General features: G+C 54.6%; 51 protein-coding genes and 1 pseudogene (1 of these 52 running past the window's edge). 38 read left to right on the forward strand and 14 right to left on the reverse strand.

The genetic code is table 11. From position 1 onward, the window contains the following. A pseudogene (locus tag ACPGUT_RS06455) lies at positions 1 to 348 on the reverse strand (kynureninase); the annotation flags it as partial. 429 nt (positions 349 to 777) lie between these two features. Between ACPGUT_RS06455 and ACPGUT_RS06460 the strand changes: the two are divergent. The 3 genes from ACPGUT_RS06460 to ACPGUT_RS06470 are packed head-to-tail and all read left to right on the forward strand — an operon-like array spanning position 778 to position 4,462. Beyond that, positions 778 to 2,349 carry a Re/Si-specific NAD(P)(+) transhydrogenase subunit alpha gene (locus tag ACPGUT_RS06460; RefSeq protein WP_423989568.1) on the forward strand — a complete coding sequence of 524 codons (1,572 nt, stop codon included), beginning with the start codon at positions 778 to 780 and terminating at the stop codon, positions 2,347 to 2,349. Positions 2,350 to 2,362: 13 nt separating this feature from the next. Continuing rightward, positions 2,363 to 3,805 (forward strand): NAD(P)(+) transhydrogenase (Re/Si-specific) subunit beta, encoded by a 1,443-nt coding sequence (locus tag ACPGUT_RS06465; RefSeq protein WP_423989570.1) that lies wholly within the window; start codon positions 2,363 to 2,365, stop codon positions 3,803 to 3,805. A gap of 57 nt (positions 3,806 to 3,862) precedes the next feature. Beyond that, positions 3,863 to 4,462, forward strand: a complete 600-nt coding sequence (locus tag ACPGUT_RS06470) for a DUF6630 family protein (RefSeq protein ID WP_423989572.1) — start codon at positions 3,863 to 3,865, stop codon at positions 4,460 to 4,462. An 88-nt stretch (positions 4,463 to 4,550) separates the two neighbouring features. Here ACPGUT_RS06470 and ACPGUT_RS06475 read toward each other — a convergent pair whose 3' ends face one another. Next, entirely contained in the window at positions 4,551 to 6,296 is a 1,746-nt protein-coding gene (locus ACPGUT_RS06475) for a flotillin family protein (RefSeq protein WP_423989574.1), read from the reverse strand. Between the two features lie 46 nt (positions 6,297 to 6,342). Beyond that, a complete protein-coding gene (locus ACPGUT_RS06480) occupies positions 6,343 to 7,032 on the reverse strand; it encodes a YqiJ family protein (protein ID WP_423989576.1) in 690 nt (229 codons plus the stop codon). A gap of 145 nt (positions 7,033 to 7,177) precedes the next feature. Here ACPGUT_RS06480 and ACPGUT_RS06485 point away from each other — a divergent pair, with 145 nt between their 5' ends. The 3 genes from ACPGUT_RS06485 (at position 7,178) to ACPGUT_RS06495 (ending at position 9,503) form a co-directional block, all read left to right on the forward strand. Further along, a complete protein-coding gene (locus tag ACPGUT_RS06485) occupies positions 7,178 to 7,624 on the forward strand; it encodes a helix-turn-helix domain-containing protein (RefSeq protein WP_423989578.1) in 447 nt (148 codons plus the stop codon). A 68-nt stretch (positions 7,625 to 7,692) separates the two neighbouring features. Continuing rightward, positions 7,693 to 8,097, forward strand: a complete 405-nt coding sequence (locus tag ACPGUT_RS06490; RefSeq protein WP_423989580.1) for a PaaI family thioesterase — start codon at positions 7,693 to 7,695, stop codon at positions 8,095 to 8,097. Between the two features lie 137 nt (positions 8,098 to 8,234). Continuing rightward, positions 8,235 to 9,503: a DUF3422 family protein gene (locus ACPGUT_RS06495; protein ID WP_423989582.1), complete on the forward strand. Its 1,269-nt coding sequence runs from the start codon at positions 8,235 to 8,237 to the stop codon at positions 9,501 to 9,503. 246 nt (positions 9,504 to 9,749) lie between these two features. On the opposite strand, the gene ACPGUT_RS06500 is transcribed toward ACPGUT_RS06495, so the two are convergent. From ACPGUT_RS06500 to ACPGUT_RS06510, 3 genes are all read right to left on the reverse strand, one after another. Further along, positions 9,750 to 10,760 carry an ABC transporter permease gene (locus tag ACPGUT_RS06500; protein WP_423989584.1) on the reverse strand — a complete coding sequence of 337 codons (1,011 nt, stop codon included), beginning with the start codon at positions 10,758 to 10,760 and terminating at the stop codon, positions 9,750 to 9,752. Next, positions 10,753 to 11,760 (reverse strand): ABC transporter permease, encoded by a 1,008-nt coding sequence (locus ACPGUT_RS06505; protein WP_423989586.1) that lies wholly within the window; start codon positions 11,758 to 11,760, stop codon positions 10,753 to 10,755. The genes ACPGUT_RS06500 and ACPGUT_RS06505 overlap by 8 nt, the downstream gene beginning before the upstream one ends. A 100-nt stretch (positions 11,761 to 11,860) precedes the next feature. Beyond that, entirely contained in the window at positions 11,861 to 13,561 is a 1,701-nt protein-coding gene (locus ACPGUT_RS06510; protein ID WP_423989588.1) for a peptide ABC transporter substrate-binding protein, read from the reverse strand. Positions 13,562 to 14,001: 440 nt separating this feature from the next. On the opposite strand from ACPGUT_RS06510, the gene ACPGUT_RS06515 reads away from it, so the two are divergent. The 7 genes from ACPGUT_RS06515 to ACPGUT_RS06545 all read left to right on the forward strand — a co-directional run bounded on the left by ACPGUT_RS06515 (position 14,002) and on the right by ACPGUT_RS06545 (position 22,217). Continuing rightward, a complete protein-coding gene (locus tag ACPGUT_RS06515; protein ID WP_423989590.1) occupies positions 14,002 to 15,822 on the forward strand; it encodes an ABC transporter ATP-binding protein in 1,821 nt (606 codons plus the stop codon). A 2-nt stretch (positions 15,823 to 15,824) separates the two neighbouring features. Then, positions 15,825 to 16,184, forward strand: a complete 360-nt coding sequence (locus ACPGUT_RS06520) for a hypothetical protein (protein WP_423989592.1) — start codon at positions 15,825 to 15,827, stop codon at positions 16,182 to 16,184. A 31-nt stretch (positions 16,185 to 16,215) separates the two neighbouring features. Continuing rightward, positions 16,216 to 17,394: an acetylornithine deacetylase gene (argE, locus tag ACPGUT_RS06525; protein WP_423989594.1), complete on the forward strand. Its 1,179-nt coding sequence runs from the start codon at positions 16,216 to 16,218 to the stop codon at positions 17,392 to 17,394. Continuing rightward, positions 17,391 to 18,734 carry an NAD(P)/FAD-dependent oxidoreductase gene (locus tag ACPGUT_RS06530; protein WP_423989596.1) on the forward strand — a complete coding sequence of 448 codons (1,344 nt, stop codon included), beginning with the start codon at positions 17,391 to 17,393 and terminating at the stop codon, positions 18,732 to 18,734. The genes argE and ACPGUT_RS06530 overlap by 4 nt, the downstream gene beginning before the upstream one ends. A gap of 12 nt (positions 18,735 to 18,746) precedes the next feature. Continuing rightward, positions 18,747 to 19,913, forward strand: a complete 1,167-nt coding sequence (locus ACPGUT_RS06535; RefSeq protein ID WP_423989598.1) for a M20 aminoacylase family protein — start codon at positions 18,747 to 18,749, stop codon at positions 19,911 to 19,913. A gap of 60 nt (positions 19,914 to 19,973) precedes the next feature. After that, positions 19,974 to 21,143: a M20 aminoacylase family protein gene (locus tag ACPGUT_RS06540; RefSeq protein ID WP_423989600.1), complete on the forward strand. Its 1,170-nt coding sequence runs from the start codon at positions 19,974 to 19,976 to the stop codon at positions 21,141 to 21,143. Between the two features lie 150 nt (positions 21,144 to 21,293). Then, positions 21,294 to 22,217: a PHP domain-containing protein gene (locus ACPGUT_RS06545; protein WP_423989602.1), complete on the forward strand. Its 924-nt coding sequence runs from the start codon at positions 21,294 to 21,296 to the stop codon at positions 22,215 to 22,217. A gap of 92 nt (positions 22,218 to 22,309) precedes the next feature. Here ACPGUT_RS06545 and moaA read toward each other — a convergent pair whose 3' ends face one another. Continuing rightward, on the reverse strand, positions 22,310 to 23,338 hold the full coding sequence (moaA, locus tag ACPGUT_RS06550; RefSeq protein WP_423989604.1) for a GTP 3',8-cyclase MoaA: 1,029 nt from the start codon (positions 23,336 to 23,338) through the stop codon (positions 22,310 to 22,312). A 143-nt stretch (positions 23,339 to 23,481) separates the two neighbouring features. On the opposite strand from moaA, the gene ACPGUT_RS06555 reads away from it, so the two are divergent. Beyond that, positions 23,482 to 25,104 (forward strand): AMP-binding protein, encoded by a 1,623-nt coding sequence (locus tag ACPGUT_RS06555; RefSeq protein WP_423989605.1) that lies wholly within the window; start codon positions 23,482 to 23,484, stop codon positions 25,102 to 25,104. A gap of 307 nt (positions 25,105 to 25,411) precedes the next feature. Here ACPGUT_RS06555 and ACPGUT_RS06560 read toward each other — a convergent pair whose 3' ends face one another. The 4 genes from ACPGUT_RS06560 to glmU form a co-directional block, all read right to left on the reverse strand. Then, positions 25,412 to 25,993, reverse strand: a complete 582-nt coding sequence (locus ACPGUT_RS06560) for a cytochrome b (protein WP_423989607.1) — start codon at positions 25,991 to 25,993, stop codon at positions 25,412 to 25,414. Between the two features lie 137 nt (positions 25,994 to 26,130). Continuing rightward, positions 26,131 to 26,811: a DNA alkylation repair protein gene (locus ACPGUT_RS06565; protein ID WP_423989609.1), complete on the reverse strand. Its 681-nt coding sequence runs from the start codon at positions 26,809 to 26,811 to the stop codon at positions 26,131 to 26,133. Then, complete coding sequence (gene glmS, locus ACPGUT_RS06570) at positions 26,808 to 28,625, reverse strand: glutamine--fructose-6-phosphate transaminase (isomerizing) (protein WP_423989611.1); 1,818 nt, start codon at positions 28,623 to 28,625, stop codon at positions 26,808 to 26,810. Before glmS ends, ACPGUT_RS06565 begins: the two co-directional genes overlap by 4 nt. Before the next feature lie 4 nt (positions 28,626 to 28,629). After that, the gene (gene glmU / locus ACPGUT_RS06575; protein WP_423989613.1) at positions 28,630 to 29,985 is read right to left on the reverse strand and encodes a bifunctional UDP-N-acetylglucosamine diphosphorylase/glucosamine-1-phosphate N-acetyltransferase GlmU; all 1,356 of its coding nucleotides are present in this window, start codon (positions 29,983 to 29,985) and stop codon (positions 28,630 to 28,632) included. Between the two features lie 141 nt (positions 29,986 to 30,126). Between glmU and ACPGUT_RS06580 the strand changes: the two genes are divergently transcribed. The 4 genes from ACPGUT_RS06580 to ACPGUT_RS06595 all read left to right on the forward strand — a co-directional run bounded on the left by ACPGUT_RS06580 (position 30,127) and on the right by ACPGUT_RS06595 (position 34,480). Continuing rightward, entirely contained in the window at positions 30,127 to 30,792 is a 666-nt protein-coding gene (locus tag ACPGUT_RS06580) for an HAD-IA family hydrolase (protein WP_423989615.1), read from the forward strand. 12 nt (positions 30,793 to 30,804) lie between these two features. Beyond that, a complete protein-coding gene (locus ACPGUT_RS06585; RefSeq protein ID WP_423989617.1) occupies positions 30,805 to 32,010 on the forward strand; it encodes a DegT/DnrJ/EryC1/StrS family aminotransferase in 1,206 nt (401 codons plus the stop codon). Between the two features lie 152 nt (positions 32,011 to 32,162). Further along, complete coding sequence (locus ACPGUT_RS06590; protein WP_423989619.1) at positions 32,163 to 33,503, forward strand: flavin monoamine oxidase family protein; 1,341 nt, start codon at positions 32,163 to 32,165, stop codon at positions 33,501 to 33,503. Positions 33,504 to 33,661: 158 nt separating this feature from the next. After that, positions 33,662 to 34,480 (forward strand): EF-hand domain-containing protein, encoded by an 819-nt coding sequence (locus tag ACPGUT_RS06595; protein ID WP_423989621.1) that lies wholly within the window; start codon positions 33,662 to 33,664, stop codon positions 34,478 to 34,480. Positions 34,481 to 34,549: 69 nt separating this feature from the next. Here ACPGUT_RS06595 and ACPGUT_RS06600 read toward each other — a convergent pair whose 3' ends face one another. After that, positions 34,550 to 35,113 carry a hypothetical protein gene (locus ACPGUT_RS06600; RefSeq protein WP_423989623.1) on the reverse strand — a complete coding sequence of 188 codons (564 nt, stop codon included), beginning with the start codon at positions 35,111 to 35,113 and terminating at the stop codon, positions 34,550 to 34,552. 166 nt (positions 35,114 to 35,279) lie between these two features. On the opposite strand from ACPGUT_RS06600, the gene ACPGUT_RS06605 reads away from it, so the two are divergent. Continuing rightward, positions 35,280 to 35,729, forward strand: a complete 450-nt coding sequence (locus ACPGUT_RS06605; RefSeq protein WP_423989625.1) for an SRPBCC family protein — start codon at positions 35,280 to 35,282, stop codon at positions 35,727 to 35,729. A 430-nt stretch (positions 35,730 to 36,159) separates the two neighbouring features. Here the strand turns inward: ACPGUT_RS06605 and ACPGUT_RS06610 are convergent, their stop codons facing one another. Next, entirely contained in the window at positions 36,160 to 36,579 is a 420-nt protein-coding gene (locus ACPGUT_RS06610) for an ankyrin repeat domain-containing protein (protein ID WP_423989627.1), read from the reverse strand. A gap of 294 nt (positions 36,580 to 36,873) precedes the next feature. On the opposite strand from ACPGUT_RS06610, the gene ACPGUT_RS06615 reads away from it, so the two are divergent. The 4 genes from ACPGUT_RS06615 to ACPGUT_RS06630 are packed head-to-tail and all read left to right on the forward strand — an operon-like array spanning position 36,874 to position 40,721. Then, a complete protein-coding gene (locus tag ACPGUT_RS06615) occupies positions 36,874 to 38,037 on the forward strand; it encodes an isovaleryl-CoA dehydrogenase (RefSeq protein ID WP_423989629.1) in 1,164 nt (387 codons plus the stop codon). 30 nt (positions 38,038 to 38,067) lie between these two features. Further along, positions 38,068 to 38,577, forward strand: coding sequence for a lysozyme inhibitor LprI family protein (locus ACPGUT_RS06620; protein ID WP_423989631.1), 510 nt, complete (start codon positions 38,068 to 38,070; stop codon positions 38,575 to 38,577). Next, complete coding sequence (locus ACPGUT_RS06625) at positions 38,577 to 39,116, forward strand: hypothetical protein (RefSeq protein ID WP_423989633.1); 540 nt, start codon at positions 38,577 to 38,579, stop codon at positions 39,114 to 39,116. Before ACPGUT_RS06620 ends, ACPGUT_RS06625 begins: the two co-directional genes overlap by 1 nt. Beyond that, positions 39,117 to 40,721: a carboxyl transferase domain-containing protein gene (locus tag ACPGUT_RS06630; protein ID WP_423989635.1), complete on the forward strand. Its 1,605-nt coding sequence runs from the start codon at positions 39,117 to 39,119 to the stop codon at positions 40,719 to 40,721. Between the two features lie 66 nt (positions 40,722 to 40,787). On the opposite strand, the gene ACPGUT_RS06635 is transcribed toward ACPGUT_RS06630, so the two are convergent. After that, positions 40,788 to 41,510, reverse strand: coding sequence for a class I SAM-dependent methyltransferase (locus tag ACPGUT_RS06635; protein WP_423989637.1), 723 nt, complete (start codon positions 41,508 to 41,510; stop codon positions 40,788 to 40,790). Positions 41,511 to 41,647: 137 nt separating this feature from the next. On the opposite strand from ACPGUT_RS06635, the gene ACPGUT_RS06640 reads away from it, so the two are divergent. From ACPGUT_RS06640 to folP, 15 genes are all read left to right on the forward strand, one after another. Then, positions 41,648 to 42,328 carry a hypothetical protein gene (locus ACPGUT_RS06640; protein ID WP_423989639.1) on the forward strand — a complete coding sequence of 227 codons (681 nt, stop codon included), beginning with the start codon at positions 41,648 to 41,650 and terminating at the stop codon, positions 42,326 to 42,328. Between the two features lie 5 nt (positions 42,329 to 42,333). Next, entirely contained in the window at positions 42,334 to 42,840 is a 507-nt protein-coding gene (locus tag ACPGUT_RS06645; protein ID WP_423989641.1) for a hypothetical protein, read from the forward strand. Beyond that, entirely contained in the window at positions 42,840 to 44,792 is a 1,953-nt protein-coding gene (locus ACPGUT_RS06650) for an acetyl/propionyl/methylcrotonyl-CoA carboxylase subunit alpha (RefSeq protein ID WP_423989643.1), read from the forward strand. The genes ACPGUT_RS06645 and ACPGUT_RS06650 overlap by 1 nt, the downstream gene beginning before the upstream one ends. Then, positions 44,789 to 45,130: a hypothetical protein gene (locus ACPGUT_RS06655; protein ID WP_423989645.1), complete on the forward strand. Its 342-nt coding sequence runs from the start codon at positions 44,789 to 44,791 to the stop codon at positions 45,128 to 45,130. The genes ACPGUT_RS06650 and ACPGUT_RS06655 overlap by 4 nt, the downstream gene beginning before the upstream one ends. 10 nt (positions 45,131 to 45,140) lie before the next feature. Further along, positions 45,141 to 45,824 (forward strand): glutathione S-transferase family protein, encoded by a 684-nt coding sequence (locus ACPGUT_RS06660; protein WP_423989647.1) that lies wholly within the window; start codon positions 45,141 to 45,143, stop codon positions 45,822 to 45,824. Further along, positions 45,821 to 46,675 (forward strand): hydroxymethylglutaryl-CoA lyase, encoded by an 855-nt coding sequence (locus ACPGUT_RS06665; RefSeq protein WP_423989649.1) that lies wholly within the window; start codon positions 45,821 to 45,823, stop codon positions 46,673 to 46,675. The genes ACPGUT_RS06660 and ACPGUT_RS06665 overlap by 4 nt, the downstream gene beginning before the upstream one ends. A 3-nt stretch (positions 46,676 to 46,678) precedes the next feature. Continuing rightward, on the forward strand, positions 46,679 to 47,182 hold the full coding sequence (locus tag ACPGUT_RS06670) for a DUF6653 family protein (RefSeq protein ID WP_423989651.1): 504 nt from the start codon (positions 46,679 to 46,681) through the stop codon (positions 47,180 to 47,182). Then, entirely contained in the window at positions 47,175 to 47,957 is a 783-nt protein-coding gene (locus ACPGUT_RS06675; protein ID WP_423989653.1) for a crotonase/enoyl-CoA hydratase family protein, read from the forward strand. The genes ACPGUT_RS06670 and ACPGUT_RS06675 overlap by 8 nt, the downstream gene beginning before the upstream one ends. Before the next feature lie 221 nt (positions 47,958 to 48,178). Continuing rightward, complete coding sequence (locus tag ACPGUT_RS06680; RefSeq protein ID WP_423989655.1) at positions 48,179 to 48,718, forward strand: DUF6446 family protein; 540 nt, start codon at positions 48,179 to 48,181, stop codon at positions 48,716 to 48,718. Between the two features lies 1 nt (position 48,719). Then, complete coding sequence (gene glyS / locus ACPGUT_RS06685) at positions 48,720 to 50,819, forward strand: glycine--tRNA ligase subunit beta (RefSeq protein ID WP_423989657.1); 2,100 nt, start codon at positions 48,720 to 48,722, stop codon at positions 50,817 to 50,819. 169 nt (positions 50,820 to 50,988) lie between these two features. Further along, positions 50,989 to 53,529 (forward strand): putative PEP-binding protein, encoded by a 2,541-nt coding sequence (locus ACPGUT_RS06690; RefSeq protein ID WP_423989659.1) that lies wholly within the window; start codon positions 50,989 to 50,991, stop codon positions 53,527 to 53,529. Between the two features lie 267 nt (positions 53,530 to 53,796). Further along, positions 53,797 to 54,492 (forward strand): cell wall hydrolase, encoded by a 696-nt coding sequence (locus ACPGUT_RS06695; protein ID WP_423989661.1) that lies wholly within the window; start codon positions 53,797 to 53,799, stop codon positions 54,490 to 54,492. A 227-nt stretch (positions 54,493 to 54,719) separates the two neighbouring features. Beyond that, the gene (locus ACPGUT_RS06700; RefSeq protein ID WP_423989663.1) at positions 54,720 to 55,349 is read left to right on the forward strand and encodes a LysE family translocator; all 630 of its coding nucleotides are present in this window, start codon (positions 54,720 to 54,722) and stop codon (positions 55,347 to 55,349) included. 262 nt (positions 55,350 to 55,611) lie between these two features. After that, positions 55,612 to 56,427, forward strand: a complete 816-nt coding sequence (locus ACPGUT_RS06705; protein WP_423989665.1) for a dihydroneopterin aldolase — start codon at positions 55,612 to 55,614, stop codon at positions 56,425 to 56,427. After that, positions 56,424 to 57,272, forward strand: partial view of a dihydropteroate synthase gene (gene folP, locus ACPGUT_RS06710; RefSeq protein ID WP_423989666.1) — the 5' portion only. It continues 159 nt past the right edge of the window; 849 of the gene's 1,008 nt are visible here — the first part of the coding sequence; the start codon lies at positions 56,424 to 56,426; its stop codon lies beyond the right edge, outside the window. The genes ACPGUT_RS06705 and folP overlap by 4 nt, the downstream gene beginning before the upstream one ends.

The raw sequence follows: 57,272 nt of genomic DNA on the forward strand, positions 1-57,272 counted from the left end.
ATCTGTCGGGAAGTTGCCATTGTCTGACAGAACCACCTTGCGGCCGGGGTTCATTTCAAGCGCGGATGCGACGGCCTGATAGACCTTGATCGACAATGTGTCGCCCATCACGACAGAACCTTTTTCAGCCCCGATCAGCCGTCCGATACGGTCGCCGATGTCGGTGGGTTTCGCCATCCAACCGGCTTTGTTCCAGCCAGTGATCAGCATGTCGCCCCATTCATCGGTGATGGTGCGTTCAACTTTGGCCGCAGTGGCCCAGGGCATCGCGCCCAGCGAATTCCCATCTAGGTAAATCATGCCTTCAGGAATGTGGAACATCGCTTTGGTGGTGGCGAAATCGGGCATGGGGCTCTCCGGTTTGGAATTTACTTCATGCATAAAGCATTCAGCAGGGTCAAAAAGCAAGCCCCAGCAAAACTTGATACTGCATTTAGCCAGTCTTGCGATCTGTGTGGTCATACAGAAGGGGATTTCAACATTTACCTGTCGGCTGTGCAGAGCGAATTTCTTCAATATTCTTGAAGGCAAATTCACAAAATGTGAGGCCCGGGTAAGGGGTGTTTGGGTATGCAATTGCATACTTTTGGCATCTGCGGAAAATGCGACAAAATTCCCCGCAAAAATGCGCGACGAAATAACATCACGGTTGTGTCAGGCTGTTGTGAAATATTGTTACCCACGTTAAGCATGCCGGGACTGAAAAATGTCGCTGTGGGTAACTATCTTGTCGCAGAGATGATTTTTCCGAAAAGTAGCATGAACAGGGGAACAGGTTTGAAAATCGGGGCACCAAAGGAAACATTTGCCGGTGAGGCGCGCGTTGCAATGACGCCGGATTCGGCAAAACAATTACAGAAGCTCGGCTATGACTGCGCGATTGAAAGCGGCGCGGGCGAAGCTGCGGGTTTTTCCAACGCGATGTATAAGGACGCAGGCGTTGAGGTTCTGAAAACCGGCGCGGCGCTGTTTAAAGCCTGCGATATCGTGGCGAAGGTCCGTCAACCCGACGCGACGGAGTTGAAACGCCTGCGCAAAGACCAGACGCTGATTTCCTTCTTTAACCCTGCGGCGAACGACGAGGGTATGGAAGCGGCGAAAGCCAAGGGTGCAAACGTCATCGCCATGGAAATGGTGCCCCGTATTTCGCGCGCGCAAAAGATGGATGCGCTGTCATCCATGGCGAATATCGCCGGGTATCGTGCGGTGATTGAAGCGGGTAATAATTTTGGCCGCTTCTTCACAGGTCAGATCACGGCGGCGGGTAAGGTTCCACCTGCGAAGGTTCTGGTTGTCGGCGCGGGCGTTGCGGGTTTGGCTGCGATTGGCACCTCGACCAGTCTTGGGGCGATCACATTGGCCTTTGACGTGCGCCCGGAAGTTGCGGAACAAGTTGAATCCATGGGCGCTGAATTTGTTTACCTCGACTTTGAGGAAGAACAGGCGGATGGCGCGACCTCGGGCGGATATGCATCCGTGTCTTCCCCTGAATTCCGCGAAGCCCAGCTTGCGAAATTCCGTGAACTGGCACCAGAAGTTGACATCGTCATCACCACGGCCTTGATCCCGAACCGCGAAGCGCCAGAGCTTTGGACCGAAGATATGGTTCAGGCAATGAAACCCGGTTCCGTGATCGTCGACTTGGCGGCGGAAAAAGGTGGCAACTGTAAATTGACCGTGATGGATGAGAAAATCGTCACCGACAATGGTGTGACCATTGTGGGCTATACCGATTTCCCGTCACGCATGGCAGCGCAGGCGTCGACCCTTTATGCCACCAACATTCGCCACATGATGACCGATCTGACCCCTGAAAAGGACGGCCAGATCAATCACGACATGGAAGATGATGTGATCCGTGGTGCGACCGTGGCCTTTGAAGGTGAAATCACCTTCCCACCGCCCCCACCAAAGGTGCAGGCGATTGCGGCGAAACCCAAAGAGGTGGCGCCAGAGCTGACGGCCGAGGAAAAGCGTGCAGCAGAAGTCGAAGCTTTCAAAAAAGAAACCCGCAATCAGGTCACTTTGCTGGCTGTTGGCGGAGCGTTGCTTTTGGCTGTTGGTCTTGTGGCTCCGGCCAGCTTTATGCAGCATTTCATCGTCTTTGTTCTGTCTGTTTTCATCGGCTTCCAGGTGATCTGGGGCGTGGCGCACAGCTTGCACACACCTTTGATGGCGGTGACAAATGCGATTTCTTCCATCGTGATTTTGGGCGCATTGATGCAGATCGGATCGGGATCTTTCCTGGTGATCCTGCTGTCAGCCCTTGCGGTGTTTATGACCGGGATCAACATTTTCGGTGGCTTCATGGTGACACGGCGTATGCTCGCCATGTTCCAGAAATCTTAAGGGGGCCGGATAAATGGATTACGGTTTTACAACAGCGGCTTACGTTGTCGCAGCGGTTCTTTTTATTCTCTCCCTTGGGGGGCTTTCTAGCCAGGAAAGCGCCAAACGCGCGATCTGGTATGGCATCGTCGGCATGGGGCTTGCGGTCTTTGCAACCCTTGTCGGGCCTGGCTCCGGTCTGTGGTTGCTGTCGGTCGTTTTGATTGCCGGTGGGGCAGTGATTGGCTGGCAATTGGCCAATAAAGTGCAGATGACACAGATGCCCGAACTGGTGGCCGCGATGCATTCGCTTGTTGGTCTGGCAGCGGTGTTCATCGGGCTGAACGCGCATTTCACCATTGGATATGTCGAGGGCATTTCAGGCGCTTCGGGTATAACCGCAGAAACCCACGGGGTTTTCCCGGCATTGGTGGCACATAAGTCTCCAGTTGAGATCGCTATCCTACGCGTTGAGCTGTTCCTCGGCGTCTTTATCGGTGCGGTGACCTTCACTGGTTCCGTGATTGCTTATGGAAAATTGGCGGGCAAGGTGAATTCTAAGGCGGAAAAACTGCCTGGTGGACACATGCTGAATGCCGGTGCTGCGGGCCTTAGCTTGCTGACGCTGATCTGGTATTGCAACACGGGTGGTTTCTTCCCGCTGTTCCTGATGACTTTGGCGGCGCTGTTCATTGGCTACCACCTGATCATGGGCATTGGCGGCGCGGATATGCCGGTTGTTGTGTCGATGTTGAACTCCTATTCCGGTTGGGCTGCGGCGGCGATTGGTTTCAGTCTTGGCAATGATCTGTTGATCGTTGTGGGCGCGCTGGTTGGCTCAAGCGGGGCGATCCTGTCTTACATTATGTGTAAGGCGATGAACCGGTCTTTCGTTTCTGTGATCCTTGGTGGTTTCGGTGAAACAACCGGCCCTGCGATGGAGGTCGAAGGCGAACAGATCGCGATCGAAGCGGATGGCGTGGCCAGCGCTTTGGAAGAAGCTGACAGCGTTGTGATCATCCCTGGTTACGGTATGGCGGTGGCCCAGGCACAGCAGAATGTGGCTGAACTGACCCGCCGTCTGCGCGCCAAAGGCAAGACCGTGCGCTTTGCGATCCACCCGGTTGCGGGACGTCTGCCTGGCCATATGAACGTGCTGCTGGCGGAAGCCAAAGTGCCCTATGACATCGTGATGGAGATGGATGAGATCAATGATGATTTCCCTGAAACCGACGTGGCGATTGTGATCGGGTCCAATGACATCGTGAACCCAGCCGCCCAAGACGATCCGAACAGCCCCATCGCGGGGATGCCGGTTCTGGAGTGCTGGAAAGCGAAACAGGTGTTCGTGTCTAAGCGTGGCCAGGGCACCGGTTATTCCGGCATCGAGAACCCTCTGTTCTTTAAAGAGAATACGCGGATGTTCTATGGTGATGCGAAAGCAAGCCTTGATCAGTTGCTGACAATGATCAGCTAAATTAGTAATAAAAAGCGGCCCTTCGGGGCCGTTTTTTTATGAGTGAGTTCAGAAAATATGTTACGAAACCTAATCACCGGATTGACTGCACTTTTGGTCACACCCGCTGGCGCATCAGCGAACGCCTGCGTTACCCCAGCACAGTTTATGCCCTTCACCCGTTTGCTTGAGATAAGTGAAACCGGAACTTTTGCCCAGTTTCAGGATATCTATTGCGATCGCAAAGCTCTTTGGGGGGAGGATGTGGAGGATTGGGAATATATTGATGCGTTCCTGTATGAGCACGAAATTATGCTGTGGATCGATTGGAAGCAGGATATGCGATATCTGCTTGATCCACAGGGCGGGTTGGCAAGTCTTCAGAATATCTTTCGCCGAAGCGATGTTGAACCGCTTACAGAAGTGGAACGCGCGTCCATTCTTGATATCATTGAGCCGGACTGGCGCAATAATATCTATGCGACTGAGGGCAATATGTATGACGGTGGATATAAGGAATTACACGAATTTATTCGTGCCCGTGGACGGGAACTGGTGATTTTAAGCAATGGATCAGATGGCTACGGATTGATGCTGATACCCGTTGAGAGGCTGACAGAGTTACGGGCGTTGGAATTGGTGTTTTATAATATCTATACTCTGGAAGAGTACTTTTGAGTTTCAGGTATCTGAACAAAACAGGCCCGCAGTGATGCGGGCCTTTTTGTGTCTTATGCGGGGTAGGGCCCCTTCATTCTAGACGGTATTACTTCTTGCTTTCGGCCTCTGGTGTGACATCTAGCGCGTCATTGGCTACGCCAGCGATGCCATTTTCAAGACTGACACCCAGTTCCTTACCAAGGGCCTGCATGGCAGGCATTTGCAGCGCCATGCCCAGAACTGAATCCAGCGCCTGGTTCACGGGCGTGCCGCCGGTCGAAGCTGCGTCGCCAGAACCGCCGGTGCCACCATTGCCCATGCCAGTCACCTGATGGATCTTGATGCTGTCGATCTTTTCAGCCGGTTTCACCATCTCGGCGATGATACCAGGCATGGCTTCGAGTTGGGCCAGACGGATTTTCATTGCGATGATTTCCTGGCTCAGCTCGTTTTCAGAATTGGCAATCGCAGTCTGACCTTCTGCGGTTGCCAGCAGGTCGGTTTTCTTTGCCTCTGCACGTACAGTGATCGCATTCGCGTCGGCCTGTGCTTCTTCCAGTTTCGCCGCCGCACGGTCACTGGCAGCCTCTTTCTCGGCCTCGGCAGACAGACGCACAGCGGTGGCCTGACGTTCCGCGTCTTCCTGTGCCTGGATCAATGTGATCTGCTTGCGGCGTTCAGCCTCGGCAACGGCACGGGTTGTGTTCACAGATTCTTCCGCTTTGGCGGCTTCTGCGCGTGCGATATCTGCTGACGCACTTGCTTGGCTTTCTTCTTCGGACTTGCGGGCAATGATGATCTGACGGTCCTGATCCGCAACAGCCAATTCACGTTCTTTCGCAATCTCAGCTTCACGCAACTTATGTTCATTTGCAATTTCAGCTTCGCGAATGGTGCGTTCCTTGGCGATTTCAGTTTCACGAATAGCACGTTCCTTGACGATTTCCGCCTCGGAAATGGTACGTTCGCGCTCAATCTCAGATGTACGCACCGCACGTTCGCGTTCAATGCGGGCCTGTTCTTTCGCTTGGTCAGAGGCTTCCTGGCTGCGCGCAATGGCGGCTTCCTGGCTGGCCTGCAGGGACTGAATTTCTTCAATCTGGGCGATGTGGGCCTGCTGTTGTTCGCGATCAATCTGATATTTACGCTTCTCAGCTTCCATTTCAGACTGGGCCACAGCGACGTCAGCTTCTGCAGTGATTTCAGCACGTTGCTTGCGGGATGTTGCAATCACAGCGGCCAGTTTTTGCATACCAACAGCGTTAAACGCGTTGTTTTCGTCCAGCGATTCAAACGGTGTCTGGTCAAGGGCTGTCAAAGACACCGCTTCCAGTTCCAGACCGTTTTTCAGAAGGTCTTCGGAAATCGCGTTCTGCACTTCCTGAACAAAGCTTGCGCGGTTTTCATGCAACTCATCCATGGTCATCTGGGCGGCAACGGCACGCAGACCATCCACAAGCTTACCTTCAATCATTTCGCGCAGTTGATCCACGTGGAATGTCCGGTCACCCAAGGTTTGCGCCGCGCGGGAAATACCGTCTTCGGTGGCATTTACAGAGACGTAGAATTCAACGCCAACGTCAACGCGCATCCGGTCTTTGGTGATCAGTGATTGTTCATTCACGCGCGCCACTTCCAGGCGCAGTGTCTTCATGTTCACTTTGGAAATTTCATGCAGGAAGGGCACAACGATTGTACCGCCATCCATAATAACTTTGCGGCCGCCTGAACCGGTTTTCACCAGGCTCATTTCACGTGTGGCGCGTTTGTAAAGCCGGGCCATGATCATGCCGATAAAGAACAGCAGGCCAACGATAGAACCCGCAATGATTGCGATTGATGTAAAGTCCATAAGAACTCCTTGTTTTAACGTTAAATTTATAACCGGAACCCGCAAATCAGATGACGAAAAACTTATCGCCGCGTTTTCTGATCAGCGTGACATCACTGCCCTGCGGAAAGACAGCGTCGTCTTCCAGGGGCTCTACCCGCAAATAATGCAGATTTCCATGCCGGTCTTTGATCTTTATTTCAGCGGGTTTTCCCCGCATGGCTGTGCCCTGTGTGATGGTGCCGTTATGCCCGCCCAGATACCGTGTGCGCATGGCAGTGGTTTCTGTTTTAGGCATGATCAGCGCCACCTGGTTTGCAATCACGCGGGTCACGGCCAAGGCCGGAAACACTGCAATTACAACCGCCAATGAGGTGAACAGCGGTACAGTGAACATATTGGTCATCACGGTCTGAAGGATCAGACCCGACAGGCCAAACATGGTTAGAAAGGAAACCAGCCAAATCAGGAAGGGCACATCCTGTATACCTAGCCACCCAAGTATGCCTGAGGGGCCCGCTGGCATATCCGCAGCATCAATGTCGATATCTGCATCCAGATCGATGTCCATATCAAAATCCGTGTCCACAGACAGATCAAAATCTGCATCCACGTCAATATCCGGCCCTTCACCGCCCATGCCCAGAACTGTTGCACCCAGCAGGGACATCAGAATTTCCAGGATAAACAAGCCGGCGACGACAGCCAAGGCAATGGCAAACGGCCAGGAATGTGGGGCGAGAAATGTGTCGATCATAGTTTTCCTTTCACATTATATATAGGTATGAATTTTAATTTGTGTAGGTATATATATGCAAAATATTCAAAAATCTAGAAAATACATTGATTTTCCTGTGAATACATGTAGCTTTATTTAGGCACATGTAAGAAATGAGGGCAATATGCCAGATTTCATTGAACGCCGTCGTCTGGCCCGGATACTGGATCGCAGTGCCGACCGCCTGGCTGAGGTACAATCGCCGGAGAAAGGCTGGATTGCCACGATGCGCCTAGCTCTTGGCATGTCTGCGGAACAGGTGGCCCATCGCAAAGGTGTCAGTCGAAATGCGGTCTATCAGGCTGAGCGCAGTGAAAAAGAAGGTGCGGTGTCTTTGAAGCAGATGGACCAATTGGCAAAAGCCATGGGGGGGCGTTTTGTCTATGCGATTGTGCCTGATGCGCCGGTGGAACAGCTGAAATATCAACAGGCCCTGGGCAAAGCGCGTTTGTTACTGCGTGAAGAACCCGGATTTGCCGAATGGTCAGCCGATGAACGTCAGGACTGGGTCGATGACAAAGCAGCGCAATTATTGCATGATATGCCTGGCCATTTCTGGGATGAGATCTGATTTCATTTGATCAGTTGCTGCCCTGACGTCAGCTTTGACATCGGGCAGGGCGCAGGCAGGATGAGTGAATGACAGATATTCTTAAAATGGGTCAGGCGATCCTGGCCATGCAACCTTTCAGCCAGGCCTTAGGGGCAGAGCTGACAGAATTGGGCGAGGGGAAAGCTGAAATCCGGCTGCCCCTGCGCGATGATCACAAACAGCAACATGGATTCGCCCATGGCGGCGTTGTCAGCTATCTTGCGGACAATTGTCTGACCTTTGCAGCAGGATCTAGGCTGGGTGATGTGCTCACGCTTGAAATGAAGATCAACTACACCCGCCCGGCAAAAGGCGCAGTTTTAATCGCGCGTGCACAGGTTTTAAGCCATGGCAAACGACAGGCCGTGTGCGAAGCAAAAGTCTATGCCGTTGAAAATGGGGAAGAAAAAATCTGCGCAATTGCCCAGGGCACAGTTATGCCGGTTTCCTGAGGTGCCAGAAAAATGTGCGGTATACATTGGTATTCTGTAACATATTGAAAAATATACAAATTTATCTTTACGAAGTTGGATTTTGCAGTTTAGCGTCCGCCTAAGGAGCGATCCGGGGATTAGGGCAGGACAGCAGAATGAACGCGATTTCGGACCATAAAGAGCGCTACGCGCTGACCAATGAGTTGCACGCGCGACCCTTCCCGACCCTTGGTGTGGGGGCCTGTGCGATCTATCTGGCGGTGAAACGCCCGGCGGATGCGGCGCGTCGTGACCGGGGTGCAGATTTTGCCCATCTTCTGGCGCTGCTGGATCATTTTGGGGCAGATCATCCACGTCCTGGAGCCACGCACTATTCCGGTCGGTTGGGGCAACATCGGATCAAATGGGAAAGCCACACAGAATTCGTCAGCTATACGTTGTTCACAGAAGGTCGTGTGCCTCAGGGGGATGGGTTGGATTTGTTTCCAACGGATTGGCTTGCGGATATGCCGGGTGTGCGGTTGACCTCGGCGATGATCCGGGTGACGGCAAAACCCACGGATAAGGCCGAACTTGCCCGCATTCTGAAAGATGATTTTGTGCCGGAAAGTCTCGCGGCCAGTAATGTTCTGGATGGGGCTGCCTTGATCGCGGGGGATTTCCGTATTGATGCCAAGGGTCAGATGCAGTTTCGGGTGATTGCGGCCCCTCAGACCGGGGCGCAACGGATCGGGCGTATTGTCCAACGTATCTGCGAAATCGAAACCTATAAGGCCATGTCGATGCTGGGCTATCGGCGTGCAAAAGATGTATCGCGTGAATTGGGCAGCATTGATATGCGCCTGAACCGTCTGATTGACCGGATGAGCGGCGCTGAACCCGAAGCCGTGCTTGCTGCATTGTTGCCACTGACGGCGGAACTTGAAGCGATCTCTGCCCAGACAGCGTTTCGTTTTTCCGGCACCCGGGCCTATAGCACGCTGGTCGCTGACAAAATTGCGGTGCTGCGGGAACGTCGTCTTGGCGGGCGTCAGACGTTTGAAGAATTCATGTCACGTCGGTTTGAGCCCACCATGCGTACAACAGAAGCGGTCGAAGCACAGCTTCAGAATATTTCGGCGCGTGCGTTTCGGGCTGCAGAACTGTTGCGCACCCGGGTGGAAGTTGAACGATCTGCCCAGAACCAACAGCTGCTTGAAAGCATGGATCGCCGCGCAGACCAGCAGCTTCACCTGCAAAAAACTGTCGAAGGTCTGTCGGTGGTGGCGATCAGTTACTATGCGGTCAATCTTGCAAGCTACGCAACTTATCCCCTGGCCAAAGCTGGCGGGTTGGACAAAGCCACGCTGACAGCCCTCTTGATCCCACCGGTGATCGCCGCAGTTTGGCTGACGGTGCGGCGGATCAGAAACGCGGTGCATTAAAGCGGTTCTAGTTTTTGTTGGTTTGCGACAAGAACGGGTACTGCTTGTTGTCAGATCTGCATAAGGCAAACTGCGCCGATCCATAGGTCGATCCCAAAGGTCAAATCCAGATGTGTCCCGATGCTTTTATGCGTGCTTTCATTGGGGCAGGGGGCGGCGGCAAAGGTGGCGCAACGCAAAGGCGGGCCAAATTAAAACGGCCCGTGCATTTCTGCCGGGCCGTTCCTGTTTCAGTTTGTTGTCAGATCAGCGACCGCGGATCCGTGGATCCAGAGCATCCCGTAGACCATCCCCGATATAGTTCACGGAAAGCACGGTCAGAGAGATCGCCAGGCCCGGGTACACAACGCGTTCCGGATAGCTGACCAGGAAGTCCGTGCTATCATAGAGCAGGCGCCCCCATGTCGGGAAATCTGGCGGAAAGCCAAGTCCCAGGAAGGACAGCGCACTTTCGGTGATGATCGCATTGGCAATGCCCAAAGTGGCTGACACCATGATCGGTGACATGACGTTTGGCAGCACATGGCGCATGATCATCTTGCTGTTGGTTGTCCCGATAGACCGAGCCGCCAGAACAAATTCACGTTCTTTCAGCGCCAGCACATCCCCGCGTACGATACGTGCGGTGGGCATCCAGCTTGTGATCCCGATGGCGGATACCATCAGAATGAACGCGCCCATTTCCGGACCAAAGCTTGAATTCAGCGCATCCCGGAACAGCATAAACATCACCAGCAGCAATGGCAGCAGGGGCAGGGCAAGGAACAGATCCGTCAGACGCATCAAAAGACCATCAAGCCTTTTGAAATAGCCCGCGACCACACCCACAAGCGTGCCAACAAACAATGCCAAAAGCATCGCTGTCACGCCCACAGCCAAGGACACCTGACCGCCTTTGATCACACGTGCCAGGTTGTCACGGCCCAACTGATCGGTGCCCAGCGGGTGGGACCAATAGACCTTCAGACCTGTTTCCGCCTTCATAGACGTTGGGTCTGTCAGGCAGGTCATGATCATGCCCCAGTCCTGCGACAGGCAGGATGAAATCGCACGGGCGTTCTTGGCTCGGATGTCGATATAGGTCGCATCTGTCGACCATAGCCATGGCCCAAGAATGATCCCAAAGACGATCAGCAGGAACACAAAGGCCCCAATCATCGCGCCACGATGGGTGCGGAACTGTGCCCAGACATCCCACCACTGGCTGCGCGATGCGCTTGCGGCGATGTCCTGTTCGGTTACGGTTTTATCAGTCATAACGGATCCTCGGATCAAGCACGCCGTAGAGAACATCGGCAATCAGGTTAAAGAGAATGATCAGAACAGCGAAGATCACAGTCAGGGTTTGTACCATCGGGATGTCATTGGCCTGAATGGCCGTGATCAGAAGCTGACCAAGACCGTTCACCTTAAACACTTGTTCGGTGATGATCGCACCACCAAACACTTGTGGCACACCCAATGCAATCACAGTCACGACCGGGATCATGGAGTTGCGCAGCACATGCACCAGAACCACGGCTTTTTCGCCAAGGCCCTTTGCGCGTGCGGTGCGCACGTAATCTTGGTTCAGGTTGTCCAGCATAGAGGCCCGCATGAAACGGCTGATCTGTGCGGCGTTATACAGCGCCAGCACGGAGACAGGCAGAACCATCTGCTTGGCCTGTTTGACAAAGTTTGCCCAGCTGTCGACCACAAGGGTTGTGTCATAGATAGACGGGAACCAGCCCAGGTTCACCGAGAAGATCACAATCAGCAGAACACCCGTGAAGAAGGTCGGAACAGAGAAACCCACCATGGAAACGAATGTACCGATCTGATCAAACCAGCTGTATTGACGATAGGCTGAGATAATCCCAATAGGCAGGGCGATCAGCGTGCCAACCAGGTAGCCCAGACCAACAACCCACAGGGTTTGCGGGATACGCTGCCAGACGATGTCCATGACCGGTGATCGGCTTTGGAATGAGATAATCCGCTGTTGATCCCAATAGGTGTTTAGACCTGTAAGCTGTTCGATGGTGTACATCGGTTCAACCCAGAAAAAGGCATAGAACCATTTCGTAAACCGAATGAACGGGTTCTGGCCAAGACCAAGGGATTCACGGATTTGTGCTTTTACTTCGGCAGGGATCGACAATGGTAGGCTTGCCGTCGGATCACCTGGTGCCAGCGCAAGCAGCATGAAGATGACGAAGGAGATGAAGAACAACGTCAGCACCGATATTAACGAGCGACGAATGATAAAGTTGAGCATTGAGGTGCCTCAGGATGCGCGTTCCGGGTATGATTTGCCCCGCACGGGGCGGGGCAAATCCGTTCTGTGGTGTCAGGCAGCTATGCTGCCTGGAACGGAATTAACCGCCTACACGATGCCAGTCAGCAGCATTCCACAGTTCAGAGTCCCAGGTGTTCAGCACAACGCCACCCAGAGTGTTGGAATGTGCAGATACACGACCACGATCCACGAGAGGGATGATCACATATTCTTGCATCAGCATGTCGTTCATTGCTTTTGCAAGACGTGCACGATCTTCCAGAGCGCCGGTTGTTGCCATTTCAGCAACCAGTGCGTCGTACTCTTCAGAACAGAAACGCGGCATGTTGTTGCCCTGCCACTGTGTTTCAGGACGTGGTGCCTGTGAACATTCCCAGTTCGCCATGTATGACTCAGGGTCTGTGCCGTCAAAGTTGTTTGCGTACATTTCAACGTCAGCAAAGAACTTCTGGAAGGTGTCGTTTGACGCAGGGTCGCCGCCGAAGAACACAGACGCGTCGATGTTGCGCAGTTCGGTTTCAACACCGATTTCGCCCCACCACTGTTTGATCAGGGCTTGGAAATCCTGGCGAACAGCGTTGGTAGAGGTTTGGTACAGCATGGAAAGACGAACGCCGTCTTTCGCACGAACACCGTCAGAACCCATGGCCCAGCCAGCTTCGTCCAGCAGAGCGTTTGCTGCAGCGATGTCTTGTACAAGGCATGCGTCGTTTGCAGTGGATTTGTAGATCGCAGGTGCTGGCAGAACGTTACAGGTCGGGCGACCCGCGGTGCCGTAGCCGATTTCAACCAGAAGGTCGCGATCGATTGCCATGGACAGCGCTTTACGCACGTTGATGTCTGACAGGAACGGGTGCGCATTGTCTGCAGTACCGCGACGTTCGCCGAGATCAGCAGAAACATCGGTCATGTTGACCATGATGCGTTCAACCAGGGTACCAAATGCAGATACAACAGTACCTTTGCCTGCGGATTCCATTTCAGCAAGCACATCAGGTGCCAGCTGGAGGTTCCAAGCGTAGTCGAATTCACCGGTTGCAAGAACAGCACGGCCAGCGTCAGTTGCGGAACCGCCACCTTTCAGCGTTGCAGTTGCAAAAGCTGGTTTGCTTGCGTCACGGTAATGTGGGTTCGCAGCCAGGGAAATCACGTCATTCGGACGGAATTCTGTTACTGTGAACGGGCCGGTGCCAACAGGTTGGAAGTTCGCATCTGTACACTCAGGTGCTTTTGCACCGAGACAGTCTGCAAACTGAGCCGCCTGAATGATCGGAGCCTGAGCGCCAACAAACGGACCGTATGGGAATGGCTTGGATACACCGAAGTGTACAGTCACGGTGCGATCATCGATGATTTCAACATCGGTCACATCGTTGTATTTTTCGCTTTGTGCACAGCCGCCACCTTCAGTGGTACAGTACTGCCAAGAGAAACGTACATCAGCGGATGTCAGTGCGGACCCATCAGACCACAGCAGACCTTCTTTGAGGGTCCATGTGATGGATGTCAGGTCTTCAGAAACGCCGCCGTTTTCAACGGTTGGGATTTCTTCAACAAGCCAAGGCACCATTGTGCCGTCTTGGTTGTAACGTGCCAGCGGTTCGATCACGAGGCTTGCAGCCTCAAGTTCTTTCGTGCCGCCTGACAGATACGGGTTCATGCTGGATGCGGCCTGCCAATATACGATATTGACGTGGCCGTCTGCGCCGCGCTCGGCCATAGCCGCAGGGGCCATCGCAAAAGCAGCTGCAGCGCCCAGAAGGGTTGCCTTGAAGTTCATACTTCTCTCCTTGTTGGTGATCCTGTTCATAATGGACAGAATCAAAGTCTGTGTTGCCGACAGTTTTCGTTGTCTTAACTGGCCTTTTTCGGGCCGTGAAAATTCTGCGACAAGTGGCCGTAGTTCAGACAATCCCAAGGGGAAATGCAAGCCGGAAGCTGAAATTAAAACGGATTCCCGACAAATGGCCAAAAGAAGTTCAGGAATTAAAGAGACTTCAGGCCCCGACGACCTATGTTCGCCCTCACGAAAGTTTCATCTGACGTGAGGTAATATTGTTAGCGCTCGCGTTGAATCACTGGATAAACCGATTCTTTCGCAGTCGCGGAATGACCCAATTCGCACATGCAGCACTGGTATAGTTGTTTGACAGCCCGGCGAACTGGCGCGTAGCCTTGCCGGAAAATGACAAAAAGACACACCCCGGGAGTACCTGATCCATGCTGGATAAGCCGCTTGTCGATATCGAGAATCTGCGCGTTGAATTTGAAACCTCCAGCGGGCTTGTTGTCGGCGTGGAAGATGTATCATTCAATGTAAAACCGGGCGAAACCCTTTGTATCGTTGGTGAATCCGGATCGGGAAAATCGGTGTCGTCCCTGTCTCTGATGCGCCTTGTTGAATTCGGTGGCGGCGAAATTGCCGGGGGCAGCCTGAAGTTCGATCGTGGTGACGCGGGCGAGATTGATGTGAAAGATGCTGATTCTGAATTAATGCGTCAGATCCGCGGCAATGAGATCGCGATGATCTTCCAGGAGCCGATGACAGCCCTGAACCCCGTGTTCACAATTGGCCGCCAGCTGACCGAAGGTTTGCGCATTCACAAAGGCATGAACAAAGCCGAAGCAAAAGAACGCGCGATTGAACTTCTGAAACAGGTGCGCATTCCTGAACCGGAACGCCGTTTTGACCAATACCCCCATGAACTGTCCGGCGGTATGCGCCAGCGTGTGGTGATTGCGATCGCCATGGCGTGTGAACCCAAGCTTTTGATCGCGGATGAGCCGACCACCGCGCTTGACGTGACCATTCAGGCGGAAATTCTGGCCTTGATCGACCGGCTGAAGCGCGAAAACAATATGGCTGTGATTTTCATCACCCATGACATGGCGGTTGTGGCCCAGATGGCGGACCGGGTGCTTGTGATGTTCCGTGGCAACATGGTGGAAGAGGGCACCGTTGAAGAAATCTTCGAGAACCCGAAAGAAGATTACACCAAAGCCCTGCTGGCCGCTGTCCCACGTCTGGGTGAAATGAAGGGCAAAGATCGCCCCGAACCCATGCGTCTGATTGGTCAGCCTGCGCCCGAAACCATTGCGGCCCCGGCGGTAGAACCTGAACCACTGTTGGAAGTGAAAAACCTGATCACCCGTTTCCCCGTGAAAAAGGGATTGATCCAGAAAGTCGTGGCCAATGTGCACGCGGTAGAAGACGTCAGTTTCACCATTAACGCGGGTCAGACCGTGTCTTTGGTGGGGGAATCCGGTTGTGGGAAATCCACAGTGGGCCGGTCTATCCTGCGCCTGGTTGAACCGACATCCGGTTCTGTGACCATGGAAGGCAAAGATATTCTGAGCCTTTCACCGGAAGAAATGCGCATGGAACGGCGCGATATGCAGATGATCTTTCAGGATCCCTTTGCATCCTTGAACCCACAGGTGCGCCTGTTTGATCAGGTGGCAGAACCCCTGCGCAACTATAACATCTGTTCCGGGTCTGAACTGGAAGATCGCGTTGCGAACCTCTTTGATCGGGTGAAATTGCCCCGTACCTTTATGCGCCGGTATCCGCATGAAATGTCAGGTGGCCAGCGTCAACGTGTGGCGATTGCCCGCGCCCTTGCGCTGAACCCAAAGCTGATCATCGCGGATGAAGCCGTGTCTGCGCTGGATGTTTCCGTGCAGGCCGAGGTTCTGAACCTGATGATGGAACTGCAGGCCGAACTGGGCCTGGCTTTCTTGTTTATCTCGCACGACATGGCGGTTGTTGAACGCGTCAGCCATATCACAGCTGTGATGTATCTGGGGCGGATCGTGGAAATTGGCCCGCGCGCGCAGGTGTTTGAAAACCCACAGCACGCCTATACCAAATCCTTGATGTCAGCGGTGCCTGTTGCCGATCCGAAAAACAAAATGATCGGAAAAGAGCTGAACTTTAAGCCTATTCCATCCCCGATCTTCCCGGTCAGCCACACCGCAGGCCCGTCGGAATATGACCAGATCGGCCCGGATCACTTCATCCTGAAGGGTGACTGGTACTGATCGTGTTCGCCTGGGAACTAAAAGCATTAAATTGGCTTTTCTCGAGACTTCCGCTGATTATGCTGGTTTTTGCTGTTTTCGCTGGCATTGCAGATAGTCGTGAGTATTTTGCCTTGTTTGATGGTGATCCGGGACTTTCAGCGTTCTTGGATGAAGACGAACTAAACGAAATGAATATGCTCATGGAACAAGGCATTATGAGCGAAGAAGACTTCGAATTTGGTGAAACGATCAGTGCTGCAGAACGACGGTACGGTTTTGTTTTGGGGCTGCAAACATTCTTTATGTTTGCCGGCCTTGCGGCGCTTATTGCCGGTGTGAACCGGATTGCGGATCACCTGACACAAAAGAAGTCCGTGTAATGTACTATAAAACAAAGAAAATGGAACGACGATGACTATGGACCTTTCCGCCCTTGAGATCATGACAAAGCTGATCTCTTTTCCGACAGTCAGCCGCGACAGCAATCTTGATCTGATCGACTGGGTGGAAAGCTATCTGGCCTCGCACGGCATTTCTTCCACCCGCGTGCCGAACCCCGAAGGCAATAAATCCGCGATCTATGCCTCTGTTGGTCCGGATGCGCCGGGGGGCGTTGTTTTGTCCGGCCACACCGATGTTGTACCCGTGGATGGTCAGGACTGGTCAAGCGATCCCTGGACCGTGACCGAACGCGAAGGGCGCTATTATGGTCGTGGCACCTGTGACATGAAAGGCTTTGATGCCATCGCGCTTTGGGCGATGGGGCAGGCGGCGAAACTGCATGCGGAGGGCAAACTTGCCAAACCTTTGCAGGTGGCCCTGTCCTATGACGAAGAAATCGGCTGCACCGGCGCCCCGCCCATGATCGCGCATATGGTGGCAAATACCGACATTCCCCGCGCGGAAGCTGCGATCATTGGCGAACCTTCCACCATGCAGGCGGTGACCGGCCATAAGGGCGGTTTTGGCTGGGATGTGCATGTGAAAGGGTTTGAGGTGCATTCATCCCTGATGCACACGGGCGTGTCAGCGATCCTGGAAAGCGCGAAGATCCTGTCATGGATCAATGAAACCAATGCAGAACTTGCTGCCAAAACCCCAACTGCGGTGGCGGGCATGTTTGAGCCCCCCTTCACCACTGTGCATTCCGGCACGATTGAGGGCGGCACAGCAGGCAATATCACCGCCGGGGATTGCCGTTTTGATCTTGATTTCCGCATTGTGGCCGATGAAAGCCGCGAAGACTGGGAAGCGCGCCTTATGCCGTTCATCGACACATTGGATGCGGAGCTGAAAGCGCGTCACCCGGATGCAGGCGTGATCATGAATGAAGACTTCTCGCTTCCCCCATTGCGCCCGGAAGAAAACGGTGTCGCTGAAACGCTTGTGCGTGCGATCACCGGTGACAATGCCAGCCATGTTGTGTCTTACGGCACCGAGGCAGGACAATTCCAGGAAGGCGGCTATTCAAGCGTGGTTTGTGGCCCCGGTGACATTGCCCAGGCGCACCAACCGGATGAATTCATTGAAATTTCTGAATTTAACGCTGGCGTCAATTTCATGGAGAAACTCCTGGTTCGCCTGCAATGACAAAACCTTTCCACCTGCCAGACCCCGCGCCTTATCGCGGGGCATTGCCGGATGCCGTTGATCTGGCCATTATCGGCGGCGGCATTATCGGCATCACCACCGCGCTTTATGCCGCGCGGGCCGGGCTGAAGGTTGTGGTGCTGGAAAAAGGCCGGGTCGCGGCGGAACAATCCAGCCGCAACTGGGGCTGGATCCGGGTGCAGGGCCGAGATTTTGATGAGATCCCGATCATGCAAGAAGCACAACGCCTCTGGCAGGATTTAGACGATGAAAGCAAAGGCGCGATGGGGCTGCGGACCTGTGGCGTGACTTATCTTGCCAGTGATGAGAAAAAACTGGGGCTCTACCGCGATTGGCTGGACAAGGCGGCACCCTACGGCGTCAGCAGCCGCATTCTGGATCGAGATCAGATCAATCAGACCCTGGGGAACCCAAAAGGCAAATGGATCGGTGCGCTGAATACGCCGACGGATATGAAAGCCGAACCGGATGTTGCCGTGCCCCTGATGGCAGATCTGGCACGTGAAGCAGGGGCGCAGGTAATTGAGAGTTGCGCGGTGCGCGGCCTGGATATGGTCGCGGGTAAGATCGAGGGTGTCATCACCGAGGCTGGAAAAATCGCCTGCGATCAGGTGGTTCTGGCGGGCGGGGCCTGGTCTTCGCTGTTTCTGCGCCATCATGGCGTGTCGATCCCACAGATGTCTGTCCGCAACACGGCCTTTGCCACAGATGCAGTTGATGGAGCCGCACAGACCTGCGCGGTGGATTCTGATTTCGCTATGCGTGCGCGTGTTGATGGAGGATTTACTCTTGCTCCATCAACCGATGCAGATGTGTTTTTCGGGCCGGATCTGATGCGTCATTTGCGTTGGTATCTGCCCTTTGCCTTTGGAGGCGACCTAAAGGTTGATCTGCGTCCACCCGCACCAAAACATTTCCCCGATGCGTTGTTCACGGCGCGACGCTGGAATGATGCCAATGAAACGCCGTTTGAGCGCATGCGCATTCTGTCGCCCAAACCGGATATGAAGAAAGTCGCCGCGACAGTGAAAGCCTTCAATCGTGTCTGGCCGGATATGGGGGAAGTGCAAGTTGCGGATGCCTGGGCGGGGATGATTGATGTGCTGCCCGATGTTGTGCCCGTCGTCGATCACGTGGAAAAACTGCCAGGCCTGATTGTGGCGACCGGCATGTGTGGTCATGGGTTTGGCATAGGCCCGGCGTTTGGCCGTATTCTTACGGATATGGTGTTGGGGCGTGAAGTGGGGCATGATCTGACACGGTTCCGTCTGTCACGTTTCACTGATGGCGCGCCCATGGTTCCCGGACCCAATGTTTAGAAGGAGGCAGTGATGCCCGTCAAAAATCGCTTCGCTGAGATGCACGCAGAAATCACTGGCTGGCGTCGCCATCTGCACGCCCATCCGGAACTGATGTATGACGTGCATGAAACGGCTGCTTTTGTGGTGGAACGCCTTCGCGAATTTGGTGTGGATGAAATCAACGAAGGCATCGGTAAAACCGGTGTTGTCGCACTGATTAAAGGCAAAACCGACACGCAGGGTCGCGTCATTGGCATGCGCGCCGATATGGATGCGCTGCCGATCGAGGAAGCGACCGGCGTTGAATATGCCTCAACCGTTCCTGGAAAAATGCATGCCTGTGGCCATGATGGTCATACGGCGATGTTGTTGGGCGCTGCGAAATACTTGGCCGAGACTCGTAATTTTGACGGCACCGTTGCGTTGATCTTCCAGCCCGCCGAAGAAGGCGGGGCAGGTGGGCTTGCCATGTGTCAGGACGGCATGATGGACCGTTGGAATATTCAGGAAGTCTATGGTTTGCATAACGCCCCCGGTATTGCCGTGGGGGAATTTGCGATCCGTCCTGGTGCACTGCTTGCGTCATCCGATGAATTTAAAATCACGGTCACCGGCAAAGGCGGCCATGCGGCAGAACCTGCGTTGGCGATTGATACAACCCTCGTGGCGGCACAGATTGTTGTGACGTTACAAAGCATTGTCGCGCGGAATGTTGATCCGCTGAAACGCGTTGTCCTGACCGTGGGCACGTTTAACACCGACAGCGCCGCCAGCAATGTCATTGCGCATGAAGTCGTCATGGAAGGCACACTGCGCACGCTGGATAAGGAATACCGTGCGATCTGTGAAGAGCGCATCAAACGCGTGGCTATGGATACGGCGTCAGCCTTTGGCGCGGTGGCTGAGGTTGAATGGACGCCGGGCTATCCCGTGACCTTCAACACCGAGGCCGAGACAGGTTTTGCCGCTGATGCAGCGCGGGCCGTTTCCGCGAACGTGGATGATGTGACAGACCCGATCATGCCATCGGAAGATTTCGCCTATATGCTGGAAGAACGCCCTGGCGCCTATATCTTCCTTGGCAATGGCGACACCCAGATGTGCCACCACCCAGAATATAATTTTGACGACGAGGCCATTCCATTTGGCAGTGCCTGGTTTGTGGAACTTGCCGAACGACGAATGCCGCTTGGCTGACCTGATTTAAATGCGGGTCAGTCGAGGAGGCTGACCCTTTGAACCTGAAGGATGAGAGAAATGCCTCCTAAGAACCGATTTGCAGAACTGCACAGTGAAATCACCGGCTGGCGCCGTCATATTCACGAGAATCCAGAACTGCTGTTTGACTGCCATGAAACTGCTGCCTTTGTTGAGGCGCGCCTGAAAGAATTTGGCGTAGACAGCATTGAAACCGGTGTGGCGCAGACCGGCGTTGTCGCTGTGATCAAAGGCAAAACCAACACGTCCGGCAAGACAATCGCCCTGCGTGCGGATATGGATGCGCTGCCGATTTTTGAAGACACCGGTCTTGAATATGCGTCCAAAACCCCGGGTAAAATGCACGCTTGTGGTCACGATGGTCACACATCCATGTTGCTGGGCGCTGCGAAATACCTGTCTGAGACCCGGAATTTTGACGGCACATGTGTGTTGCTGTTCCAACCCGCGGAAGAAGGCGGCGGTGGCGGTAAAGTCATGGTTGATGAAGGGGTTATGGATAAATACGGCGTGGACGAAGTCTACGGCATGCACAATTGGCCAGGCCATGAAGTTGGATCTTTCGCGATCCGTACTGGGGCGTTTTTTGCGGCGGCTGACCAGTTCCATGTGACGGTTAAGGGCCTTGGCGGCCATGCGGCGAAACCACATGAATGCATTGATACGACAGTGATTGCTTCGCACATGGTTGTGGCGCTGCAGTCCATTGCGTCGCGCAATGTGGATCCTGTGAAACAGGTTGTGGTGTCGGTCACCAGCTTTGAAACCGAAAGCAAAGCCCATAACGTGATCCCAGAAACCGTGACCCTGCGCGGCACGGTGCGTACGCTGGATACAGAGGTGCAAGACCAGGTCGAAGCCCGCTTCAAGGCGATTTGTGAGGGCACAGCTGCGACCTTTGGCGGCTCAGCTGAAGTGGAATACACCCGTGGCTATCCCGTGATGGTGAACTCAGAAGAGCAGACCAAATTCGCGGCAGATGTTGCACGGTCGGTCTCGGGCGATTGCGATGACAATGCGGCCTTGATTATGGGCGGCGAAGACTTTGCCTTCATGTCAAACGCACGTCCAGGCGCCTATATTCTTGTGGGCAATGGCGTTGATGGTGCGATGGTGCATCACCCGAAATATAACTTTAACGACGAAACCCTGCCTGCTGGCTGTTCCTGGTATGCAGAGATCGTTGAAAAAGGCATGCCAGCGGCTTAATCGTGTCGCATTTTTGGTACTGGTGTCGCTGCGGGACAATCGCTGTTTCATCTTGCCGAAAATACTCATTCATACGGCGCTGCATCTCGCAGTGCCGTATTTTTGTTACCAGACTCAGCTATCAGCGTGCCAAAAGCAGGAGCCCGCATCATGATCCCCACCGCATATTCCAAACCCGGCCGTTTCTTTCGTGGAAACCTGCACACACATTCGACCCTGTCTGACGGATTTGTTTCCCCGGAAGAGGTCTGTCGTCGCTACAAGGCAGAAGGCTATGATTTCATTTCTCTGACGGATCATTTTGTCGGGCTTTATGACTGGCCAATTGCAGATACAACCGCGTTCCATGATGATGAATTCACCACTATTCCCGGTGCTGAATTGCATTCCGGTGCGCAGGAAAATGGCGATCTGTGGCATATCGTGGCCGTGGGCCTGCCCAAGGATTTCGCACCTTCAAAGACCAAATTTTTCACCGTCACCGATGATCAGGAAACCGGGCCTGAGATTGCCCAACGTGCGCGGGATGCGGGCGCTTATGTGATCCTTGCACATCCGGAATGGTCTGGTCTGACCAATGCGGATGCGCGATCCATTGAGGCGGCCCATGCGGTGGAAGGCTATAACCACAGCTGTTATGTCGATTGTGCCCGTCCCGATGGCTGTCACACGCTGGATGTGCTTTTGATGGAAGGGCGTCGTGTGAACCTTGTTGCCACGGATGATGCGCATATGAATGGGCATGATGCTTTTGGCGGCTGGGTGATGGTGAAAGCCGAAAAGAATGATCCTGATCAGTTGCTTGCAGCATTAAAGGCCGGTGATTTCTATTCTTCACAAGGCCCTGAAATTCGCCATATCGAGATCAAAGATAAAAAGATCCACGTGGAGTGTTCGGCCGCCGCGCGTGTTGTGTTCCAGGGGGTTGGTTGTAAATCCCATGCGGTGTTTGGCGAAAGCATGACCCGCTGTGACACACCTTTGAACAAGATGGGGCATTCCCAATGGGTGCGTGTGACGGTTGTGGATCGCGCAGGAAAAATGGCTTGGTCTAACCCGATTTGGTTGGACTGATACGTTGGCGGTGGCGGTTTTCTTCGAAAACCGTGCCTCCGGCGGGAGTATTTCTGGCAAGATGAAAGGGCGCTTTTGGCGTCCTTTATTTTTTAGCCGCCTGTGTGACTCATGTGGCGAGTCATTTTTCCGCCGACGTCCTGGCGGGAATAGTCAAAATCATGGCCTTTAGGTTTTAGTCCGATGGCATGTCGAATGGCGGCTTCAAGCGGTGCATTATTTTCTGTGTTGGCGCGCAGGGCGGACCGCAGATCGCTTTTGCCTTCTTGGCCAAGGCATGTGTAAATCTCACCGGTGCACGTTACGCGCACACGATTACAGCTTTCGCAGAAATTATGGGACAGGGGCGTGATAAGACCGATTTTTTGCCCGGTTTCTTCCACGCGCATATAACGCGCAGGGCCGCCGGACCGTTCTGCAAGATCCGTCAGTGTATAGCGTTTTGCAAGGTCATCACGCAGATCATTCAAAGACCAGAACTGACCCAGGCGTGCCGCGTTTTCAATGTCTTCGCCCATGGGCATAACCTCGATAAAGGTCAGATCCATATCACGTTCGGCGCAGAATTGGGTCAGGTCGAACAGCTCGCTGTCGTTGAACCCTTTCACGGCGACTGCATTCAGCTTGACCCGCAGGCCTGCATCACGCGCGGCATCAATGCCCTTCAACACCTGCGACAGTCGGCCCCAGCGGGTGATTTCGGCAAATTTATCATTGTCCAGCGTATCAAGCGACACATTCACCCGCCGCACACCGGCATCATATAAAGGCTGGGCAAAACGGGCGAGCTGCGATCCATTGGTGGTCAGTGTTAATTCTTTCAGCGCACCGCTGTCCAAGTGACGCGACATGCCTTCGAAAAATGTCATAATCCCTTTGCGCACAAGAGGTTCGCCACCTGTGATGCGCAATTTTTCGACGCCCATGCCAATGAAGGCAGAACAAAGACGATCCAGTTCTTCCAAGGTCAAAAGATCAGCCTTGGGCAGGAAGGTCATGTGTTCAGACATACAATAGACACAGCGGAAATCACAACGGTCCGTGACGGACACCCGCAGGTAATTCACACGGCGTTCGAATGGGTCGATCAGGACGGGGCTGGCTGTGTCTGTCTGTGTCATACAACCTATGTAAGCATGCGGGCAGGGCGCAGCAAGCGCAACTGCGACGTGAGGGCGTTAATAACAGGTAATTGACAGATTTTGCCGCAGGCGGCAAAGTTACTGAACACCTGTTCAATTTGCAGGGGATGGGGAGAGACGACATGGCATATGAACAAACAGATCGCAGGCTGAAGCATCCTGGGGACTGGGCGAAATCGCTGGCAGAGTTTAATTGGGATGTGCCGGAGAGTTTCAATATTGCCGAGGCCTGCGTTACACGTCACGCCAAGGCCACACCCAATGCAACGGCGCTGATCCATATCCATGAAGATGGCAGTCAGGAAATCTGGAGTTATGCCCAGTTGGAAGAGGCCGCCAATCGCATGGCGCATGTGTTTCGTGCGCAGGGTGTCGCGCGGGGGGATCGTGTGGCGATAATCCTGTCGCAATGTCCCGAAGCCCTGATCAGTCATTTTGCCGCCTATAAACTGGGGGCTGTGGCCTTGCCTTTGTTTGCGCTGTTTGGCCCGGATGCGCTGGAATATCGTCTGGCGGATTCAGGGGCGCGGATCGCTGTGACATCTGCCGAAACACTGGAGCATCTAGAAGCGATTGAGGGCGATTTGCCGGAATTGCAGGCGGTGTTCTGTGTTGATGAAACTGATTTTGATGTGTTTGATTTTCATGAAGAACTTGAGGAGGCCGAGACAACGCCTGTGTCGGTTGCAACTTTAGCCGATGATCCGGCCTGTTTGATCTATACCTCGGGCACCACGGGATCCCCCAAAGGGGCGTTGCATGCACATCGTTTCCTGATCGGGCATTTGCCGTCGGTCGAAATGTATTATGATTTCTTTCCGCATCAGGGTGACATTTGCTGGACACCTGCGGATTGGGCTTGGATTGGTGCCTTGATGGATTTGGCCATGCCTGCGCTGTATTTCGGCTTGCCGCTGGTCAGTCATCGGATGCGGAAGTTTACCCCTGTTGGCGCCTATGATCTGATCCGGGCGACAGGCGCAAATGTGATGTTTTTGCCGCCGACGGCCTTGAAAATGATGCGTAAGGAAGATGTGCCTGCCGGACTTGGCGTGCGAGTGATTTCTTCGGGTGGTGAAAGTCTTGGGGCGGATCTGATTTCCTGGGCGAAAGACGCCTTTGGCGCGGATGTGAATGAAATGTACGGCCAAACGGAATGCAACCTTGTGGCGGGGTCCATTCGCAGTGCAGGCATTACGCGAGACGGCTGGATCGGCACTGCGGTGCCCGGGCATGAGCTGGCGATTATCGGTGAGGATGGTCTGTCTGTTGCGGATGGTGAGGTCGGAGAAATCTGCGTGAAAGCGCCGGATCCTGTGATGATGCTGCGTTACTGGAATAAACCGGAGGACACGGCAGAGAAATTTCGTGACGGCTGGCTGCGTACCGGTGATTTGGGCGTGATGGACGGGAAATGGATTCGTTTTGCATCACGTTCAGATGATGTGATTTCCTCAGCTGGTTATCGCATTGGGCCAAGCGAGATTGAGGACTGTTTGACTGGCCATGACGACGTGATTATGGCTGCGGTGATTGGCGTGCCGGATGAAATCCGGGGGCAGGCTGTGAAAGCTTTTGTTGTGTTGCGCGAAGGCGCACTATGGGGCGGGCTTGAACGTGCGCTGATTGATCGTGTGAAATCCCATGTCAGTCCACATGTTGCGCCGAAAACGATTGAACGTCGGGACAGTCTGCCGATGACGGCGACGGGGAAGATCCTGCGCCGTGCTTTGCGTGAGGATTGAGAACACAGGTCGGGGGCCAGCCCCCATCCGCTTGCAGCGGAGTCCCCCGGAGTATTTAGGGCAAGATGAAGACATGGGGTGAGTGTACTCTGTCCGGTTGCCACTGCTTTAAATATAATAGTGATCGGCCGTTAATAAGATGACGGTATCGCCCATACGGAGAGTGAGACCGGGCTGGTTAAACCCGGTGAGGAAGCTCTTATTTCGCCCTGTTTGTGGGGCCTCGTTCCGTTGTGGTTTCCGGAGGGGCACTGCACTGACATTGCCGTCAAATGTGTGAGAAACCCCTATCCCTAGGCGCGGTATTTTAGCCGTTATCTTGATTTTTGCCCAGGGAAATACGGGGCAACAGGTTGTGTCCATCGATGAGTTTATGTTTCACAACCGCCAGGATATGCCCTAAGACTAAAGCCAGCATACCATAGGCCAGCCAGAGGTGTAGGAGCTCGGCGATCTCTTCTGGTTCTGCAATATTTGGCACAAGGCTGGCGGGGAAGATCTGCGGCATTGGGATGCCGAACCAAGTGACGCCGTGACCACCAAGGTCGACCTCGGCCCAGCCAGCGGCCATGACAAGGGCTGGTACGAGATACAGCGCGATATGCGCGACATGGGCAAGTTTGCGTTCTGGGGGAGCCATATCTGCGGGAAGGTCTGGGTGCTGCGTGCGCATGCGTATAAGAAGGCGCGTGGCAAGGAACGCGATCAACGTAACACCGACAGAGATATGAAGCCCAAAGAGAGTTTCTTCCCATGCGCTGTCTTCGGGCACGAGATTGGTCATGGCAAAACCGCAACCCCACATGAAAAGAAACCCCAAGGCCATAAGCCAGTGTAAGATGCGTAGGGGGAATGCGTAGCGCTGAGGGGCTGCGTGTGATGTAGACAATGTGATCTCCGATGCTTGCGTCGCAGGGAGATCACATTGAGACCGATAAATTTCAAAGCCGAATACGCAGGTGGTCTGGGTTCATGCGTCAGTGGTTTGGACAAACCATCAGATTGATTACTTTGCCTCTAGATTAATTACTTCAGGCGTTTTTCGATATCTTTGCGCAGGGATGGGCGTAAGACCTCGCCGTGATCCGCAAGGATAGTTTTCACGCGCTCTGCATCATGTTTCGCCAAAGATGTCAGCCAAATTGTGACCGCTTTTTGTGTTGCCCAGGTGGTGTCCGCCATATAGGTCGCGGCCCATGTCAGGGCCTCTGTGCGGATGGCTTCATCCACCTCTTTCAGGTTGTTCAGTTTGGCCCAGGGCAGGGTGGCGTCAAGGGCTGCGCATTTAGTCCAGAGGTTTTCAGATTCGGTCCAAGCGCGCACGGTTTCAATGCGGGATGGATCTGCAACGAGGCGTTTCTGTACGGCGGTCGCGACCAGATCCGCGATGGCCTGACAATCGATCTGGGTGACCCAGGATTGCAGCAGGGACCATGCCTGATCATCGGGCCGCAGGCGGGCCTGGGTCAGCAGTTTTGCAGCCGCGATGCGTCCTTCAAACACGTCACTGTCCCACAGGGCGCGGGCCAGTTCCACGCGCTCTTCCACGGACATCTGTTCGCGCCAAGTTTTTTGAGCCGCGTCAATCGCTGCATTGGGCACGCCCAGATAAATGCGTTCGGCTTTGTGAAATGCCTGCATTTGGGCATCTTTGCCCGCGACCACATGGGGCACGAGTTCTTTTAGGGCTTCATCTGCAGTCATCATTCTACGGTCACCGATTTTGCGAGGTTGCGGGGCTGGTCCACGTCAGTGCCTTTGGCAATCGCGGTGTGATAGGCTAAAAGCTGTGCGGGCACAGCGTAAAGGATAGGTGCGATGAAAGGATCGCAGGGCGGCATGGTGATCAAATGTTCGACGCCATCTGATCCGGCACGCGCGCCCTGAGCATCCGTAATCAGCGTGATGCGACCGCCCCGTGCCATGACTTCTTGTACGTTAGAAATGGTCTTATCAAACAGTGGGTCGGTCGGGGCCATTACAACCACGGGAACGCTGTCGTCAATCAGGGCGATTGGGCCGTGCTTGAGTTCGCCAGATGCATAACCTTCCGCGTGTATGTAGCTGAGTTCCTTGAGTTTTAGCGCACCTTCAAGGGCCAGTGGATACAGCGGGCCACGGCCAAGGAACAGAACGTCACGGGCCTGAGCAGCCTTATAGGCCGCGTTTTTCACACTGTCTTCAATGGCCAAAGATTGATTGATGAGGCCGGGCAAGCTGCGCAGATGCGCAAGCTTTTCCGCAAGGCCCGCTTCATCCAACTCTCCACGGTCATGGGCGGCTTTCAGGGCAAGCGTTGCGAGAACCAGCAACTGGCAGGTGAATGCCTTGGTTGAGGCCACGGAGATTTCCGCGCCAGCCAAGATCGGCAGGATCAGATCGCTTTCACGCGCGATGGAGCTTTCCGGAACGTTGACCACAGAGATGATCGTATCTGCCTTGCCCTGAGCGTATTTTAACGCCGCGAGCGTGTCGGCGGTTTCGCCGGACTGGCTGACAAATAAGGCAACTGTTCCGTCAGGCAGGGGTGGTTCGCGGTAACGGAATTCAGATGCGATATCGACTTCGACCGGCAGGCGCGCGATCTGTTCGAACCAGTATTTGGCTGTCAGGCAGGCCAGATAGGCCGTGCCGCAGGCCACCATGGTGACGCGGGAAATATTTTTGAAATCAGGTGTTTCTGCTGGCAGATTCAAACCCGTATCTGGGGCGTAATGACCGATGGCAGCGCCCAGAACGGTGGGTTGTTCAAAAATTTCTTTGGCCATGAAGTGTTTATGGCCGCCTTTTTCCACGCGGGTGGCGTCCAGGTTGATACGTTGTTTTTTGCGGTTGGCCAGTGTGCCGTTTGCGTCACGAATTTCATGACTGGTGCGGGTGAGAACGGCAAAATCGCCTTCTTCCAAGTAGGTGATGTCGGCCGTCATCGGCGCCAGGGCAAATGCATCAGAACCTACGAACATTTCTCCGTCGCCATGACCAATGGCCAGGGGCGACCCCATACGTGTGGCAACCATCAGATCCTGTTCGCCTTCAAACAGGAAACACAGGGCAAAAGCGCCTTCCAGACGGGCGGTGACGCTGCGGGCGGCTTCAACCGGGGATAGGCCGGATTTCATCGCCTGTTCGGTGAGTAGGGCTACGGTTTCTGTGTCTGTTTCGGTGACGAAATCAACCCCGGCGGCGGCCAGTTCTTCGCGCAATTCACGGAAATTCTCGATAATACCGTTGTGCACCACGGCTACGGGCCCCGCCTGGTGGGGATGGGCGTTGTCAACGGTCGGTGCGCCATGGGTGGCCCAGCGGGTGTGGCCGATGCCAGACTTGCCAGCAAGCGGGTTGTGCACAAGTTCATCGGACAGGTTCACCAGTTTACCGACAGCCCGGCGGCGATCAAGCGCACCTTTGTTCACAGTGGCAATGCCCGCGCTGTCATAGCCGCGATATTCCAGACGCTTCAGGGCCTCAACCAAGATCGGGGCAACTTCATGGGTGCCAAGCACCCCAACAATTCCACACATGACTTTACCCTTTTTTCGCTTTAATTGCTTTCAGCTTATCCATCAAACGACGTGCAAGGCCAGGTTTTACGTCCTGACGCGCACGGGCCACAGCCAGCGCACCGGCTTCCACATCCGATGTGATCACGGAACCAGAGGCTGTCATGGCCTCATCTCCCACATTTACCGGAGCCACCAACATGGTGTTGGATCCGATAAAGGCGCGTTCGCCGATGGTGGTTTTATGTTTCATCACGCCGTCATAGTTGCAGGTGATGGTGCCCGCACCAATGTTGCTATGCGCACCAATTTCAGCGTCACCGATATAGGACAGGTGATTGACCTTCGCACCTTCATGGATCTGCGCATTTTTCACCTCAACAAAGTTGCCAATGCGGGTGAATTCAGACAGTTCTGCACCAGGACGCAGACGGGCATAAGGGCCGATCTGCGCGCCGCGCGATACATGACAACCTTCTAGGTGACTGAATGCCCGGATCTGCGCGTCGCTTTCCACGGTTACGCCTGGGCCAAAGACCACATTGGGTTCAATCAGTGCGTCACGTCCGATCACAGTGTCGTAGCTGAAAAACACGGTATCAGGTGCGGACAGTGTCACACCATTGTCCATTGTTTCGGTACGCTTTTTATCCTGAAACAGCTTTTCTGCAATGGCCAAATCCGCACGGGTATTGATGCCTTGGGTTTCAGCCTCGCTGCAGACAACATAACCTGCTGACAACCCGCGTTGACGGGCATGAAAAACCACATCCGGCAGGTAATATTCACCACTGGCATTGTCATTTGAGACCTGATCAAGCAGTTCAAACAATAGCTTTGTGTCAGCAGCAACAATACCACCGTTACAAAGGGTTATGCGGCGTTCCTGAGGTGATGCATCTTTATATTCCACCACACGTTCCAGACTGTCGCCATCGGTAACCAGACGCCCGTAGCGTTTCGGATCAGCACAATCCATCCCCAGAAGCACAACATCACTGTTGGCACGTGCCAACAGCAGTTTTTCGATGGTGTCTTTGCTGATGAAAGGTGTGTCGCCAAACAGGACCAAAACATCACCGTCAAAATCAGCCAGTGCGGGTTGGGCCTGCATAACCGCATGGCCTGTGCCCAGCTGTTCTTCCTGCAAAACGACTTCGGCATTTTCATCGTATTCACGCACGGCTTTTGTCACCGCATCCGCACCATGGCCCGCAACAATAATTGTGCGTTCCGGTTCGGCAAGGTCTGCGCTGTCCATCGCATGCACAACCAAAGGCACGCCGCCAAGGGGGTGCAGAACCTTGGGCAGTTCCGAATTCATCCGTGTTCCGCGACCGGCGGCGAGGATGATCAGGGCAGTGTTTTTGTTCGCGGACATAGATGTGCCTCTTTCTTTCTGTTGTCGGGGGTTTTAAGCCTTGTTGAGACATAAGCAAGGGGCGGGACGGTCAAAAACCTTTACGCTTCGTTACAATTCACGCGCGGAATATCGCCGGGCGGACATAGGCAGGGGAAAATGATGCGTACAGTTGTGTTTGATCTGGACGGAACACTGGCGGATACCGGGGCGGATCTGATCCATGCAGCGAATGCTTGTTTCCGGGCGCGCGGGCTTGGTGACCTTCTTGATCCTGAGACTGACAAGGGCATTGGGATGAAAGGCGGGCGGGCCATGCTGACGGCGGGTTTCACATGTCATTTCGGCCAGGCAGATGAAGCAATGGTTCTGGATGATTACCCACGCCTTCTGGAATATTACGCTGAAAACATTGATGTTTACACCCGGATGTTCCCAGGGGCAGTTGATGCGATTGGTCAGTTGCGGGATGCGGGATATGCGGTGGGCATTTGCACCAATAAACCAGAAGGTCTCGCGGAAACGCTGTTGCAACGTCTTGGTGTGCGTGACCTGTTTGATGCGCTGATCGGGGCCGACACTTTAAGTGAACGCAAACCCCACCCCATGCCTTTGATCGAATGCGTGAAGCGTCTCGGCGGCGATATTTCGCGCACAGTGCTGGTGGGGGATACGATCACGGATCATAACACGGCCCGGGCTGCGGGCGTGGCTTCGTTGCTTGTGACTTTTGGCCCTGACGGTGAAAAGGTTAAAGAATTACAACCGGACGCAGTGCTGACCCATTATGATGACTTGCAGGATGTGGTGGCGGGGCTGATTGGCTGAAAGGATTTGGATATGAACGACGTTTTCAAGGGCAATTTTACCCAGCAGGAACCGATTTCGGATGAGGCGATCGAAGCCGCGGTGAATGTTATGCGGTCTGGCCGGCTGCATCGCTATAATGTTGGGGAAGGTGAAGACGGCGAAGTCGCGCTGCTGGAGCAGGAATTTGCGGCATATATGGGCAGCAAATATTGCCTTGCGGTATCCTCTGGCGGTTATGCCATCGCCACAGCCCTGCGCGCCCTTGGCGTGGCACCGGGGGAACCCGTGCTTACCAATGCCTTTACCCTGGCCCCGGTGCCCGGTGCGATTGCATCCACAGGTGGGGTGCCGGTGTTCGTAGGCGTGACCGAAGGTCTTGTGATTGATCTGCCTGACCTTGAGGCCAAGATCAAAGCCACCGGTTCGCGGATCCTTTTACTGTCCCACATGCGCGGGCATATCTGTGACATGGATGATCTGATGATGCTGTGTAACGCATTGGACGTTCAAGTGATTGAAGACTGCGCCCACACCATGGGCGCGCGCTGGAATGGGGTTCTTTCCGGGCGTCACGGTGTGATGGCGGCTTATTCTACACAGACCTATAAACACTTGAATTCTGGCGAAGGCGGTTTGCTGATTTCCGATGATCCGGAATTGATGGCAAAGGCGACGATACTGTCAGGCAGTTACATGTTGTTTGAACGCCATTTGGCAGCACCTGGGCCTGAATATTTCACCGAAACCAAATACCAGACCCCGAATATTTCCGGCCGCATGGACCATCTGCGTGCTGCGATCCTGCGTGTGCAGTTGCGCGACCTTGATCAGCAGTGCGCGCGCTGGAATGTTCGTTATAAGGTGGTTGAAGAAATCCTGAATGACACCACCGGCCTGACCCTGATCAACCGCCCGGTGGCTGAAGCCTATGTCGCCTCCAGCTTCCAGTTCCTGCTGCTTGATTGGTCAGAGGACGCGATCGATGATGTGGTCGCCCGTTGCCTGAAACGTGGTGTGGAGCTGAAATGGTTCGGCGGTGCGGAACCTGCGGGCTTTACCTCGCGCTATGACAGCTGGCGCTATGCCCCGAGTGAGGCGATGCCAGACAGTGATCGTGTGCTGAAAGGCATCCTTGATCTGCGCTTGCCGCTGACCTTCAGCCCTGAAGATTGCGCCCAGATTGCCCGGATCATCCGGGGTGAAGTTTCTGCAGTCTGGCAGGCCGGTTGCGCGTGATGTCCGCGTGTTTTTGTCCGGACACGAAATGCGCCTGAAATCCGGGTGTCAGGACACGAGATTTCTTGCATTTCTGTTTTCTGCTGCTGAATGAGGTCTCTGAGTTTGGGGCATCACAACCCTTGGGCGGTAATGCAATGAGGGCAGAAGCAATGACGAAATTAACACGAAGAACAGCGCTTGGGATGAGTGTGGCTGCATTTCTGGGCCAGCTGGGCTGTGCGGCCCCGACTCATGCCATGCGGGGGAGGAAGGTGATTGTTGTCGGCGCGGGGTTGGCTGGGCTGGCGGCGGCGCGGGAGTTGCAGGGCACTGGGGCGGATGTGACTGTTCTTGAAGCCGGGAATTGCATCGGGGGACGGGTTCGCACTGATATGTCTCTGGGGGCGCCGTTTGAATATGGTGCAGGTTGGATACATGGGCCAGATCAGGACAATCCGGTTCAGAAACTGGCTGAGAAAGTTGGTGCACAGACAGTTGTGACAGAGGACGAAAGCCTGCAGGTTTTTGATCAGAACGGTCTTGAACTAGACGAAGACGGGTATAGAAAAATTGATGAATTCACGAAAAATTTTTCCAGAAAACTGTTCAGGAGGGCGCAGCTTGGTGATCATCGCAGTGTGTACGATCTTCTGGCGGACACAGATCCTTCTGCCCTGCGTGATCCTGCTCTGAATTGGGCGCTTTCTGCATTTGCAGAGTTTTCAATCGGTGCGGGCATTGAAGACATATCTGTGGCCAATGGATTTGCCGATTCCACCTTTGAGGGGGCGGACGTCATCTTTACCGAAGGCTATGACCGTATCCTTGCGCCGCTGGCCGAAGGGCTGGACATTCGGTTGAACAGCCCGGTTTCGCGGATACGGTATGGTGCAGCAGGCGTATCAGTTGATGACATATGGGCGGATTATGTTGTCTGCACTGTGCCATTGGGGGTTCTCAAGACTGAGGATATCAGTTTTGAGCCGCCTCTGCCCGGGAAGATCAAAGACGCGGTGCAGGAACTGGGTTTTGGTTCAGTGACGAAAATTGCGTTCAGATTTCCGGAACCGTTCTGGGATATTGAGACCCAGTATTTCGGGATTATGACAATGCCGAAGGGGCGCTGGAACTACTGGCTGAATTATCGGACCTTCAGTGATGAAAATATTCTGCTGGGCTTATCTTTTGGCGGATATGCCCCTGTTGCCGACAGGATGACACAGGCCGAAATGACTAAAGATGCATTGCAGGTTCTCCGGTCCGTCTGGGGGGCGAAAGTCGGAAAACCTGAAGCGACCCTGTCAACGCATTGGTCGCAAGATCCGTTGTTCCGTGGGGCTTATTCCTATCCGCAGGCCGGCGGGAGGCTTGCACAGTTTAAAGCTTTTGAGCCGGTTATCGGCGGGCGTCTGGTTCTGGCGGGGGAACATACGATTGTGGATTACCACAGCACGACACATGGTGCGATTATGTCGGGTCAGCGCGCAGCGAAACTTTTGGCAGACCTGTGAAGTGTCCAGTAATTCGTGTCCGGACATGCGATAACTGCACTGTCCGGGCACGAATTCCCCTTGTTCTGACACGGAAATGCTGGAACATCAGGACTGGGTACACAAGCTTGGTTGCTGTAACGCCGGCCGGTTTCCGGTTCTGTCAAAGAGGTTCTGAGATGAGCAAGAAAACTGAAAACATTGAAATTCGTGTCTCTCCTGAGATGAAATCTGCCCTTGCTGAAAAAAGCGCAGACCATGGACTTTCGATGAGTGGTTATTTGCGGGACCTTCTGGAACAGGATCAGGCGGGCGTTACGGACAATCACAACTCCGGAGTGCCCGTTATGGCGAAATCTTTCCCGAAATCTGTATCCCGTTTCAGCATCGCTGCCCTGCCGATCGCGGCCTTGGCTGCGGTCTATCTTGTCAGCAGCAACAACATGGTCGCAGCCTCTGCTGAAGCACGTATGACCTTTGCAGAACTAGACCTAAACAGTGACGGCCTTGTCACAGCGGAAGAATATAACACCCTGTGGAGTCAAGAATTGGAAGGTATGGATTTTACCTTGCCAGCCGCCTGCGAAGGCGAAAGCATTGCTGAGGAATTCCCCACCTCATCCGAGGCTATGATCCGCGAAGAAATGAATTTTATTGATGTGAACAACGACGGTGCCATTTCTTATGCGGAACTGGAAGCATCGATGATTGCAGAACGTGTCGATCTGTTTCGGATGGCGGATGCCAATGGGGATGGCTTTGTGAATGAAGCCGAAGTTTTGGCCGAAATGAATCGCAGTGAGCCGAATGATTATGAAGATGTCAGTGCCGCCTGCCAGCAGGCACTTGGGGAAATGGATGAACAATGGGTCAGCATTTCCGATGAGGAAACAGATGAAGCCGGGATGGATGAGGCGCAGATTGCGCGGCTGATCCTGGCCGAATTCGACAAAAACCGCGACGGACAGATCAGCCTGCAGGAAGCAATTTCGCAATAATTTGCGGTGATGATCTGGCAGAATGGCGGCGCGGATCGCGTCGCCATTTTTATATGAGGCCCGATACTTTTATTGTGGATCTGTCATCGCGAAATCCCAGTCACAGAATTGGGTGTATTGCAGGGTGACGTCCCCGTTTTCAATGTGCAGAACTGCGTAATGAGGCGCTTCGCGGGGCGCAGAGAATTCCTTCCATTCCCATGCAGGGCGCGGGGGCGGGGCCTGAAAGGACAGCGCGCCGATTGTGGCAAAAGGAATGCCACGAACGCTGCCACAGGTTGGGCGATGCACATGCCCCGTAAACAGATGCTTGATGTTGTGATGCCGGCTTAACAGATCAAGAAAGGCTTCGCCGTCTTCAAGGCAAAGTTCATCTTGCCGTGGCAGGTGCAGGCTGTGTGGTGGATGGTGCATAAAAATATAGTTGGGCTTCTGACTGGCCTGTAAGACATCTTCCAGCCAAGCAAGGCGTGCGGAACATAACTCTCCGGCGTGGGATCCCGTTTTATGGGTATCAAGACAGATCATCAGACCATCGGGCGTTTCAATGGTGAATTGCACAAAATCGGGCATGCTATGTGGGGGGCGGACAAGATAGGTGCGAAAACTGGTACGGTCATCGTTGGTGCCCATCACCGGGTGGTTGCAGCTTACAGATCCAGTGGGATGGGGAACAGTGGAAATAAATGGGTTCTCCTGAAACCTCCTGACAGAATGCTGTCAGGAGGGGGATATTACATCACGTCCGAAGGCTGCTAGGATGACCGAGTAGCCAGTACCTCAATGACAGGGATTTTTAGTGATACATCTTCAACGCTCAGCCGAGATCAAAGCCACCCCTGACGCCGTCTGGGCGGAACTCAGCCGTTTTATGCATATCGACGAATTCGCCCCAGAAGTGGTGAAAACCGAGGCGCTTAGTGATGCGCAATCTGGCTTGGGTGCCAAACGGCGCTGTCATTTCAAGAATGGTTCCGCCATGGCCGAAGAGGTCGTGAAATGGGAAGAAGGCAATATGTATCGCGTGCAATTGTCTGAACTCGACGCGATGCCTCTGCACGAAGCTGCCGCCGAAATTATGGTCGAGTCCGCAGGCATTGGTCACAGTCGGGTGGTTTGGAGCTTTGATTTCCGCGTCAAATACGGCCCTTTGGGGTGGTTGTTGGGGCAGACCTTGATGAAGATGATGATGGGCAAGATTATTGATGGAAACTTAAAGGGTCTTGCGGGTAAAGTTACCACGGGCTGAGTGAGCTCATTTACGACATTAAAACACCGCTCCATTTCGGGCGGTGTTTTTGGTTTCCCACCTATCCGCGTTTGGCGGGCCTCTCCCAATCCCTTCAATTTTTGCTTGAAACGATGATTGATGATGTGGTGCAGGGTTGTCATGCGTGAGGGAAATACTTGGGTGGAGCGGGACTTGTCTGATTCAGGTCTTGCCACGGCAGGCGGCCCAGATCAAAAGTGAAGCAATGCCCTAAAAGGACCGCGTGTTGAGGGGCACCCTAGACCTGCCCTTAGCCCCAGACGGCTTCGCTCAAATCACGCGTGATCACTAAGGTCGAGGCCTCTGCTGTGCATATGGCGGGGTAGCTTCCGACCATTGTGTAATTGTTGAAGGTCTTCTTTGAGCCGGAAGGGGGCTAGAATAATCTATCATTGGCAGCCCATTTTAGCTAGTTGAAGAGCTTAGAAACAAGCTTTAGAAAAGCATCGTACTGATATTTACGGGCAAGATCGATCGCGGTCTCTCCTCGTTTGCTTTTTAGTGAGAGTTTTACGCCCTTGTTCAAAAGCTTGTGCGTAAACTCAGGGAGAGGAACCTCACCAGTCTGTATGGCCCCGTCTGCTTCTGCGTCAACGGCGTGATGAAGCACTGTAAATCCGTGATTATCAAACCCGTTTATGTCAGCACCTGCATCCAAAAGAACGTCAAAGATTTTGTGATGGCCAATTTCGATGGTTAGCTGCAATGGTGTCCAGCCGAGGTCATTTATTGGAGAGTTTGGGTCGCCGCCACTTGCCAAATGTTCACGCAATTTTTGGGGTTCATTTGCGTTGATCAGATCATAGACTTTCGAATTGAGACTTTTCATGACTTCGTTCCTAGCTTTTTTGTCTCAGTAAGGGATTTGGCGGGGGGAACAAATAGCCGTTTCGTCCACTTAGTTGACATTAATCCAGTTTGCATGGCTGCGCTAGGGGATGGGTTCCAGTGTGCCAGTGATATGGAAACGAATACCTTATTGCATGTAGTCAAGCTTGCGACGTTACGGCACTTTGCCATGCCATTGACCCGAATCGTGGGTTTGGCGTATTAAATGAACAAGCGTTCAATAAATCGGGTCGCGGGTGTAAATATCGCCGGACCAGCCTAACAGGAGCCAGCCATGTTTAATGCCGTGATGAATTTTGACCTTGGTGAAGACGTCAACGCGCTGCGCGAGATGATCCACCGTTGGGCGCAGGACCGCGTCAAACCGATGGCCGCTGAGATTGACCAAACCAATGAATTTCCCGCCGAACTTTGGCAGGAAATGGGGGAACTTGGCCTGTTGGGTGTGACCACGCCTGAGGAATACGGCGGGGCGGGGATGTCATACCTTGCGCATGTGATTATTGTTGAGGAACTGGCGCGCGCGTCTGCCTCGGTTTCCTTGTCCTATGGGGCGCATTCCAACCTATGTGTGAACCAAATCCGCCGCAATGCCACCGAGGAACAGAAACAGAAATACCTGCCGAAACTGATTTCCGGTGAGCATGTAGGCGCTTTGGCGATGTCTGAGGCGGGCTCTGGTTCTGACGTGGTGTCAATGAAGCTGAAGGCGGAAAAACGTAACGGATACTATGTACTGAATGGCACGAAATACTGGATCACCAACGGCCCGGACGCCGACACTTTGGTGGTTTACGCCAAGACCGACCCGGACGCTGGCCCCAAGGGCATCACCACATTCATCATTGAAAAAGACATGGTGGGTTTCAGTACATCCAAGCATTTCGACAAGATGGGTATGCGCGGATCGAACACCGCAGAACTGGTGTTTGACAACGTTGAAGTGCCATTTGAAAACGTGCTGGGTGAAGAAGGCAAAGGCGTCAACGTCTTGATGTCGGGCCTCGATTATGAACGCGTGGTTCTGTCGGGCATCGGCACGGGCATCATCGCGGGCTGTATGGATGAGGTCATGCCCTATATGGCGGAACGTAAACAATTCGGCAAACGCATCGGGGATTTCCAGCTGATGCAGGGTAAAATCGCGGATATGTATACGGCGATGAACTCGGCGCGGGCTTATGTTTATGAGGTTGCCAAGGCCTGTGATCGTGGTGAAGTGACGCGTCAGGATGCGGCCGCCTGTGTGCTTTACGCGTCTGAAGAAGCGATGAAGCAAGCCCACCAAGCGGTGCAAGCCATGGGTGGTGCGGGCTTTATGAATGACAGCGCTGTGTCACGGATGTTCCGCGATGCGAAATTGATGGAGATCGGCGCTGGCACAAGTGAAATCCGCCGCATGTTAATTGGTCGTGAGTTGATGGGGGCTATGGGTTAAGCTGGTTTTATATTGACCAAGAGAGATATTATGCCCATGCGTCCAATCATAATTGTCCTTGCTGTGTTGATCTTGGGGCAGCCTGTTCTGGCCCAGGACATCAGCTTTGATGAAAGCCTATCGCTGAGTTGTTACTATGAGAGCGGAGAACCCGGGCATGCGTCGCAAGACGATTGCGTGGGTGTCTCGGCCAATGCCTGCATGGAAACGCCGGGTGGCGCATCAACCGTGGGCATGGGCTTTTGTCTGCAGGCGGAACATCAGATGTGGGATGCGCTGCTAAATGAGGCCTACACCAACCTGCGCACGCGCCTTGCCGAAAACGATGCAAACACCGACGAGGGTGCCCCCAACCAAGTGGACGCCCTGCGCGATATGCAACGGGCCTGGATCACCTATCGCGATGCAAACTGTGCCTTTGAACGCTCCCTTTGGGGCAATGGTTCCGGCGCAGGCATGGCGCAATTGGCCTGCCTGATGAACGAAACGGCACAGCAGTATTTTGTTTTGGCGTCGGAAATTGAAATGGCGGGATTGTGATGCAGTATTTTTCTTTTTCGACCGCATTCGCCTTGTCGATTTCTATGGCTTTTCCTGCAACATTGGTCGCTGAGTCCGTGACAAGCGGACAACGGACAATCCTATATACCCAGGTGTGTCTTGACGCTGTGGATACTGTTTTTGAACGTGATGTTGCTGAAACCAATGAGACATTACGATCTGTGCAAGCGCAATTCACATTTGAGTATGAAATGAGTTGCTATGACAGTGTGGAACGTCTGTGTAGCCGCCCGTTTGGATTGGGACAGGATTGTTTTTCTGAAGTCTTTGCGTGGATGGATGCCGAAGCCACTAAAATGACCGCAGAAATGATTGCACAATTTCCCTCTGATCCTGAACTTATGCCTTGGCAGTTGAAAACCCTGTCTGAAGGAATGCTTGTCGATCCGGAATGTGAATCTCCGGAGGGAAGGAGACCAGAGTTTTGCGAACTCTCACATCACGCAAGTCATCTGCGTCGTGCGCGTGAAGCCCGACGGATAATTCAAGAAAATGATCCTGAAAAGGGAGAAAACTGAATGAAACTCACCACCAAAGCTCTGCCAACCTCGGATGCGTTCAAAGCCAATGTGGCGGCGCATGAGGAAATGATTGATACCATCAGCGACGCGGCGCGTGCTGCGGCTGCGGGCGGGGGCGAGAAATCGCGGGCGCGGCATTTGTCACGCGGAAAGATGTTGCCGCGCGAACGGGTGATGAACCTGCTTGATCCGGGCAGCCCGTTTCTTGAGATCGGCGCAACGGCCGCCCATGGCATGTATGATGGTGCGGCGCCTTGCGCAGGCGTGATTGCCGGGATTGGCCAAGTGCATGGTCAGGACGTGATGGTGGTCTGTAATGATGCGACCGTGAAGGGTGGTACTTATTACCCGATGAGCGTGAAGAAACATCTGCGCGCCCAGGAAATCGCCCAGGAATGTCGTCTGCCCTGTATTTATCTGGTGGATAGTGGCGGGGCGAACCTGCCGAACCAGGATGAGGTTTTCCCGGATCGTGATCACTTTGGTCGCATCTTCTATAACCAAGCCAATATGTCCGCCATGGGCATCGCACAAATCGCGGTTGTGATGGGGTCTTGTACGGCGGGCGGGGCCTATGTGCCTGCCATGTCTGATGTCTCGATTATCGTGAAGGAACAAGGCACTATCTTTCTCGCGGGCCCACCTTTGGTGAAGGCTGCGACGGGCGAAGTTGTGACGGCTGAGGACCTTGGTGGCGGGGATGTGCACACGCGCCTGTCTGGTGTTGCGGATTACCTGGCTGAGGATGACACACATGCGCTGGCGCTGGCGCGGCGTGCGGTCGAAAGCTTGAACCTGACGAAACCCACGACTGTGAAATGGCGTGAGTCTGAGGAACCTTTGTATGACGCAGAGGAACTTCTGGGTGTTGTGCCGGGTGATTTGAAAACTCCTTATGACATTCGCGAAGTGATTGCCCGGGTTGTGGATGGCTCGAAATTTGATGAGTTCAAGCCGCGTTATGGTGAGACTTTGGTTACGGGATTTGCCCATCTCAAAGGCTGCCCCATCGGGATCATTGCCAATAATGGTGTGCTGTTTAGTGAGGCCGCGCAAAAGGGTGCGCATTTCGTTGAGCTGTGTTCCCAGCGCAATATCCCACTGGTGTTCTTGCAGAATATCACGGGCTTTATGGTGGGCCGGAAATACGAGAACGAAGGCATCGCACGTCACGGCGCCAAGATGGTGACAGCGGTTGCCACCACGAAAGTGCCGAAGGTGACGATGGTTGTCGGTGGTTCCTTTGGGGCGGGAAATTATGGCATGTCTGGAAGGGCTTATCAGCCACGTTTCATGTGGTCTTGGCCGAATTCACGGATTTCTGTGATGGGGGGCGAACAGGCTGCGGGCGTTTTGGCGACTGTGAAACGTGACGCGATTGAACGTCAGGGCGGGGAATGGTCCGCCGAAGAAGAGGCCACATTCAAGCAACCCACCATTGATATGTTTGAGGAACAAAGCCATCCATTATATGCCTCCGCACGTCTATGGGATGACGGCATTATTGACCCGCGTGACACGCGTGAGGTTCTGTATCTTTCCCTACTGGCCGCTTTGAACGCACCGATCGAAGAGACCAAATTCGGCGTCTTCCGGATGTAATCGGGCGATACAGAAACCATGCACACCCTATGCACATATTATGCATATAAACTGTATACAGTTGCGTCACATTGGTTTGCGCCCAGCAACCCCCGTGGCGCAGCCAAAGAAGTCGCGTGTCATGGTGACATCAAGCCCGGCTTCGCAGAGGCAATCGGCAAAATGCCGGCTGTCGCCAAAGTCACGGCTGTAAATGCCGACCATCGCGAAATCTTGCGCCCCCTTCATAAAGAAGCGTTCGATCAAAGGCAGGACGCGATCCATGTAGAAGCGGAACAACGGGCGCAGGATCCAGCCCTTGGGATCGGATGCTTCGATCAGGGCAAAGGGCGCGCCGGGTTTCAGGATGCGGGCGATTTCATACGCGAGGATCTTTTGCTGGGCGGGGTTGAAGGTTTTCAGACCAAAGCTGCTGACCACAAAATCGGCGGCTTCTTCGGGAAGGTTGCTTTCCAGAGCGTTTATTTCAAGATGAGCGATTTTTTCGCTGCGGGATTTATGCAGGCGTTCAACGGCTTCCAGATGCATGGTGTGGGAAATGTCGATGGCGGTGATTTTGGCGATGCCGGGATGGGCGCGCAGAAGATGCGGCCAAAGTTCGCCAGTGCCCGCCATGAGGTCAACGCCTTGCGCGCCGGTCAGATCTGTTTTGGGCAGATCCCGGACGCATTTACGACGCCAGCGCCAGATGAACCCAAGAGAGGCAAAGGCGCTCCAGGTGCGATAGGCGCGACCGCAATTGTCAAAAACCTGTTTCACATAGGCGGGATCGTAAATATCGTTGCTCAAAACCGGGAACTCCATACGCGGGATACTGAATGTTGTGCAGGCTATGGTTTGGTGCCGGTGAGTGCAAGCAGAGGGGGCGCTGCCCCCGTCCTGCGGACTCCCCCGGAGTATTTCGCGCAAGATGAAAAGGTTTTGGCATGAAAGGGATTGGGAAAGCGATCCGGGATCGCATGCCTGAGGTGAGGTTGCCGGACATCCGGATGCCGGAGCTGACGCGCGAAGCAGAGATTGCGGTTTATATGGTGCATCGGTCTGCTGGGGCAGAGGATTATTTCTTTCTGTTTGATTTTGAGGAATTTGTCGCGAAATCAGAGGGCGGGTATTTTGTGAAGCCTGTGTTGCGGATCTTTACCGGACGCGATGATTTCAGCCGTTCACGTTTTGCCCGTCAGTTCCGGGAAGTGTTTGCCGCCGAGTTTGACCGTATGCGGGGGGAAGCCGCCAATAAGAAAAGTGGCTGGTTAAGCTGGAGCTTCATTGGAAGTAGTGCGGTTGAAATTCTGGGTGGTTTTCTTGCCAATCTTGTGTTGGCGGTTGCGCTGGGGGCTGGCAAGCAGCTTTTGAACCTCACCGGGGTTGCAGGGCTTGTGAAGGGTAAAAGTGATGAGGCGAAGTTGCAGGACGCGTTCGAACAGACGAAGGTGAAGGTTGAGACCGCGCTGAGCCATATTGAAGTCACGATCCACCGCGAGCTGTATGATTACGCATATCGCGATGGCATGAAGGGTAAAATCAGCGGGATGGACCGAGATGCCTGGCCTTTGCCCGCATATGTCCGGGAACATCTGGATGACGGACAAAGCGGATCATGGTGGTGAGTGATATGACAGAGACAAATGAGATCACCTTTGAGCGGGGCAATATGGACCCGACCACCGGGGCGCAGTGGGTTTATGTGCCGCGCCATGTGGCCCATGGGCATCGGCTGGGGCGTGTTGGCGGGCTGATGTGGGGGGCGATCCTGTATTACCTTTCGGTGGCGTTGTTCAGTGCTGCTGCGTTGATGGGATATTACGGTATCGAGAACTTCTTTGGTGTGCTGATCCACGGGGCACTGTTGATCCTTGCCGTTCTGATCCTGATGGGCTTTGCCATACGGGGGCAGGCGACCATTATGTTTGCTGCCGTGCATTTCGCGGCCTCTGTTGCGCTGGCGCTGACCGGACCCTTCATCGGGGTTCTGGCGGGCGGCATGTCCTTTTTGGTGATGTTTTATCTGCTCGACAGTGATCGGGCGAACCTGACTTTCCGGCACCGCTATCGCAGCTGGACGGTTGATCATTCCGCGGGCAGAGCCCCCGCACAAACGCATAACGCGGGAGAAAGCTGATGTTTAAGAAAATCCTGATTGCCAACCGGGGCGAGATCGCCTGTCGGGTGATGGAAACAGCGCGCAAGATGGGCGTGAAAACTGTGGCTGTGTATTCGGATGCGGATGCGAAGTCGAAACATGTCGCCATGGCGGATGAGGCGGTGCATATCGGGGCCAATGCGCCTGCGGACAGCTACCTTGTGCAGGAACGGATTATTTTGGCGGCACAGGACAGTGGTGCGGAAGCGGTGCATCCTGGCTATGGGTTTCTCTCGGAAAATCCTGACTTTGTAGAGGCTTGCGAGGCGGCGGGGCTGGCGTTTATCGGGCCATCTGCCAAAGCGATCCGCGCCATGGGGCTGAAAGATGCGGCCAAGGCCCTGATGATTGACGCGGGGGTCCCGGTTGTGCCGGGGTATCATGGCGAAGATCAGGATCCTGCGCGTTTAAAGGCGGAAGCTGGCAAGATCGGCTATCCGGTGTTGATTAAGGCCGTTGCGGGCGGCGGCGGCAAGGGTATGCGCTTGGTTGAGGCTGACGCGGATTTTGACGCGGCGCTTGCCAGTGCCATGGGCGAGGCAAAAACCGCCTTTGGCAATGATGCGGTGTTGATCGAGAAATTTGTGACCTCGCCGCGCCATATCGAGGTGCAGGTCTTTGGCGATGGCACAAACGCTGTGCATCTGTTTGAACGCGATTGTTCGCTGCAACGTCGTCACCAGAAGGTGATTGAAGAAGCACCCGCACCAGGTATGACCGAAGAGGTTCGTAAAGCCATGGGTGACGCGGCGACGCGTGCTGCGGAGGCGATCGGCTATGCCGGCGCAGGCACGGTGGAATTTATCGTTGATGGGTCAGATGGCCTGCGCGTTGATGGGTTTTGGTTCATGGAAATGAACACGCGTTTGCAGGTGGAACACCCTGTGACCGAAGCCATCACCGGGGTTGATCTGGTGGAATGGCAGTTGCGTGTGGCCAGTGGTGAGGCCCTCCCGCAAGGGCAGGAAGATCTGACGATCAATGGCCATAGTTTTGAGGTGCGCCTATATGCGGAAGATGTGCCTGCGGGGTTCTTGCCTGCGACGGGCACGTTGACGCATTTGCAATTCCCGGATGGGGCGCGGTCTGACAGTGGCGTGCGCACGGGCGATGAGATTTCGCCTTGGTATGATCCGATGATCGCGAAAATCATCACCCATGGTGGGTCGCGTGACATTGCATTGGGCAAGATGGCGCAGGCCTTGGCCGAGACGCAAGTTGCGGGATCTGTTACGAATTTGGCCTTTTTGCGCGCGCTTGTGCGCCATGATGATTTCGCGGAGGGCCGTGTGGATACAGGCCTGATTGATCGCGATATTGACACGCTGACGCCGGATCCTGTGCCTTGTATCAAAGCGCGCAGTCTGGCGGCCTTGGGCTTTGCGGGATTGACTGGGGATAACGCCCAGGAAACCGGGTTTGGCCTTTGGGCGCGTGTGCCTGTGACCGTCAAGTTCACCCATAAAGGTGATGAAATCGAGGCCCGCATCACCACCATGACCGATCGCAATTTCCATATTGAGCTGGACGGTGGCTTTGTCACCGTGACCCGCACCGATGGTATTTGGTGGGTTGGGGGCGATAAAACCCCGGCTGAGATTGCAGTGCTTGGCGATAATGTCACGGTGTTCTGGGGCAATAATTACCACTTTGAGGGCGTTGACGTGCTGGATGTGGCCCATGGGGCGGGGGGCGACCCAAGCTTGATCGAGGCGCCCATGCCGGGTCTTGTGAAAGCCGTAATGGTTGAAGCGGGGGCCATCGTGCAAGAAGGCGACGCTTTGGCGATTTTGGAAGCCATGAAGATGGAGCACACATTGACGGCGGCGCGTGATGGCGTGGTGGCGGAGGTGCTCTGTACCGCAGGCGGCCAGGTTGAGGCCGGTGCGGCATTGATCCGTCTGGCCGAAGAAGACGAGGCCGCTGCATGAAAGTAATGCGCGGGCAGGTTCACATCGCAGAGCTGTTGCTGCTCGCGATTGTGTCTCTGCTTGCTAATGCGATTGGGTATTCGCTGCCATTGCTCGCAGGTATTGCCATGCTCACCTGGCCGCTTCTTTTGATCCAGTTGATCTTTGAGGGGGCGGTGATCGGGGCGTTCTACGGGCTACGGCGACTGATCTTTGGTCGCAAGGAGGAACCCATCAAAGAGGTTGCTCCTGAAGTTAAGCGTGAGGGCCTTGCCAAATATATCTGGTGGATGCCTTGGATTGCCATGACCGCGGGCTATGCGCGTCATGTGATTGAAACGGGGCGTTGGCTCTGGTGAGGGAAAGAATATGATACGTTTGCATCATGCACCACAGGCGCGCTCTATGCGGGTGATTTGGGTGTTGGAGGAATTGGGGCTGGATTATGAATTGGTCAGCTATAACTTCTTTGATAAATCCCTGCGATCTGAGGAATACAAGGCGTTGAACCCGGCGGGGCGTGTGCCTGCGATGGAAATCGGCGCGGGCCAGGTGATCTGCGAAAGCGGGGCTGCGGTTGAATATCTGGTGGAGCTGAATGATGGGGCATTGTCGCGCAAACCGGGGACGCCGGAACGTGCGCAATATCTGGATTTGTTGCATTATGCGGAAACCATCGGCCAGCATTGCGCGAACCTGACGCAGGCGCATATTGTGCTGTACCAGGATTGGATGAAATCACCGACGCAAATGGGGCTTGAAGCGAAACGATTGGCTGTGACCTTGAAGCGGCTTGAGGCGCAATTGGCGGATGGGCGTGAGTGGATGCTGACCAGCGGATTTTCTGCTGTGGATTGTGCGTTGGCTTATGGTGTTTTCATTGGTGAAAAATTCACAAGCCTTGATGCGATGCCGAATTTAAGCGCATGGTGGGATAGGTTTAAGGCGCGGCCAAGTTTCGCGAAGGCTTTGCCGCAAGAGGGTGAGCCGCTGATTTACCGTAAGGATTTTTACCCGCCACCTGAGGTGGTGAAACCGGAGGAAAACGCATGACAGACGCGATTGAGATTTTTGAATGTGGGCCACGCGATGGTTTGCAGAACGAAAAACGCCAGATCCCCACGGCCGAGAAAATCGCGCTGGTGGATTGCCTGTCGCGCGCTGGATTTCGCCGGATTGAATGCGCAAGTTTCGTGTCGCCGAAATGGGTGCCGCAGATGGCGGATAGCGCGGATGTTTTGGCAGGGATCACACGCGGTGATGGGATCAGTTACGCCGCTTTGACGCCAAATATGCGTGGCTATGAGGGGGCGATTGCGGCAAAGGCGAATGAGATTTCGATCTTTGGGTCGGCTTCTGAAGGGTTTTCCAAGGCCAATATCAACGCGACGATTGAAGAAAGCCTTGAGCGGTTCAAACCGATTATGGAAGCCGCGCGTCATGTGGATATGCCCGTGCGTGGTTACGTGTCTTGCGTGACCGATTGCCCCTATGACGGCAAGGTTGACCCGGATGAGGTGGCGCGTGTGGCGGAGGCTTTGTTTGCGATGGGCTGTTACGAAATTTCGCTGGGCGACACGATTGGTCAGGCGACGCCCGATAGCATTGCGAAGATGCTTTTGAAGGTGCGTGACGTTGTGCCGGTGCATCGACTGGCTGGGCATTACCATGACACAAGCGGGAGGGCGATTGCCAATATTGATGCCTCTATTTCGCTTGGCGTGAAGGTGTTTGATGCGGCCGTTGGCGGGCTTGGCGGGTGTCCTTATGCGCCGGGGGCTGCGGGCAATGTGGCGACGGAACGTGTGATGGAACATTGCGAACGCATTGGGATTGATACCGGTCTTGACGCGAATATCGTTCAGGAAGCCGCTGATATGGCACGCAAAATGCGCGAAATCTAAGAAATGGTTTTCATCCACAAGCTGGAAAGCATCATGGGTATGAGCGATGATGTTTGGCTGCGTCATGCCAACCCTTGGTCTGTTTGGACGCGGTTTACTTTGCTGCCGCTGTTCAGTCTTGCGATTTGGTCGCGTGATTGGATTGGCGGTTGGGCATGGCTTGCGGTGGGCTTGGTTCTGATTTGGAATTGGGTGAACCCACGTTTGTTTAAGGTGCCGCAGGGCCTGGACAATTGGGCGTCACGGGGCGTTCTGGGCGAGCAGATTTATTTGAAACGCACAGATGAAGTTGCGCAACATCATCTGACCTGCCTGCGGGTTTTGATGGTTGTCACGATCCCTGGAATGGGGCTGATGGCCTGGGGATTGTGGCGGCTTGACCTGATTGCGACGCTGAGTGGTGTTGCGCTGACAATGATTATGAAAACCTGGTTTGTGGATCGGATGGTTTGGATTTATCTCGACTTTCTGGCGGCAGATCTTGCAAGGAAACATGGCGATGTATGAAACGATCTCAATTGAAACCGATGTGCGCGGCGTTGCGACGCTGACGTTGAACCGGCCTGAAAAACACAACGCGATGTCTGCGCAGATGTTGGCTGAGCTGACGGATGCGGCGGGACAGCTTGGTGCGGATGAGGGCGTGCGTGTGGTGGTGTTGACCGGTGCGGGCAAGTCGTTTTGCGCGGGCGGTGACTTGCGTTGGATGCAGGACCAGATGGCGGCGGATCCGGTGACGCGTATGAAAGAGGCGCGCAAACTGGCAGAGATGCTGCAGGCGCTGAACACCATGCCGAAACCGCTGATCGGACGCGTGCAGGGCAACGCCTTTGGTGGTGGCATTGGCATGCTGTCTGTCTGTGATGTGGCGATTTCTGTGGAGGGTGCGAAATTTGGCCTGACGGAAACGCGGCTTGGTCTGATCCCGGCGACGATTGGCCCCTATGTTTTGGCCCGCATGGGCGAGGGCAAGGCGCGGCGCGTGTTTATGTCGGCGCGTCTGTTTGGTGCAGATGAAGCCCGCGATATGGATCTGCTGGCAAAGGTTGTTTCTGCAGATGATCTGGATGCAGCGATTGAGGCCGAAGTCACGCCTTATCTGTCCTGCGCGCCGCGTGCGGTTGCAGATGCCAAGGCATTGGCCCGCGCGCTTGGGCCGCGCATCGATGATGACGTCATCGATATGTCTATCGCGGCTCTTGCCGGACGCTGGGAAGATGAAGAAAGCTCTGAGGGCATCGGTGCATTTTTTGACAAACGCAAAGCGGCCTGGATCGTCTGAGACCCGCCCAACGTTTGGCAAAACCCGCATAGACATCCGCCTGAAACATCGGGCGGGTGTTCGCGTTTTGACGACGGGTTTTCGGGCCTGCCAGGCAATTGCACGATCAATCTCACACAACCCGCGGCATCCCCCTTGTTTCCCCTGGCTTTCAGGGGGTATATGCCGAGGAACGCTGCGGGTCTTTGTGATCGACGCGGGCAGGAACGGAGTAATGAAACATGGGTAAATTTCTTGCAGGGAGCATCATCGTGTGTGCATTGATCGCCGGAAGTCTGCTGTATTATCTGCAGGTGCATGTTTATTACCAGGAAATCACCACGTCTGAAGATCTGGGCGTTTCGGTCACCACCCTGGTCGACAACACCCCTGAACCGATTATCGCAGATGAATTTCAGGGCATTGTTTCTGAAACTTCGCCGCTGGGATATCGCGCCTGTTTCACCACACCGCAAAGCCAGGCATTGATGACAGAAACTTATGTCACCTATGAAGGGGCGGAACCGCTGGTTGCTCCGGATTGGTTCGGCTGTTTCAACGCAAGCGAAGTGGGCGAGGCGATCAAAGCCAATACCGCCATCGCCTTTCTTGGCGAAAAAGATGTGATCTGGGGCTTTGACCGTATTGTCGCCGTGATGGACGACGGACGCGGATTTGTCTGGCACCAGATTAATGATTGCGGACGCGAAGTATTTGATGGCAAACCCATGCCCGAAGACTGCCCGCCACGCGACACCAACACCAATTCCGAAAGCAACTGATATGCCTGATCTTCTGATTGAACTGTTCTCCGAGGAAATCCCGGCGCGTATGCAGGGCAAAGCTGCGGATGATTTGAAAAAGCTTGTGACCAATGGTCTTGTGGATGCCGGTCTGACCTATGCCTCTGCCGGTGTGTTTTCCACGCCGCGCCGTCTGGTTCTGGCGATCGAAGGCCTGCTGGCCGAAAGCCCCGAAGTGCGCGAAGAACGCCGTGGCCCCAAAGTGGGCGCACCGGAAAAAGCGCTGGAAGGGTTTCTGCGCGGGGCAGGGGTTGCACGTGAAGATCTGGTTGAGCGTGAAGAGAAAAAAGGCGCGTTTTACTTTGCGACCATCGTAAAGTCGGGCCGCCCTGCCGCTGATATTATCGCCGAGGTTCTGGAAGGGGCGATCCGCAACTTCCCATGGCCGAAATCCATGCGCTGGGGCACAGGATCGTTAAAATGGGTGCGCCCGCTGCATTCCATTATCGCGCTGCTGTCTGATGAAACCGGCAGCACTGTTGTGCCTGTTGATATCGATGGCATCACATCTGGGAACAGCACGCAGGGTCATCGTTTCATGGCGCCCGGTGCCTTTTCCGTGACGGGCTTTGACGATTACGCAGCCAAACTGAAGGCCGCAAACGTGATCTTGGAACCGTCGGAACGTCAGGACATCATCTGGCAAGACGCCACCAATCAGGCCTTTGCACAGGGTCTGGAAGTTGTCGAGGATCAGGGCCTTCTGGTTGAGGTCGCAGGTCTGGTTGAATGGCCCGTTGTCCTGATGGGCGACATTGCAGAAGATTTCATGGAATTGCCGCCAGAGGTGCTGCAAACCTCTATGAAGGAACACCAAAAGTTCTTTTCCGTGCGCGATCCGAAATCCGGCAAAATCGTCAAATTCATCACCGTGGCCAACCGCGAAACAAAAGACAATGGCGCGACCATTCTTGCGGGCAACCAAAAGGTTCTGTTTGCGCGTCTGTCGGATGCGAAATTCTTCTGGGAAAACGACCTGCGCGTGGCAAATGCCGGGATGGAGCCTTGGCTGGATAGCCTGTCAAATGTGACCTTCCACAATAAGTTGGGGTCACAAAAGGAACGCATCGATCGTATCGCAGCACTTGCCCGTGAACTGGCCCCTGTGGTTGGGGCAGATGCCGATCTGGCCGAACAGGCGGCACGTGTGGCCAAGGCGGATCTTTCATCCGAGATGGTCTATGAATTCCCAGAACTTCAAGGGCTTATGGGCCGTTATTACGCGACTGCCGCTGGCTTGCCCGCCGATGTGGCCGAAGCCGCCGAAGCGCATTATTCCCCGCTGGGCCCATCAGATGACGTGCCAACATCGCCGGTGTCCGTCGCCGTGGCCCTGGCCGATAAACTTGACCTGCTGACAGGCTTCTGGGCGATTGATGAGAAACCCACAGGCTCGAAAGACCCATTTGCCCTGCGCCGCGCTGCGCTTGGTGTGATTAGGTTGGTGCTGGAGAATGGGGTGCGGATGGAGCTTAGTTCAGTTGTCAAGAAAGCAGACTTCTCCCATGCTGAAAACCAGGACGGAGTTTCGGGGCCTACTGCGGGAGAATATCTGCCTAGTCTTCTCTCCTTCTTCCACGATCGCCTGAAAGTCTTCCTGAAAGACCAGGGCATTCGTCATGACGTGATCGACGCTTGCCTTGCGATGGCTGGCAACGATGATCTTGTCCTCTTGGTCAATCGTGCCACTGCGCTGTCCGCACTTCTCAAAACCGACGATGGTGAAAACTTGTTACAAGGCTTCAAACGGGCCAATAACATGTTGAGCCAAGCGGAAGAAAAAGACGGTGTTGAATATTCTTACGGGGCCGATGTGAAATTCGCCGAAGACGGTGCAGAGAAAGCATTGTTTGCAGCACTGGATACAGCCGAAGCCAAAATCACCCCCGCCATGCAGGTGGAAGATTTCGCCGCCGCCATGGGCGAAATGGCCGCTTTACGCGCTCCGATTGATGCTTTCGCAAAGAATGTCCAAGTGAATTCAGACAATGAAATCATCCGCCGCAACCGTCTGAATCTGCTGTCCCGCATCCGCACAATCTGCCTCTCTGTGGCTGACCTGACAAAGATCGAAGGCTAAGCCTTTCATCTTGCGCTAAATACTCCGGGGGGATCCATCTTTGATGGATGGGGGCTGGCCCCCTCCGGTTTTTCGCCAGAAAAACCGCCACCGGTGACGCATCACTTGTCAGACGCCACAAACGCGCTATGCTGCATTGAAGCAGAAAGGTGCCGCAGCGCAGAATATGATGCAGAACAACCCTGAACAGCCCGATACCACCTATACAGTCATCACGCCCGACGCGCCGATTGCGGTGAACACCCATGGCGGGCGGGCCAAATGTCTGCAACGTCTGATCCGTCTTGATATGCCGGTGCCAACAACTGCTGCGGTCTCTTTTGACGGGGTGCATGGCATTGCCCAGGGGCGTCTTCCAGATACCGAAGCGCTGCTGTCAGGTTTTGGCGACATGCCTGTGGTCTCTGTGCGGCCCTCATCTGAAGATCCCGACTGGGGTGGTCCGGGTGCCATTCTGAACATCGGCATGAACAACGCGCGCCACAAAGCCCTGTCAGACGAGCTGGGCGAGGAAGCCGCAAACCGTCTCTATATGCGCTTTGTGCAATCCTATGCAGTGCATGTGGCACGGCTTGATCCGGATGCATTTGAACAGGATGAAGATGGCTCTGCTGAGACATTGAAACGCGTTCTGGAAACCTATGAGTTTGAGTGCGAAGAAGAATTCCCCCAGGACCCCGCGCATCAATTGCAAGAAGTCCTGCGATCCATGGCACGCGCTTGGGAAGGCACATCGGCCCGTCTGCTGCGCCAATCCAAAGGGGCGCCGGCGGATGCGGGCTTGGGATTGGTTGTGCAGGAAATGATCTTTGGCCTTGGCAGTGGTGAATGTGGATCTGGTGTCATTCGTTTCATCAATCCCCACACTGGGCACCGCCAGATTGAAGGTCGCTACAAACGCCAAAGCCAGGGACGTGATGCCTTGGACGGCGGGGCCGTGTTTCTGCAAAAAGACGCGCGCGGCACCTCGATGGAGGAACTCTGCCCGGATTGTTACGACACGTTAACCAGCTATGGCACCTCCCTGCGGGAAAAACTGCGCGAAGAGATGGAAGTCGAATTCGTCGTTGATAACGCACAGCTGCGCATCCTGGACGCGATCCGCGTGCAGCGTACGTCGCGTGCATCTGTACGGGTTGCGGTTGACCTGGCCAATGATAAAATTATTGCCCGCGAAGAAGCCTTACTGCGGATTGAACCGCGTGCGCTGACTGAACTTTTGCACCGTCAAGTAAACCCCGCGGCCCCGCGTGATGTTCTGCTGAAAGGCATTGCCGCCAGCCCCGGGGCGGCCACCGGCAAGATCGTGTTTTCCGCCACGGCAGCCCAAGCCAGCCAGGCCCGGGATGAGGCCTGTATTCTGGTACGTCGAGAAACCGCGCCGGAAGATATTCGTGGCATGCATGCGGCATCTGCGGTGCTGACCGAACGGGGGGGCATGTCCAGCCACGCTGCGGTGATCGCGCGCGGCCTTGGTCTGCCTTGTATCGTTGGGGCGTCTGATCTGAAACTGAAACGCAAAGACAAACGCCTGATCCTGCCGGATGGCCGAGAGTTGGGCGAGGGGGATCTGATCACAGTTGACGGATCTTCGGGCGAAGTCCTGGACGGGGCGGCCGCTTTGTTGGAACCAACCCTTGAAGACGGCTTTCGCACGCTTTTGACCTGGGCTGAAGAGGTCAGCGACATCAAGGTGCGTGCCAATGCGGACACCCCGATGGATGCCGATATTGCGCGCCGCTTCCGTGCCCGGGGCATTGGCCTGTGCCGGACGGAACATATGTTCTTTGAACATGATCGCCTGACCCTGATGCGGGAAATGATCTTTGCCAATACGCCCGATGATCGCGCCGCGGCGCTTGATCGACTGCTTCCGATGCAACGCGCTGATTTCAAAAAACTATTTGAGATCATGAAAGGCGAAAGTGTTTGCATCCGTCTGTTTGATCCGCCCTTGCATGAATTCCTGCCACACACCCGTGAAGGCATGCGGGAACTGGCCGGGGCGCTGGATCTGCCTTTGTCTGATGTGGAACGCCGGGTCAAAGCCCTGTCGGAATTCAACCCAATGCTTGGCATGCGTGGCGTGCGTCTTGGGATCACCGTGCCAGAGATCTATGACATGCAGGCCCGTGCGATTTTCGAAGCCGCAGCCGAAGTGGCCGCAGAGGGGGGATCGGTTGTGCCTGAGGTCATGATCCCGCTGGTATCCGCCATGCGCGAAGTCGAGATCGTGAAAGCCCGCATCGATATGGTTGCGGGGCAAGTGCGTGCGGCTTCTGGCGTTGATTTCGATTTCCGTCTGGGGGTTATGGTGGAAACACCCCGTGCGGCATTGCGTGCCGAAGAAATTGCGCCGCATGTGTCTTTCCTTAGTTTCGGGACAAACGATCTGACGCAAATGACCTATGGCCTGTCACGCGATGATGCGGGACGATTTATGTCGGAATATGTGCGCCAGGAAGTCTATGCCGAAGATCCGTTCCATACGCTGGATACGGATGGTGTGGGGGAACTTTTGACCATTGGGGCGGAACGTGCGCGTCGGGCGCAAGGCGATGTCACCCTGTCGATCTGTGGGGAACATGGCGGCAATCCTGAATCGATTGCCTTCTGTCGTCAGGCAGGTTTTGACTATGTGTCCTGTTCGCCGTTCCGGGTGCCTGTGGCCTGGTTGGCCGGGGCGCATCTGGCGATAAAAGACCTGTGACAGGGGGGCGCCAGCGGGGAAGAATCGCTTTTTCCCCGCCATACAAATGCGGCGCGAATATGACATTCTGTTAACCATCTTTTAATCCTTCCAAGGAAGCGTGACGTTTTTGTCGCGTTTTTCCCCTTTACGGCGGAAGAATTGCGCCGAATGGGAAGATGGCTTGGCCACTTGGGTTGAAAAATTAACCTTCTCATTCTACATCCCACTCACTGAACGTCAGACCCATGGTCTGGGAAACGCTATCTGTAACGATGGATGGATGAAATGAGTTTTGGGCGGATGACAGTGGTCGCAGGTGCATTCCTTGCGATGAGTGGCCTTGCCGGGCTTGCGGAAACTTCTGGAAATACTGAAGCGGCACCTGCCGGTTTCGAAGAACAGCTGACCATGATGATTGGCGCTGAACGTGCGGTTTTGTCTGAGGTGCGCACAAGCCGCCTGCGGCAGCTGACCTCTCCGCCTGTGGTGGCGCGTGAAGCTACGGCCGCCAGTGGTGTTGCTGTGACTTATACGCGTGACTGGCTGGCATCCCAGCCGACACCTGCCGGCAGCGAAGCACTGACATGCCTGTCAGAGGCCTTGTATTTCGAAGCCCGTGGCGAAAGCGTGGAAGGGCAGTTCGCGGTTGCGGAAGTGATCCTGAACCGTGTCGACAGCGCACGTTTTCCGAACAGTGTTTGTGGTGTGATCAATCAGGGCACAGGCCGTAAATATCAGTGTCAGTTCACGTATACATGCGATGGCCATGCGGAAGTTGTGAACGAACCCCGCGCTTATGACCAGGTACAGAAAGTGGCTGCAACCATGTTGAACGGCGCAGAACGCGGCCTGACCGGTGGCGCAACTTATTACCACACCCGTGCTGTGAACCCACGCTGGGCGCGCCAGTTTAATCGGACCGCAGCGATTGGCGTGCATCTGTTTTACAAACCCCCCCAGCGCCTGTCGCAATATAACTAATTTACGAAACGTCGCCTATTGGGCGGCGTTTTTGTTTTTTGGCGGGACCGTGTTCGATGGGAATGTGGTTTTTCGTCGGAAAATATTTTCCAATGCATCATGCCACGAGCGGTAGGAGAGAGGCCATTTTGCGTTTTTCCGCACCGCAGAAACCTAAGGCGCTGATTTCTACTTTACTGTTTGATGTAGCTATGGCTGGCTACATCAAAAGTTAGGAAGGTATTCTCATGGATTTTCAAATTTGGCTGGCGTTTGTCGCGGCATCAATCGCTCTGTTGCTCATCCCTGGACCAACGGTTTTGCTCGTTCTCAGCTATGCGATCAGTCAAGGTAAACGGGTGGCAATCGCAACAGTCGGTGGCGTAGCCCTTGGTGATTTCATTGCGATGTCAGCGTCTTTAGCCGGATTGGGGGCTTTGGTTCTGGCTTCGGCAACACTTTTCACGGTTCTGAAGTGGGCGGGAGCTGTGTATCTCATTTACCTGGGCATTAAGCTTTTCCGTAGCGCATCAACGGCTTCGCTCGGCGATTTAGAAAAGGTAACAGAGGCCAGCGCATCCAGCGTCTTTGGCCATGCGGCGGCAGTGACTGCGCTGAATCCAAAATCCATCGTATTCTTCATTGCCTTCGTTCCCCAATTCGTTGTGGTGGACAGTCCGCTGTTGCCTCAGTTTGCTCTCCTAGTTGTTACCTTTGTCGGTTTGGCCGCAATCAATGCTCTCGCATATGCGCTTTTGGCGGATAAGCTACGCACTAAAATTGCGAAGCCTTCGGTTTTGGCTTGGTTCTCCCGTCTTGGGGGGAGCGCACTGATTGCGATGGGTATCGCTACTGCTGTATTTAAGCGAGCGCAGTAGCTGTTATCTAAAGGACCGCTTCGTCCTAACTTCAGCCTCTGACTTAGCCCATCCTGTGGTTTTTGTGGGGAGAGGCTTTGGGCTGAGATGAATGTGCGTTGGCGTCCTGTAATCCAAGTATATCGCAGAATACCGATGGGTGGTTTTGCATTTTGAAACCGGGTTTTACGCTTCTTTTGCATGGGGTGGCGTTTTCTTGGGTTCATCCTGCGCATGGCATTGGGTATGAAGGTGAAAAGCTGTGAGCGCGATGAGGAAAACCATGTCCGATGAAACAAAAGCCGTATTTGGCCATCCTGTGATGCGGGCAGAGGCCTTGGCGCTGGAAGGGGTGGCGGATCGCCTGTCCCTGCGCGACTATGAGGTCGCTGTGGAGGTGGGTGCGTTTCAGTTGGAACGCGATGTTTTGCAGCGTTTGCGGTTTAACGTGGCGGTGGAAATTGCGTCACCGGGAGAGGCTGCCGGGGATGATGTGGATGCGATCCTGTCTTATGACAAAATCACAGAAGCGATTGATTATGAATTGGCCGCTGAACGGCTAAATCTGCTGGAAACCTTGGCGGAACGCATTGCGGCGCGGATCTTGTTGGAACCACAGGCGAAACGTGTGTTTCTGCGCATCGAGAAACCTGATCGCGGGCCGTTTGTTCTGGGGCTTGAGATCGTGCGCGAAGTTGGGTTGGTTGAGGTCGAAGCGGCCACCGGACCTGTGCCACAGATCATTCTGGTGCCCGCCGGGCAGGGCGTGGATGAGGTGCCAGCGGGGCCAGTTGTGCTTGTGCCTGCGGCCAATGCAGAAACTGGTTATGACGGTGTAACTGATGCGCGGATGACCTCGCTTGAAGCGGAAAAAAACGCCTGGCGCATTGCGGCGGGTCATGATCAGATGGATGTGATTGCGACGCGTACGGAATTGGATTGGGCGTTGAAAAACGGGCGGATTGCGGTTTGGGCGCCGTCCCGGATGTTGTTTGATACGCCTGACGCCCCGGTTTCCGGATCGGCAGTGGAACAGGCGCAATGGCTGGCGGATGAGCTGGGCGCAGCGGGGGTGGACACCTTGGGAGAGGCGAAATGAGCGTGACAAAAGATTACTATCGCCCATTGGCACAGGTTGGCGTGGCGCGCCCGGATGATGCTTTGCTGATCGCCGGGGGCTGGTCCTGGTTTACCCATGCCGAACATATCACGCGGGGCGGATCGCAAGGCTTTGTTCATGTTTCAGACGTGCCTGAGACCTGGCGCAGACGTCTGAGCGCGCCGCGTCCGGATATTGCCGGATTAAGTTTTGATGCGCCAAAAATCATGGGCATTCTGAATGTTACGCCGGACAGCTTTTCGGATGGCGGCAAGTTTAATGCGCCGGATGCCGCATTGAACCGGACGCGCGCCCTGGCTGTTGATGGCGCGGATATGATTGATATCGGTGGGGAATCTACACGCCCTGGTGCAACCTATGTGCCCGTGGTCGAAGAATGCGCCCGCACGGTGCCGGTGATCGAAGCCGTTCGCGCCGGATCTGATGTGCCGATCTCGATTGACACACGCAAGGCCCAGGTCGGGCAGGCGGCGTTGAGGGCAGGGGCAGATTTGATCAATGATGTGGCGGCTTTCACGTTTGAGCCGGAACTGGCCCAGGTGACCGCAGATGCAGGGGCACCGGTCTGTCTGATGCATGCGCAGGGCGATCCGACAACGATGCAAGATGACCCGCAATATGACAACGTCTTGTTGGATGTCTTTGATTTCCTTGAGGAACGGATCACATTTGCAGAAAGCCTTGGCATTTCGCGGGATCAGATCATTGCGGATCCCGGTATTGGGTTTGGCAAGACGCTGGATCACAATCTGGCGCTGTTGCGAAATATCAGCCTGTTTCACGGGCTGGGTGTTGCGGTTCTTTTGGGGGCATCGCGTAAGAAA

Origin of the sequence: Halocynthiibacter sp., from assembly GCF_049608145.1 — a bacterium.
Lineage (GTDB): Bacteria > Pseudomonadota > Alphaproteobacteria > Rhodobacterales > Rhodobacteraceae > Halocynthiibacter.

What these genes read in the sequence shown, in the direction of transcription:
- ACPGUT_RS06465 (WP_423989570.1), top strand. Translation starts at nt 2,363, where the DNA reads ATGGATTACGGTTTTACAACAGCGGCTTACGTTGTCGCAGCGGTTCTT.
- ACPGUT_RS06470 (WP_423989572.1), top strand. Translation starts at nt 3,863, where the DNA reads ATGTTACGAAACCTAATCACCGGATTGACTGCACTTTTGGTCACACCC.
- ACPGUT_RS06475 (WP_423989574.1), bottom strand. Translation starts at nt 6,296, where the DNA reads ATGGACTTTACATCAATCGCAATCATTGCGGGTTCTATCGTTGGCCTG.
- ACPGUT_RS06480 (WP_423989576.1), bottom strand. Translation starts at nt 7,032, where the DNA reads ATGATCGACACATTTCTCGCCCCACATTCCTGGCCGTTTGCCATTGCC.
- ACPGUT_RS06485 (WP_423989578.1), top strand. Translation starts at nt 7,178, where the DNA reads ATGCCAGATTTCATTGAACGCCGTCGTCTGGCCCGGATACTGGATCGC.
- ACPGUT_RS06490 (WP_423989580.1), top strand. Translation starts at nt 7,693, where the DNA reads ATGACAGATATTCTTAAAATGGGTCAGGCGATCCTGGCCATGCAACCT.
- ACPGUT_RS06495 (WP_423989582.1), top strand. Translation starts at nt 8,235, where the DNA reads ATGAACGCGATTTCGGACCATAAAGAGCGCTACGCGCTGACCAATGAG.
- ACPGUT_RS06500 (WP_423989584.1), bottom strand. Translation starts at nt 10,760, where the DNA reads ATGACTGATAAAACCGTAACCGAACAGGACATCGCCGCAAGCGCATCG.
- ACPGUT_RS06505 (WP_423989586.1), bottom strand. Translation starts at nt 11,760, where the DNA reads ATGCTCAACTTTATCATTCGTCGCTCGTTAATATCGGTGCTGACGTTG.
- ACPGUT_RS06510 (WP_423989588.1), bottom strand. Translation starts at nt 13,561, where the DNA reads ATGAACTTCAAGGCAACCCTTCTGGGCGCTGCAGCTGCTTTTGCGATG.
- ACPGUT_RS06515 (WP_423989590.1), top strand. Translation starts at nt 14,002, where the DNA reads ATGCTGGATAAGCCGCTTGTCGATATCGAGAATCTGCGCGTTGAATTT.
- argE (WP_423989594.1), top strand. Translation starts at nt 16,216, where the DNA reads ATGACTATGGACCTTTCCGCCCTTGAGATCATGACAAAGCTGATCTCT.
- ACPGUT_RS06530 (WP_423989596.1), top strand. Translation starts at nt 17,391, where the DNA reads ATGACAAAACCTTTCCACCTGCCAGACCCCGCGCCTTATCGCGGGGCA.
- ACPGUT_RS06535 (WP_423989598.1), top strand. Translation starts at nt 18,747, where the DNA reads ATGCCCGTCAAAAATCGCTTCGCTGAGATGCACGCAGAAATCACTGGC.
- ACPGUT_RS06540 (WP_423989600.1), top strand. Translation starts at nt 19,974, where the DNA reads ATGCCTCCTAAGAACCGATTTGCAGAACTGCACAGTGAAATCACCGGC.
- ACPGUT_RS06545 (WP_423989602.1), top strand. Translation starts at nt 21,294, where the DNA reads ATGATCCCCACCGCATATTCCAAACCCGGCCGTTTCTTTCGTGGAAAC.
- moaA (WP_423989604.1), bottom strand. Translation starts at nt 23,338, where the DNA reads ATGACACAGACAGACACAGCCAGCCCCGTCCTGATCGACCCATTCGAA.
- ACPGUT_RS06555 (WP_423989605.1), top strand. Translation starts at nt 23,482, where the DNA reads ATGGCATATGAACAAACAGATCGCAGGCTGAAGCATCCTGGGGACTGG.
- ACPGUT_RS06565 (WP_423989609.1), bottom strand. Translation starts at nt 26,811, where the DNA reads ATGATGACTGCAGATGAAGCCCTAAAAGAACTCGTGCCCCATGTGGTC.
- glmS (WP_423989611.1), bottom strand. Translation starts at nt 28,625, where the DNA reads ATGTGTGGAATTGTTGGGGTGCTTGGCACCCATGAAGTTGCCCCGATC.
- glmU (WP_423989613.1), bottom strand. Translation starts at nt 29,985, where the DNA reads ATGTCCGCGAACAAAAACACTGCCCTGATCATCCTCGCCGCCGGTCGC.
- ACPGUT_RS06580 (WP_423989615.1), top strand. Translation starts at nt 30,127, where the DNA reads ATGCGTACAGTTGTGTTTGATCTGGACGGAACACTGGCGGATACCGGG.
- ACPGUT_RS06585 (WP_423989617.1), top strand. Translation starts at nt 30,805, where the DNA reads ATGAACGACGTTTTCAAGGGCAATTTTACCCAGCAGGAACCGATTTCG.
- ACPGUT_RS06590 (WP_423989619.1), top strand. Translation starts at nt 32,163, where the DNA reads ATGACGAAATTAACACGAAGAACAGCGCTTGGGATGAGTGTGGCTGCA.
- ACPGUT_RS06595 (WP_423989621.1), top strand. Translation starts at nt 33,662, where the DNA reads ATGAGCAAGAAAACTGAAAACATTGAAATTCGTGTCTCTCCTGAGATG.
- ACPGUT_RS06600 (WP_423989623.1), bottom strand. Translation starts at nt 35,113, where the DNA reads ATGGGCACCAACGATGACCGTACCAGTTTTCGCACCTATCTTGTCCGC.
- ACPGUT_RS06610 (WP_423989627.1), bottom strand. Translation starts at nt 36,579, where the DNA reads ATGAAAAGTCTCAATTCGAAAGTCTATGATCTGATCAACGCAAATGAA.
- ACPGUT_RS06615 (WP_423989629.1), top strand. Translation starts at nt 36,874, where the DNA reads ATGTTTAATGCCGTGATGAATTTTGACCTTGGTGAAGACGTCAACGCG.
- ACPGUT_RS06620 (WP_423989631.1), top strand. Translation starts at nt 38,068, where the DNA reads ATGCCCATGCGTCCAATCATAATTGTCCTTGCTGTGTTGATCTTGGGG.
- ACPGUT_RS06625 (WP_423989633.1), top strand. Translation starts at nt 38,577, where the DNA reads ATGCAGTATTTTTCTTTTTCGACCGCATTCGCCTTGTCGATTTCTATG.
- ACPGUT_RS06630 (WP_423989635.1), top strand. Translation starts at nt 39,117, where the DNA reads ATGAAACTCACCACCAAAGCTCTGCCAACCTCGGATGCGTTCAAAGCC.
- ACPGUT_RS06640 (WP_423989639.1), top strand. Translation starts at nt 41,648, where the DNA reads ATGAAAGGGATTGGGAAAGCGATCCGGGATCGCATGCCTGAGGTGAGG.
- ACPGUT_RS06645 (WP_423989641.1), top strand. Translation starts at nt 42,334, where the DNA reads ATGACAGAGACAAATGAGATCACCTTTGAGCGGGGCAATATGGACCCG.
- ACPGUT_RS06650 (WP_423989643.1), top strand. Translation starts at nt 42,840, where the DNA reads ATGTTTAAGAAAATCCTGATTGCCAACCGGGGCGAGATCGCCTGTCGG.
- ACPGUT_RS06655 (WP_423989645.1), top strand. Translation starts at nt 44,789, where the DNA reads ATGAAAGTAATGCGCGGGCAGGTTCACATCGCAGAGCTGTTGCTGCTC.
- ACPGUT_RS06660 (WP_423989647.1), top strand. Translation starts at nt 45,141, where the DNA reads ATGATACGTTTGCATCATGCACCACAGGCGCGCTCTATGCGGGTGATT.
- ACPGUT_RS06665 (WP_423989649.1), top strand. Translation starts at nt 45,821, where the DNA reads ATGACAGACGCGATTGAGATTTTTGAATGTGGGCCACGCGATGGTTTG.
- ACPGUT_RS06670 (WP_423989651.1), top strand. Translation starts at nt 46,679, where the DNA reads ATGGTTTTCATCCACAAGCTGGAAAGCATCATGGGTATGAGCGATGAT.
- ACPGUT_RS06675 (WP_423989653.1), top strand. Translation starts at nt 47,175, where the DNA reads ATGTATGAAACGATCTCAATTGAAACCGATGTGCGCGGCGTTGCGACG.
- ACPGUT_RS06680 (WP_423989655.1), top strand. Translation starts at nt 48,179, where the DNA reads ATGGGTAAATTTCTTGCAGGGAGCATCATCGTGTGTGCATTGATCGCC.
- glyS (WP_423989657.1), top strand. Translation starts at nt 48,720, where the DNA reads ATGCCTGATCTTCTGATTGAACTGTTCTCCGAGGAAATCCCGGCGCGT.
- ACPGUT_RS06690 (WP_423989659.1), top strand. Translation starts at nt 50,989, where the DNA reads ATGCAGAACAACCCTGAACAGCCCGATACCACCTATACAGTCATCACG.
- ACPGUT_RS06695 (WP_423989661.1), top strand. Translation starts at nt 53,797, where the DNA reads ATGAGTTTTGGGCGGATGACAGTGGTCGCAGGTGCATTCCTTGCGATG.
- ACPGUT_RS06700 (WP_423989663.1), top strand. Translation starts at nt 54,720, where the DNA reads ATGGATTTTCAAATTTGGCTGGCGTTTGTCGCGGCATCAATCGCTCTG.
- ACPGUT_RS06705 (WP_423989665.1), top strand. Translation starts at nt 55,612, where the DNA reads ATGTCCGATGAAACAAAAGCCGTATTTGGCCATCCTGTGATGCGGGCA.